At 43.7% G+C, this 46,930-nt stretch carries 51 protein-coding genes and 1 pseudogene; 27 read left to right on the top strand and 25 right to left on the bottom strand.

The genetic code is table 11. The features are described 5' to 3' along the window. On the top strand, positions 1–566 hold a 566-nt coding region (locus Phpb_RS24870; protein WP_205634761.1), incomplete at its 5' end, for an RHS repeat-associated core domain-containing protein. Next, positions 563–1,000 carry a type IV secretion protein Rhs gene (locus tag Phpb_RS10200; RefSeq protein WP_065390237.1) on the top strand — a complete coding sequence of 146 codons (438 nt, stop codon included), beginning with the start codon at positions 563–565 and terminating at the stop codon, positions 998–1,000. The genes Phpb_RS24870 and Phpb_RS10200, both read left to right, overlap by 4 nt. 79 nt (positions 1,001–1,079) lie before the next feature. Here Phpb_RS10200 and murA read toward each other — a convergent pair whose 3' ends face one another. From murA to mlaF, 7 genes are all read right to left on the bottom strand, one after another. Then, positions 1,080–2,339, bottom strand: coding sequence for a UDP-N-acetylglucosamine 1-carboxyvinyltransferase (gene murA, locus Phpb_RS10195; protein ID WP_065390236.1), 1,260 nt, complete (start codon positions 2,337–2,339; stop codon positions 1,080–1,082). A gap of 51 nt (positions 2,340–2,390) precedes the next feature. Continuing rightward, positions 2,391–2,645: a BolA family iron metabolism protein IbaG gene (ibaG, locus tag Phpb_RS10190; protein ID WP_011148158.1), complete on the bottom strand. Its 255-nt coding sequence runs from the start codon at positions 2,643–2,645 to the stop codon at positions 2,391–2,393. Positions 2,646–2,918: 273 nt separating this feature from the next. Continuing rightward, positions 2,919–3,212 carry a lipid asymmetry maintenance protein MlaB gene (gene mlaB, locus Phpb_RS10185; RefSeq protein ID WP_065390235.1) on the bottom strand — a complete coding sequence of 98 codons (294 nt, stop codon included), beginning with the start codon at positions 3,210–3,212 and terminating at the stop codon, positions 2,919–2,921. Between the two features lies 1 nt (position 3,213). Further along, a complete protein-coding gene (gene mlaC, locus Phpb_RS10180) occupies positions 3,214–3,843 on the bottom strand; it encodes a phospholipid-binding protein MlaC (protein WP_065390234.1) in 630 nt (209 codons plus the stop codon). 33 nt (positions 3,844–3,876) lie between these two features. Further along, entirely contained in the window at positions 3,877–4,383 is a 507-nt protein-coding gene (gene mlaD / locus Phpb_RS10175) for an outer membrane lipid asymmetry maintenance protein MlaD (RefSeq protein ID WP_065390233.1), read from the bottom strand. Between the two features lie 4 nt (positions 4,384–4,387). Further along, positions 4,388–5,170, bottom strand: coding sequence for a lipid asymmetry maintenance ABC transporter permease subunit MlaE (gene mlaE / locus Phpb_RS10170; RefSeq protein WP_065390240.1), 783 nt, complete (start codon positions 5,168–5,170; stop codon positions 4,388–4,390). 10 nt (positions 5,171–5,180) lie between these two features. Continuing rightward, complete coding sequence (gene mlaF, locus Phpb_RS10165; protein ID WP_065390232.1) at positions 5,181–5,984, bottom strand: phospholipid ABC transporter ATP-binding protein MlaF; 804 nt, start codon at positions 5,982–5,984, stop codon at positions 5,181–5,183. A 228-nt stretch (positions 5,985–6,212) separates the two neighbouring features. Between mlaF and Phpb_RS10160 the strand changes: the two genes are divergently transcribed. The 12 genes from Phpb_RS10160 to rnk all read left to right on the top strand — a co-directional run bounded on the left by Phpb_RS10160 (position 6,213) and on the right by rnk (position 14,778). Beyond that, positions 6,213–7,187, top strand: coding sequence for a calcium/sodium antiporter (locus Phpb_RS10160; protein WP_065390231.1), 975 nt, complete (start codon positions 6,213–6,215; stop codon positions 7,185–7,187). A 23-nt stretch (positions 7,188–7,210) separates the two neighbouring features. After that, positions 7,211–8,179, top strand: a complete 969-nt coding sequence (gene kdsD, locus Phpb_RS10155) for an arabinose-5-phosphate isomerase KdsD (RefSeq protein WP_065390230.1) — start codon at positions 7,211–7,213, stop codon at positions 8,177–8,179. 17 nt (positions 8,180–8,196) lie between these two features. After that, positions 8,197–8,760: a 3-deoxy-manno-octulosonate-8-phosphatase KdsC gene (gene kdsC / locus Phpb_RS10150; RefSeq protein WP_065390229.1), complete on the top strand. Its 564-nt coding sequence runs from the start codon at positions 8,197–8,199 to the stop codon at positions 8,758–8,760. Between the two features lie 20 nt (positions 8,761–8,780). After that, a complete protein-coding gene (lptC, locus tag Phpb_RS10145) occupies positions 8,781–9,359 on the top strand; it encodes an LPS export ABC transporter periplasmic protein LptC (protein WP_065390228.1) in 579 nt (192 codons plus the stop codon). Beyond that, positions 9,340–9,873 carry a lipopolysaccharide ABC transporter substrate-binding protein LptA gene (lptA, locus tag Phpb_RS10140; protein ID WP_065390227.1) on the top strand — a complete coding sequence of 178 codons (534 nt, stop codon included), beginning with the start codon at positions 9,340–9,342 and terminating at the stop codon, positions 9,871–9,873. Before lptC ends, lptA begins: the two co-directional genes overlap by 20 nt. 8 nt (positions 9,874–9,881) lie before the next feature. Next, positions 9,882–10,607 (top strand): LPS export ABC transporter ATP-binding protein, encoded by a 726-nt coding sequence (lptB, locus tag Phpb_RS10135; RefSeq protein ID WP_065390226.1) that lies wholly within the window; start codon positions 9,882–9,884, stop codon positions 10,605–10,607. Between the two features lie 26 nt (positions 10,608–10,633). Beyond that, positions 10,634–12,073, top strand: a complete 1,440-nt coding sequence (gene rpoN, locus Phpb_RS10130) for an RNA polymerase factor sigma-54 (RefSeq protein WP_065390225.1) — start codon at positions 10,634–10,636, stop codon at positions 12,071–12,073. Between the two features lie 23 nt (positions 12,074–12,096). After that, positions 12,097–12,384 (top strand): ribosome hibernation promoting factor, encoded by a 288-nt coding sequence (gene hpf, locus Phpb_RS10125; protein ID WP_036775988.1) that lies wholly within the window; start codon positions 12,097–12,099, stop codon positions 12,382–12,384. A 125-nt stretch (positions 12,385–12,509) separates the two neighbouring features. Next, positions 12,510–12,977 carry a PTS IIA-like nitrogen regulatory protein PtsN gene (ptsN, locus tag Phpb_RS10120; protein ID WP_065390224.1) on the top strand — a complete coding sequence of 156 codons (468 nt, stop codon included), beginning with the start codon at positions 12,510–12,512 and terminating at the stop codon, positions 12,975–12,977. A gap of 74 nt (positions 12,978–13,051) precedes the next feature. Then, positions 13,052–13,903: an RNase adapter RapZ gene (gene rapZ / locus Phpb_RS10115; RefSeq protein WP_021323560.1), complete on the top strand. Its 852-nt coding sequence runs from the start codon at positions 13,052–13,054 to the stop codon at positions 13,901–13,903. A 3-nt stretch (positions 13,904–13,906) separates the two neighbouring features. After that, positions 13,907–14,179, top strand: a complete 273-nt coding sequence (gene npr / locus Phpb_RS10110) for a PTS phosphocarrier protein NPr (protein WP_036809268.1) — start codon at positions 13,907–13,909, stop codon at positions 14,177–14,179. A 188-nt stretch (positions 14,180–14,367) separates the two neighbouring features. Continuing rightward, positions 14,368–14,778 (top strand): nucleoside diphosphate kinase regulator, encoded by a 411-nt coding sequence (gene rnk / locus Phpb_RS10105; RefSeq protein ID WP_065390223.1) that lies wholly within the window; start codon positions 14,368–14,370, stop codon positions 14,776–14,778. Between the two features lie 53 nt (positions 14,779–14,831). Here the strand turns inward: rnk and pmbA are convergent, their stop codons facing one another. After that, entirely contained in the window at positions 14,832–16,172 is a 1,341-nt protein-coding gene (pmbA, locus tag Phpb_RS10100; protein ID WP_065390222.1) for a metalloprotease PmbA, read from the bottom strand. A gap of 201 nt (positions 16,173–16,373) precedes the next feature. On the opposite strand from pmbA, the gene yjgA reads away from it, so the two are divergent. Beyond that, complete coding sequence (gene yjgA, locus Phpb_RS10095) at positions 16,374–16,913, top strand: ribosome biogenesis factor YjgA (protein WP_065390221.1); 540 nt, start codon at positions 16,374–16,376, stop codon at positions 16,911–16,913. A 31-nt stretch (positions 16,914–16,944) separates the two neighbouring features. Here the strand turns inward: yjgA and Phpb_RS10090 are convergent, their stop codons facing one another. From Phpb_RS10090 to mreB, 10 genes are all read right to left on the bottom strand, one after another. Beyond that, positions 16,945–17,214: a barstar family protein gene (locus tag Phpb_RS10090; RefSeq protein WP_011148185.1), complete on the bottom strand. Its 270-nt coding sequence runs from the start codon at positions 17,212–17,214 to the stop codon at positions 16,945–16,947. Between the two features lie 4 nt (positions 17,215–17,218). Beyond that, positions 17,219–17,683, bottom strand: coding sequence for a ribonuclease domain-containing protein (locus Phpb_RS10085; RefSeq protein WP_065390220.1), 465 nt, complete (start codon positions 17,681–17,683; stop codon positions 17,219–17,221). A 41-nt stretch (positions 17,684–17,724) separates the two neighbouring features. Then, positions 17,725–19,170, bottom strand: a complete 1,446-nt coding sequence (tldD, locus tag Phpb_RS10080; RefSeq protein WP_065390219.1) for a metalloprotease TldD — start codon at positions 19,168–19,170, stop codon at positions 17,725–17,727. Positions 19,171–19,175: 5 nt separating this feature from the next. Continuing rightward, on the bottom strand, positions 19,176–20,033 hold the full coding sequence (nit1, locus tag Phpb_RS10075) for a deaminated glutathione amidase (protein WP_065390218.1): 858 nt from the start codon (positions 20,031–20,033) through the stop codon (positions 19,176–19,178). Next, a complete protein-coding gene (yhdP, locus tag Phpb_RS10070) occupies positions 20,030–23,827 on the bottom strand; it encodes an AsmA2 domain-containing protein YhdP (protein WP_065390217.1) in 3,798 nt (1,265 codons plus the stop codon). Before yhdP ends, nit1 begins: the two co-directional genes overlap by 4 nt. Positions 23,828–23,875: 48 nt before the next feature. After that, entirely contained in the window at positions 23,876–25,345 is a 1,470-nt protein-coding gene (rng, locus tag Phpb_RS10065) for a ribonuclease G (RefSeq protein WP_065390216.1), read from the bottom strand. Continuing rightward, the gene (locus tag Phpb_RS10060; protein ID WP_065390215.1) at positions 25,342–25,929 is read right to left on the bottom strand and encodes a Maf family protein; all 588 of its coding nucleotides are present in this window, start codon (positions 25,927–25,929) and stop codon (positions 25,342–25,344) included. Before Phpb_RS10060 ends, rng begins: the two co-directional genes overlap by 4 nt. A 208-nt stretch (positions 25,930–26,137) precedes the next feature. Then, positions 26,138–26,626 (bottom strand): rod shape-determining protein MreD, encoded by a 489-nt coding sequence (gene mreD, locus Phpb_RS10055; RefSeq protein ID WP_036776004.1) that lies wholly within the window; start codon positions 26,624–26,626, stop codon positions 26,138–26,140. Further along, positions 26,626–27,660 carry a rod shape-determining protein MreC gene (gene mreC / locus Phpb_RS10050; protein WP_036776005.1) on the bottom strand — a complete coding sequence of 345 codons (1,035 nt, stop codon included), beginning with the start codon at positions 27,658–27,660 and terminating at the stop codon, positions 26,626–26,628. Before mreC ends, mreD begins: the two co-directional genes overlap by 1 nt. Before the next feature lie 110 nt (positions 27,661–27,770). Beyond that, positions 27,771–28,814, bottom strand: a complete 1,044-nt coding sequence (gene mreB, locus Phpb_RS10045; RefSeq protein WP_011148194.1) for a rod shape-determining protein MreB — start codon at positions 28,812–28,814, stop codon at positions 27,771–27,773. Positions 28,815–29,474: 660 nt separating this feature from the next. Here mreB and acuI point away from each other — a divergent pair. The 4 genes from acuI (at position 29,475) to accC (ending at position 32,975) form a co-directional block, all read left to right on the top strand. Continuing rightward, complete coding sequence (acuI, locus tag Phpb_RS10040; protein WP_065390214.1) at positions 29,475–30,452, top strand: acrylyl-CoA reductase (NADPH); 978 nt, start codon at positions 29,475–29,477, stop codon at positions 30,450–30,452. 209 nt (positions 30,453–30,661) lie between these two features. Then, complete coding sequence (gene aroQ, locus Phpb_RS10035) at positions 30,662–31,114, top strand: type II 3-dehydroquinate dehydratase (RefSeq protein ID WP_065390213.1); 453 nt, start codon at positions 30,662–30,664, stop codon at positions 31,112–31,114. A 28-nt stretch (positions 31,115–31,142) separates the two neighbouring features. Beyond that, complete coding sequence (gene accB / locus Phpb_RS10030; protein WP_065390212.1) at positions 31,143–31,613, top strand: acetyl-CoA carboxylase biotin carboxyl carrier protein; 471 nt, start codon at positions 31,143–31,145, stop codon at positions 31,611–31,613. A gap of 12 nt (positions 31,614–31,625) precedes the next feature. After that, complete coding sequence (gene accC / locus Phpb_RS10025) at positions 31,626–32,975, top strand: acetyl-CoA carboxylase biotin carboxylase subunit (RefSeq protein ID WP_046395108.1); 1,350 nt, start codon at positions 31,626–31,628, stop codon at positions 32,973–32,975. A gap of 1,011 nt (positions 32,976–33,986) precedes the next feature. Here the strand turns inward: accC and Phpb_RS10020 are convergent. Together Phpb_RS10020 and cynR are read right to left on the bottom strand one after the other, a co-directional pair. Continuing rightward, on the bottom strand, positions 33,987–35,186 hold the full coding sequence (locus Phpb_RS10020; RefSeq protein WP_065390211.1) for a multidrug effflux MFS transporter: 1,200 nt from the start codon (positions 35,184–35,186) through the stop codon (positions 33,987–33,989). 713 nt (positions 35,187–35,899) lie between these two features. Beyond that, a complete protein-coding gene (gene cynR / locus Phpb_RS10015; protein ID WP_065390210.1) occupies positions 35,900–36,772 on the bottom strand; it encodes a transcriptional regulator CynR in 873 nt (290 codons plus the stop codon). A gap of 212 nt (positions 36,773–36,984) precedes the next feature. Here cynR and Phpb_RS10010 point away from each other — a divergent pair, with 212 nt between their 5' ends. Then, positions 36,985–37,452 carry a nucleoside deaminase gene (locus tag Phpb_RS10010; protein ID WP_065390209.1) on the top strand — a complete coding sequence of 156 codons (468 nt, stop codon included), beginning with the start codon at positions 36,985–36,987 and terminating at the stop codon, positions 37,450–37,452. 116 nt (positions 37,453–37,568) lie between these two features. Then, a pseudogene (locus Phpb_RS23705) lies at positions 37,569–37,715 on the top strand (RNA-guided endonuclease InsQ/TnpB family protein); the annotation flags it as partial. 39 nt (positions 37,716–37,754) lie between these two features. Here the strand turns inward: Phpb_RS23705 and Phpb_RS10005 are convergent. Then, positions 37,755–38,090: a plasmid stabilization protein gene (locus Phpb_RS10005; RefSeq protein ID WP_065390208.1), complete on the bottom strand. Its 336-nt coding sequence runs from the start codon at positions 38,088–38,090 to the stop codon at positions 37,755–37,757. Further along, on the bottom strand, positions 38,080–38,433 hold the full coding sequence (locus Phpb_RS10000) for a type II toxin-antitoxin system Phd/YefM family antitoxin (protein WP_240492507.1): 354 nt from the start codon (positions 38,431–38,433) through the stop codon (positions 38,080–38,082). The genes Phpb_RS10005 and Phpb_RS10000 overlap by 11 nt, the downstream gene beginning before the upstream one ends. Before the next feature lie 353 nt (positions 38,434–38,786). Between Phpb_RS10000 and Phpb_RS09995 the strand changes: the two genes are divergently transcribed. The 5 genes from Phpb_RS09995 (at position 38,787) to fis (ending at position 42,939) form a co-directional block, all read left to right on the top strand. Next, positions 38,787–39,029, top strand: a complete 243-nt coding sequence (locus Phpb_RS09995) for a YhdT family protein (protein ID WP_065390206.1) — start codon at positions 38,787–38,789, stop codon at positions 39,027–39,029. Next, on the top strand, positions 39,019–40,464 hold the full coding sequence (gene panF / locus Phpb_RS09990) for a sodium/pantothenate symporter (protein ID WP_065390205.1): 1,446 nt from the start codon (positions 39,019–39,021) through the stop codon (positions 40,462–40,464). Before Phpb_RS09995 ends, panF begins: the two co-directional genes overlap by 11 nt. 13 nt (positions 40,465–40,477) lie before the next feature. Beyond that, positions 40,478–41,368: a 50S ribosomal protein L11 methyltransferase gene (prmA, locus tag Phpb_RS09985; protein WP_065390204.1), complete on the top strand. Its 891-nt coding sequence runs from the start codon at positions 40,478–40,480 to the stop codon at positions 41,366–41,368. A gap of 283 nt (positions 41,369–41,651) precedes the next feature. After that, the gene (dusB, locus tag Phpb_RS09980; protein ID WP_065390239.1) at positions 41,652–42,617 is read left to right on the top strand and encodes a tRNA dihydrouridine synthase DusB; all 966 of its coding nucleotides are present in this window, start codon (positions 41,652–41,654) and stop codon (positions 42,615–42,617) included. 25 nt (positions 42,618–42,642) lie between these two features. Further along, complete coding sequence (gene fis, locus Phpb_RS09975; protein WP_010847912.1) at positions 42,643–42,939, top strand: DNA-binding transcriptional regulator Fis; 297 nt, start codon at positions 42,643–42,645, stop codon at positions 42,937–42,939. A gap of 132 nt (positions 42,940–43,071) precedes the next feature. On the opposite strand, the gene Phpb_RS09970 is transcribed toward fis, so the two are convergent. Beyond that, positions 43,072–44,232, bottom strand: a complete 1,161-nt coding sequence (locus Phpb_RS09970; protein WP_065390203.1) for a Bcr/CflA family efflux MFS transporter — start codon at positions 44,230–44,232, stop codon at positions 43,072–43,074. A 102-nt stretch (positions 44,233–44,334) separates the two neighbouring features. Here Phpb_RS09970 and Phpb_RS09965 point away from each other — a divergent pair, with 102 nt between their 5' ends. After that, entirely contained in the window at positions 44,335–45,114 is a 780-nt protein-coding gene (locus tag Phpb_RS09965) for an AraC family transcriptional regulator (protein WP_065390202.1), read from the top strand. 172 nt (positions 45,115–45,286) lie between these two features. Here Phpb_RS09965 and Phpb_RS09960 read toward each other — a convergent pair whose 3' ends face one another. After that, the gene (locus Phpb_RS09960; protein WP_065390201.1) at positions 45,287–46,546 is read right to left on the bottom strand and encodes an insecticidal delta-endotoxin Cry8Ea1 family protein; all 1,260 of its coding nucleotides are present in this window, start codon (positions 46,544–46,546) and stop codon (positions 45,287–45,289) included. A gap of 29 nt (positions 46,547–46,575) precedes the next feature. Further along, entirely contained in the window at positions 46,576–46,926 is a 351-nt protein-coding gene (locus Phpb_RS09955) for a hypothetical protein (RefSeq protein WP_082302559.1), read from the bottom strand. Positions 46,927–46,930: the final 4 nt, after the last annotated feature.

Raw genomic sequence — 46,930 nt, 5'->3', positions numbered from 1 at the left:
GGCGGCCGAAGCAGTCCCTGTACGGGCTGCGGCTGGGCGGGCTGGGTGAAAACCCGCCACTGGACCCGGGCCTCCGATTCGCCGGGCAACTTTTTGATGAGGAATCAGGGCTTTGCTACAATCGGCACCGCTATTATTTGCCGGAAGCAGCGTGCTACCTCAGCCCTGACCCTTTGGGGTTAGCAGGAGGAGTAAATCCTTACAGTTACGTGCATAATCCGACGGGTTGGATCGACCCTCTGGGTCTTGCTGGCTGTCCAGCAGTTAGAAACTCGTTTGAGCAAGCTAGAAATAAGGCATTAAATTGGCTTACAGATAGAGAATTTAAAGCAGAGAAAGTGAACACTGGTAAGTTTGGTTCTACAAAGAACCAGCCTGTCGGAATGACTACCGCTGATGGAAAAACAGGTTTTAGAATTGAATATGATGAAAGAAGCGGGGCTCATATTAATGTCTTTAGTGGAAAAGAAAAAGGTGAACATTTCCTTTTTGATGCTACTGAGAAAACAGTCACTAAGCTGCAAAAGCTATTTGATCTTCCATCAAAACCGTGGAGAGGCTCATGACTCTTGATGAAGAAATTAGAAATGAAATCAATCAACAACCTAATCCTCCAGTAATAATAGATGATTGGGAAGAAATAGCCGACTCTTTATCAGATTCTTTTGAATGGAAAGGCTCTAAGATAGATTGGTCAAAAACCAATAATCATCAAAGTTGTTTATATACGAAAGATGATGATTTGGAACTATTAATGAATAAATTTGTTGAAGATCATTCTATTAACAAGGTTATATCTGGCAGTAAAACGATTTATTATATAAATGATTCATCTTTAGACTTTGCAATCGCTATGAATCCAGAGCAATTCCATGCTATTTCTTTGCTTGTTATTAATAATGTGCCACAACATCATTATTTTTTTGATGAAAATAAAAAATGGTGCTTTGTTATTAGCTCTGAGGGATATATAGATTTTGGGTTCTCTAATTTATCCTAAAACATATTAAGAAGGCCGGAAGATCCTAAGTGATCTTCCGGCCTTCTTATGATCTACCGTGGTGCATACCACAGTAAGTCTACGTTGATTTCACTCGTTCAATGTTGGCGCCAAGTCCGCGCAACTTATCTTCGATATGTTCATAACCCCGGTCAATATGATAAATACGGTCAACAACCGTCACGCCTTCTGCAATACACCCCGCAAGAACCAAGCTCGCTGATGCACGTAAATCCGTCGCCATGACCTGAGCACCAGATAATTTTTTAACACCATGACAAAGCACGGTGTTACTTTCAATTTCCGCATGAGCCCCCATCCGAATTAATTCGGGGATATGCATGAAACGGTTTTCGAAAATAGTTTCGGTGATCATCCCTGCACCTTCCGCAACCAAATTCAGCAAGCTGAACTGTGCCTGCATGTCAGTCGGGAAACCAGGGTGCGGAGCAGTACGTAATGTCACCGCTTTAGGGCGTTTACCGTGCATATCGAGGCTTATCCAATCTTTACCAATTTCAATATCAGCACCCGCTTCACGCAATTTAGCCAATACTGCATCCAGCGTATTTGGCTTAGCATGACGGCAAATTACCTTACCACCAGATATCGCCGCCGCAACAAGAAATGTCCCCGTTTCAATCCGATCAGGTAGTACACGATATACGCCGCCACCTAGACGTTCTACACCTTCAATGGTGATATGGTCTGTGCCCGCCCCTGTGATTTTTGCACCCAAGGTATTGAGAAAATTAGCCGTATCTTCGATTTCAGGTTCACGTGCTGCGTTCTCAATAACTGTTGTCCCTTCTGCCAACGTTGCCGCGGTCATAATCGTGACTGTCGCTCCAACGCTGACTTTATCCATCACAATGCAAGCCCCTTTCAGACGTCCATTAACGGAAGCCTTGACGTAGCCCTCTTCCAGAACAATTTCAGCACCTAACTGTTCCAAGCCACTGATATGCAGATCAACCGGGCGGGCGCCAATAGCACAACCACCCGGCAAAGAAACTTGTCCCTGACCAAAACGCGCGACCAAAGGACCTAACGCCCAAATAGACGCTCGCATGGTTTTCACTAGCTCATAAGGCGCACAATATTGATTCACTTCGCGGGCATCTACAAATACTGAACCATTACGTTCAACTTTGGTTCCAAGGCAATTCAATAATTTGATAGTGGTATCAATATCTTTCAATTCTGGAACATTTTGCAACTCAACAGGCTCTTCAGCCAACAACGCGGCGAATAGGATTGGCAGTGCAGCATTTTTTGCCCCGGAAATAGTAACCTCACCCGACAGACGAGTGGGCCCTTTCACACGAAATTTATCCATCTGTGACGACTCTCTTTATATAATTTGCTGTTCGCGGCGAGGCAAACAATATTAAAAACCGTTGAGCTTGCGATCCCGTTTCCAATCATCCGGCGTGTAGGCTTTAATTGACAAGGCATGAATGCGATTATCAGCAATGTATTCCATTAAAGGCGCATAAACGGCTTGCTGCTGTTTTACCCGACTCATGCCGGCAAACATTTCACCAACCACAATAACCTGGAAATGGCTGCCATCTCCGTTAACGATGACTTCATCCAGTGCTAATTTATCCATCAGCACTTGCTTAATCTCATTAGTATCCATAATTGCTCAATGTTCTGTACCCGTCATCTTTCAAGTTGCCTCTTTGTTGGCTGCACTCACTCACCCCGGTCACATAGTTCTCTATGCTCCCGGGGATTCGCTCCCTTGCCGCCGCGATGCATCTTGAAATCCATAGGGTATGTAGTTAGAAATAAATAATAGACAGCCATCTATCCTAATAGAATCCTGCTTATTCTTAAACTATGAAAACGCCCTTGTAGCATTTCTGCTTACAAGGGCGCTGATTATACAGATAATTAATGAGATTATCGGTTAGCTATCAATGATCATTTCTTGCAGATCATAGAGCGTAATCAGGGTGTTAAGCCGTTCATCAATGCCAGAAAAGTGCAATTTATCCCCTCTCTTTTGCATGTGATGTTTGAAACGAACTAAAAGAGCTAACCCGGTAGAATCCACATATTCAAGTTTTGACACATTGATGCTGTCAATATCAGCCAATAATTTCTCTTTTTGCTGCCAGAGAGGAAGCAAACTATCACGATCCAAAGCGCCCTTGAGAATCAATGTTTGCCCTGTTTTTTCCCAGATCAGACTCTCACCCATCTTATTTTTTCTCTTCCAGTGTGATTGGCTGTCGGGCGCTGATTTTAAGCTGCTTAGTCAGTCCCTCAACACCTTGCTGACGCAAGATAGAAGCCCATTCACCCTGTTTAGTTGTAATCATACTAACGCCTTCAGCAATCATATCGAATGCCTGCCAGTCGCCAGTTTTGCTGTTTTTTCGCCACTGGAAATCAAGACGGACAGGAGGACGGCCATTCGGATCAATAATATTGACACGAATAGCAACAACATCGCTGTCCCCCAACGGTTTTTCAGTGTCAATCTGGTAAGTTTGATTGTGATACATTGCCAAAGCCTGCCCATAAGCCTGTTCTAGATAAGATTCAAATGCGGCAAAATAAGCCTTGCGCTGCTCTGGAGTCGTATCTTTATAGTATTTCCCCAGAACCAATGCGCCGGCATATTTGATGTGGACATAGGGCAGTAGTTCTTCTTTCACCACTTGACGCAGATAATCTGGATTTTGACGAATTTGTGATTGGCTGTTTTTCAAACGAGTGAAAGTCTTTTCCGCCGCATCCTGCATCAGCTTATAAGGATTCGTCTGATCAACCGCGCTCGCTAATGGCGCAATAACCAATAGCGCCACCATTAATAATCTCTTCAACATAATCGGTTCCTCTTAATGATATTCAGTTGCTGGCTAAGGTGTCGGCGTATGTTCTGCCCCACTTTGGGCATTATCGCCACTCTTATACAAGAACTGGCCGATAAGATCCTCAAGTACCATTGCTGATTTGGTATCCTGTACGCGATCACCCTCTTTCAGAATACGGGTGTCCATATCGGGATCTTCAAACCCTATATTCAGGGCAATATATTGTTCACCTAATAGGCCAGAAGTACGGATGGAAAGAGAGCTGGTATCAGGGATATGGTCATACTGCTTCATAATATCCAGAGCCACTTGCGGCGTATAAGTTTTTTCATCAAGAGAGATATTTGCAACTCGGCCAATCACCACCCCCCCAATTTTTACCGGTGAGCGCACTTTCAGACCACCGATATTGTCAAAAGTTGCGTACAAACGGTAAGTTGGCTGGTTGCCTACCGATTTAATGTCTGCCACTTTTAGGCATAAAAAGATGATTGCAGCCAGTGCAATCAAGACAAAAAATCCAACCCAAATTTCACTTTTCTTGCTTTGCATTGACTTAGTTCCCGAACATGAGTGCTGTCAGCACAAAATCCAAACCTAAAACTGTTAACGACGCGTGAACCACCGTTCTGGTCGTCGCTCGGCTGATCCCTTCCGAAGTAGGGATCGCGTCATAACCATTGAATAGAGCTATCCAGGTCACAGTAATAGCGAAAACGACACTTTTAATAAAACAATTCAGCAAATCTTTCCGCCACTCGATAGCAGACTGCATTGAAGACCAGAAGAAGCCACTGTCAATCCCCTTCCAATCAACACCAACTATCGCACCTCCCCAAATGCCTACCGCCACAAAAATCAAGGATAATAGCGGCATACTGATAAACCCCGCCCAGAAACGGGGCGCTATCACTCGTCGTAATGGATCTACCGCCATCATCTCCAGGCTGGAAATTTGTTCCGTGGCTTTCATCAAACCGATTTCCGCGGTCAAGGCTGATCCGGCACGGCCTGCAAACAACAGTGCCGTGACCACCGGCCCCAATTCACGCAACAGAGATATCGCCACCATCATACCAAGACTGGCTTCTGCGCTGTATGTCGTCAGTACCAGATACCCCTGTAGGCCAAGCACCATGCCAATAAACAGCCCTGAAACGATAATAATCAACAATGACCGAACACCCACGCTGTAAAGTTGCTGTCGGAGTAACGGCCATTGTTTGGCGGGTTCTGGCCTGCCAATTATCGCGCGGAAAAGCATAAAACCCGCGCGGCCAAAAGAGGCGAATACCTCAATAGCCCGTCGGCCAAGTGCCGCCAGCGCCTGTGTTAACATTAACATCCCATTATCCTAATAACTCAGTTTTATAATCCCCGGCCGGGAAACGGAAAGGTACCGGCCCGTCAGCAATACCATCAAGAAATTGCCGTACTCGTCTATCAGAATTAGACCGCAACTGCTGCGCAGTCCCCTCAGCAATAATCTGTTGTTCAGCGATAATATAAGCGTAATCCGCAATGCTCAGAACTTCCGGTACATCGTGGGAAACCACCACACAAGTCACTCCAAGCGCCTTATTCAGTTCATCAATCAACTTCACCAAAACCCCCATCGTAATCGGGTCCTGACCAACAAAAGGTTCATCAAACATAATCAGATCAGGATCAAGTGCAATAGCACGAGCCAGAGCCGCGCGTCTTGCCATACCACCGGAAAGTTCGGAAGGCATCAAATTCGCGGCGCCACGTAACCCTACCGCCTCTAATTTCATCATTACAGTAGTCTGTATAATTTCCTCAGGCAGGTTCGTATGTTCACGCAGCGGAAAAGCGACGTTCTCAAAGACACTGAGATCAGTGAATAATGCCCCGGATTGAAACAACATACTCATCTTCTTGCGCGCAGCATATAAGCGCGAACGGGATAAAGCAGGAATATTGTCGCCATCAAACCAGATTTCTCCGCGTTCAGGACGTAACTGACCGCCAATCAATCGTAATAGTGTTGTTTTCCCTATCCCAGAAGGCCCCATAATCGCAGTGACTTTCCCTCTAGGCACAACTAGATTAATATCAGCAAAAATCGAACGGTTACCACGGGTAAAATACATACCACGGATCTCGATGAGATTTGCTGTCTGTTGGTTCATTATTGATAGCCCTTAACGGTTAATAAATTGGCTTTAATATTTGGTTCACATATTAATCACATATACTACAAAAAAACTGGGGGATTTTCGCCATTAATGTGATGACAAATTTTACTTTTCTATTCGCCGCCGTCAGAATGTATCCCATCTCACTGGGCAGGCAATTTTTGTTTAGAAAATCAACCAGCGTTAACATTAATTCGGAATATACCTTACAAAGGACGCTTCATGCTTCTGACCTTTTTACTTTTAATTACCGGATTGATTTTACTGGTATATGGTTCCGATAGATTAGTATATGGCGCTGCAATTTTTGCCCGTACTCTGGGGCTGCCTCCATTTATTATTGGTATTACCATTGTTGGCATTGGAACTTCCCTGCCCGAATTAATGGTTTCAGTTACTGCCATGCTAGATAGCCAACCGGATATGGCGGTGGGTAATGTTATTGGCTCCAACATTACTAATCTGCTACTGATAACCGGTGCCGCCGCATTTATTCGCCCAATGGTAGTAAAATCAGATATTTTGCGGCAGGAGCTGCTGTTGATGCTATTGCTCACCGCCTTCTGTGGTTATTTGATGAGTGATAACTATCTCAGCCGGATGGATGGATTGGTATTGCTCACTTCCGCCATAGTGTATATTTTGCTGATGATCAAAATGGTTGCTCTACCACGCCGTGCCGAAACGGATATTTACACGCAGGAACAGGCCGCCGAATTACCGGTAGAAGGCAATAAACACATTGCCCTACTTTGGATTCTATTAGGGCTACTTATTTTACCTATGGCAACTCGCATGGTTATTGATAATGCAACTGTTATTGCCCGCATTTATGGTATTAGTGAATTAGTTATCGGGCTTACTGTACTTGCGGTCGGTACCAGCCTGCCAGAATTAGCAACCTCGATCGCAGCCGCATTCAAAGGTGAAGATAACATTGCATTCGGAAATATTATAGGTTCAAATATATTCAATATATCAACTGTTTTGGGCCTTCCCGCATTACTCTCACCAGCAGCTATTTCTCCTGAATCTTTCCGTCGTGACTTTTGGGTAATGATGGTAGCCAGCATAATATTTACTGCATTTTGTTTGGGTCGTAAACACCGATTAAACCGATTTAAAGGTGTCCTGTTATTAAGCTGTTTTATCGCTTATTTTATCATACTGTTTATTTCCGATTACAGCGTTGAATAAACACAAATAAGTAGGAAAAAGAAATGCCTAAGATTGATTTTCAGCAAGCGGGTAAAAAAGTATTAGACATAGAACGTGATGGATTGGCAGAACTTGTACAATATATTAATGAAGATTTTGCTCGTACCTGTGAACTGATGTTCAACTGCGAAGGTAAAGTGATTATCATGGGGATGGGCAAATCCGGCCACATTGGGTGTAAAATTGCTGCGACTTTCGCCAGCACCGGTACTCCATCCTTTTTCGTTCATCCGGGAGAAGCCAGCCACGGCGACCTCGGCATGATTACACCTAAAGATATTGTTTTAGCCATCTCAAATTCTGGTGAGTCCAGTGAAATTTTGTCACTGATCCCGGCATTAAAACGCCAAAAAATTCCCCTTATCTGCATGACTAATAATTACCACAGTAGTATGGGGAAAGCCGCAGATATCCACCTGTGTATCAAAGTTCCACAGGAAGCCTGTCCTCTAGGTTTGGCTCCTACAACCAGTACTACTGCAACGTTGGTTATGGGCGACGCTTTAGCGGTTGCATTGCTCCAGGCACGCGGCTTTACCGCTGAAGATTTCGCCCTATCACATCCAGGCGGCACTCTTGGACGCAAACTTTTGTTACTGGTGAGTGATTTGATGAATACAGGCGATGATATTCCAAAAGTTCATCGTGATGCGTCCTTACGGGAAGCACTACTCGAAATCACCCGACAAAAATTAGGTATGACCGTCATTTGCGATGAAAATATGTATATTGATGGTATTTTTACTGATGGTGACTTACGGCGAGTGTTTGATATGGGAGTCGATTTGTACAATGTCAAAATTTCGGATGTTATGACAACAGGTGGTATCCGTATCAAACCGCATACCCTTGCAGTTGATGCATTGAACCTAATGCAGTCGCACCATATCACCTCTTTACTGGTCGCAGAGGAAAATAAATTGCTTGGGGTATTACATATGCATGACCTGCTGCAAGCTGGTGTGGTTTAACCGGAGAAAACGCCTTAATGAGCCAATTAGTTTATTTGGACACCTGTTATGGTCCAGTGAGTAAAGATGTTATTGAAAAAGCCCGCAAAATCCGCTTGTTGATTTGCGACGTTGACGGTGTTCTGTCCGATGGCTTGATATATATGGGCAATAATGGTGAAGAGTTAAAAACATTTAATGTTCGGGATGGTTACGGCATTCGCTGCTTAATTACTTCAGGAATCGAAGTCGCTATTATTACCGGCCGTACAGCGAAATTGCTGGAAGATCGAGCAAACACACTAGGGATTACACATCTTTACCAAGGACAAAGTGATAAGGTTTTGGCGTACAAAGAATTGTTAGATAAACTGGGATTAAAACCAGAACAGGTTGCTTACATCGGTGATGATCTGATTGATTGGCCGGTCATGGAACAAGTGGGGTTATCTGTCGCTGTGGCAGATGCACATCCATTACTCTTGCCAAAAGCGAATTATGTCACCCAAATTGCAGGGGGACGTGGTGCGGTAAGGGAACTTTGTGATTTGGTGCTTTTCGCTCAGAATAAGCTGGAAGAGGCCAAAGGATTATCAATATAGTAGGTTGAAGTGAAACAAGAATGGATAGAATCAAATCCTGGTCGGTGATAACTCTGATATTAATCATCCTGGCGTTAATTGGCTGGAACTTATCTGATTCAGATGAGATTAAATCATCTTCTGCTACAGATAACAGTCAGCCAACCTATCAAAGTCAGGAAGCTATAACTTTTGTTTATGACCCTACGGGGAAACTGACGTATAAACTGGTCGCTGATGACGTCCAAAATTATGCAGAGTCAAAACTTACCTGGTTTACCAAACCAGTGTTGATTACTTATGACTCAAATGCCATTGCTACATGGACAGTTCGAGCTAACAAAGCCAAACTGACTAATGACAGAATGCTCTATCTTTACGGAGACGTACAGGTTGACAGTCTGACTAATACGTCACAATTACAACGTATTACCACAGAGAACGCTATCATCAACCTGGTAACTCAGGATGTTTCATCTGACGATCAGGTCACACTGATTGGGGTCGGGCTAAAATCCGTCGGTATGAAAATGCGCGGCAATCTGCGGAACAAAACCGCTGAACTGATTGAAAAGGTTAACACCTACTATGAAATCCAACATGAAAAACAGAATCCGTAATGCTTTTATTGCCAGCGCCATCTTTGCAGTCAGCCTTCCTGCTCTGGCACTGAAAGATGACACCCAGAAACCTATTTCTATCGATTCTGTTAAACAAGCCCTTGACATGACAGGGAACACTGCCACATTTACAGAAGATGTGATCGTTAAACAAGGTTCCATCGATATCCGCGCTGACAAAGTTGTTGTAACTCGTCCAGACGGCGACTCTAAGAAAATGATTATTGAAGCATTTGGTAATCCGGTCACTTTCTATCAGCTACAGGACAATGGCAAACCAATCAAGGGCCGCGGTTCTAAAATGCGTTACGAAATGGATAAAGAGCTGGTTACACTGACTGGCAATGCCTATTTGGAACAGCTAGACAGCAATATAAAAGGCGATCGTATCACCTATCTAGTCCCAACTCAGCAGATGGAAGCGTTTAGTGATAAAGGTAAACGAGTGACAACCGTCCTTCTCCCTTCTCAATTACAAGAAGAAAGCCCTGGGGCTAATAACAAGAGTAAATAACGATATATATGGCAATACTAAACGCAGAAAACCTGGCAAAAGCTTACAAAGGCCGTAAGGTCGTTGAAAATGTCAGCCTAAACGTGAGTTCCGGCGAAATTGTTGGCCTGCTTGGTCCGAACGGCGCCGGGAAAACGACGACTTTCTATATGGTCGTCGGTATCGTTTCACGGGATGCCGGGACAATCACCATTGATAATGAAGATATTAGCCTACTGCCACTTCACGAACGGGCACGCCGTGGTATTGGTTATTTGCCTCAGGAAGCTTCTATTTTCCGCCGTCTAAGCGTATTCGATAACCTGATGGCTGTATTGGAAATCCGCCAGGATCTGACTCAAGAGCAACGAAAAGAACGTGCCGAAGAGCTGATGGAAGAGTTCCATATCAGCCATCTACGTGACAGTCTTGGCCAATCGCTTTCCGGAGGTGAACGCCGCCGCGTAGAGATTGCCAGAGCGCTCTCAGCCAATCCTAAATTTATTTTGCTGGATGAGCCTTTTGCCGGCGTAGATCCTATCTCGGTCATCGATATCAAGAAAATCATTCAGCATTTGAGAGATTATGGGCTAGGGGTCCTTATCACAGACCACAATGTCCGTGAAACATTGGATGTATGCGAACGTGCTTATATTGTCAGCCAAGGGCATCTGATTGCTCACGGCACACCTAATGATATTCTTAATAATGAACAGGTGAAGCGCGTTTATTTAGGCGAAGGTTTCCGGCTCTAATTAGCCAGGAGAATTGATTTAACGCTATGAAGCAAAGTTTGCAACTCAGGCTTAGTCAGCAACTGGCTATGACACCACAGCTCCAACAAGCTATTCGTTTGTTGCAACTTTCTACGCTTGAACTCCAGCAGGAAATACAACAAGCGCTAGAAATGAACCCTTTGCTTGAACAGGATGAAGATCATCAGGAAATCGGCAATCAGGAACTTCCCGATAACGAAACGGAAGCTATGGATACGCTTGATGCCTTGCAACAAAAGGATATGCCAGACGAGTTACCCTTGGATGCCAGTTGGGATGAAATTTACACCGCTGGCACACCTTCCGGGACACGTAATGACTATAACGACGACGAACTGCCGCTTTACCAAGGTGAAACCGTTCAAACCTTGCAAGACTATTTAATGTGGCAAGCAGAGCTCACCCCTTTCACGGAAACAGATGCGGCCATTGCGACATCAATCATTGATGCCGTAGATGACACTGGCTATCTCACTGTGCCATTAGAAGATATTCTTGCCAGCATTGGCGACGATCAACTCACTCTAGAAGAAGTGGAAGCGGTGCTAAAACGGATACAACATTTCGATCCTATCGGTGTCGCCGCTCGTGATTTAAAAGATTGTCTACTGGTCCAGCTATCAATGCTTCCGCCAGAAACACCTTGTCTGAAAGAGGCAAAACTGATCGTTTGCGAACATCTGGAGCTATTAGGTCATCGGGATTTCCGCAATTTAATCCGTCTGAGTCATTTGAAAGAAGATACTCTGAAAGAGGTCATCAGTTTAATCCAGTCACTTGAACCGAAGCCCGGTCTGGCAATAAACACTGGCGAATCTGAATACGTCATCCCCGATGTACTGGTTCGAAAAGAGAGCGAACACTGGCAAGTAGAATTAAATACAGATAGTATCCCCCGTTTACACATTAATCAGCATTATGCAGAGCTTGGGCAACATACGCGCAATGAAAGTGACAGTCAGTTTATCCGTAATAACCTACAAGAGGCTAGATGGCTTATCAAAAGCCTGGAAAGCCGGAATGATACTTTGCTGAAAGTCGCGCGTTGCATTGTAGAGCAGCAACAGGAATTTTTTGAGCGTGGTGAAGAACATATGAAACCTATGGTTTTAGCTGACATTGCTTTCCAGGTTGATATGCATGAATCTACCATTTCCAGGGTGACTACCCAGAAATTCCTGCACAGCTCACGTGGTATTTTTGAATTGAAGTATTTTTTCTCCAGCCATGTCAATACAGAAAGTGGAGGCGAAGCCTCTTCAACTGCAATACGGGCTTTGGTGAAAAAACTGGTAGCAGCGGAAAACCCCGCCAAACCATTAAGTGACAGCAAACTGACGAGCATGCTAGCCGATCAAGGCATCATGGTTGCCCGACGGACTGTCACAAAATATCGAGAGTCGTTATCCATTCCGCCATCAAACCAACGTAAGCGTCTGGTTTGAAATGAACAGAGAAGGAAGACAATATGCAACTCAAAATAACCGGCCACAATATTGAAATTACTGATGCGTTACGCGACATTATCACGGCGAAATGCAGCAAACTGGATCAATATTTCGACAGGATCAACCTGACTCAGGTAATCCTCCGAGTGGAAAAGGTACAACAAATCGCCGAAGCTACTGTACACATTAACGGAGGTGAGTTGCACGCATCATCAGAACATGAAGATATGTATGCAGCAATTGATGGTCTGGTCGATAAACTGGCGCGTCAATTAACCAAACATAAAGACAAACTGAGACATCATTAACAGTTATTTAACAAAGAATGTAGTAACAACAGCGGAGTATTGCTGTAAAACAGTGCGCAAATACCGGATGTCACAGATATTCTATGGCATCCGGTATCAATGAGGCACCTAAGTGAATATAAAAAATGAATAATCAAGCAGATTTACTACTAAGCTCTGTGCTTTCCCTCACATGTACGCGCAATAATGTACATTGTTCGAGCAAAAAACGGGCTTTAGAGATTATCAGTGAGCTAGCATCTCAGCAGCTTAAGTTACCAGAAAATGTCGTATTCGAAGCAATATTAACCAGAGAAAAAGTAGGTACTACTGGAATTGGCAGTGGTATCGCTATCCCTCACGGTAAATTAGATGCAGAAAGCTCAGATCAAGCAGTCGGCGTTTTCCTAAATCTGGAACACCCCATTGCTTTTGATGCTATTGATAATCAACCAGTTGATTTGCTGTTTGCTTTACTGGTTCCAAGTGATCAATGCCAGACGCACTTACACACATTGTCATTGATCGCCAAACGTCTTGCAGATAAAAACCTCTGTCGCCGTTTAAGATCGGCACAAAGTGATGAAGAATTATACTCAATTATCACTGAATAACTGTTGCAGTGCATGGAGAGCAACAGATAAGAGTGGCTCATAATAACCACTGAGAAATTAAGGGGAGTCGCCTCATGGTGCTGATGATAGTCAGTGGCCGTTCCGGTTCAGGTAAATCCGTCGCCTTGCGCGCACTGGAAGACATGGGTTTTTATTGTGTAGACAACTTGCCGGTAGTATTACTACCAGAATTAGCAAATACGTTGGCTGACCGCGATATTTCCGCCGCAGTGAGTATTGATGTAAGAAACATGCCGGAATCTCCTGAGGTCTTCGAAGAAGCCTTGACTAAACTACCTGCGAGTTTCTCACCGCAATTACTGTTTCTTGACGCTGACCGTAACACGCTGATCCGCCGTTATAGCGACACTCGCCGTCTGCATCCGCTATCAAGCAAAAACCTTTCTCTGGAAAGCGCGATTGATCAAGAAAGCGATCTGCTGGAACCCCTTCGTTCAAGAGCGGATCTGATTATCGACACTTCCGAAATGTCAGTCCATGAATTAGCTGAGATGCTAAGAACGCGTCTGCTAGGCAAACGGGAACGTGAGTTGACAATGGTGTTTGAGTCTTTCGGCTTCAAGCATGGCATTCCAATTGATGCCGACTATGTTTTTGACGTACGTTTCTTACCAAACCCACACTGGGACCCTAAATTACGGCCAATGACCGGCCTTGATCGTCCCGTAGCCGCTTTCCTCGACCGTCATACGGAAGTGCATAACTTTATCTATCAAACCCGCAGTTATCTTGAACTCTGGCTGCCTATGCTTGAAACCAATAACCGCAGCTATCTGACCGTGGCTATTGGCTGTACCGGCGGTAAACATCGTTCCGTTTACGTGGCAGAACAGTTGGCCGATTACTTTCGCTCCCGAGGCAAAAACGTACAGTCGCGCCACCGTACTCTCGAAAAGCGAAAATAAATAATGACAGTCAAGCAGAGGCTTGAAATCAAAAATCGGCTGGGAATGCACGCCCGGCCAGCAATGAAGCTGTATGATTTAGTACAGCTCTTTGAGTCTCATGTTGTTTTACGCAATGATAGCCATGTTGAAGCCGAAGCTAGCAGTGTAATTGCTATGCTGATGCTGGATTCAGAAAAAGGCAGCTATATTGAAGTTGAAGCCAGCGGCCCAGATGAAGAACAGGCTCTCGCCGCCATTATTAATCTATTTAATTCGGGATTTGACGAAGAATAACGTTGCTCACTCACCTGTGGATTATCATATCCTTTACTGTTTTCATTAGCAGCACAAAACAGTTCGTGATCATGATCTCTTTCTTTTCCAGTAAGAACAGCCTACTATCAGGTTAACCATTTTAAATAACACCCCCCTCCTTATGGTGCGGGGTGTTATTTTGTGTTGGAGTCCATTTGGAGTGTGGTATGACTAAACCAGCAATTATCATCAACGAATTAGACGCAGAACGTTTAGATTCCCTGTTGGAACAGCCAGCGTTTGCAGATACTAGTATCGCTGACGCTTTAAATGAGGAGCTGGATCGTGCAGAGATTGTACCTCCAGCAGAAATTCCATCAGATGTTGTAACAATGAACAGCCGGGTTCGTTTTCTTGACCTAACAAGCAATGAAGAGCGGGTACGTACTTTAGTTTATCCAGCGTCACTGCAAGACAGTTCAGATCAGCTCTCTGTTATGGCTCCTTTAGGAGCTGCAATATTGGGCCTTCGTATCGGCGACGAAATCAGTTGGGCATTGCCAAACGGCGAAGAAACCCGAGTCAAAGTATTAGAATTACTTTACCAGCCAGAAGCTGCCGGCGATCTCCATCGTTAATTCAGCCAGCCCATTTGTCCGGGCTGACTAAAATAATCGGAAACGGGTATCTCTTATTGACCAGCGATACTCATTTCCGGTAGTAAGACTGAACCGCACTGGATATTACTGCGAGTTTCAATATCATCCCCAATAGTGACCATATTAGCCCACATATCTTTCAAATTACCGGCAATAGTAATCTCACTGACAGGATACTGAATCTCACCATTTTCTACCCAAAAACCAGCGGCCCCACGGGAATAATCGCCGGTTACTGCACTGACGCCCTGCCCCATCAGTTCAGTGACCACTAACCCTGTTCCCATTTGACGCAGCAAACCTGCGAAATCCTGACCTTGCCCTGCAATGCACCAGTTGTGAATTCCACCTGCATGGCCGGTACTTGCCATTCCTAGCTTACGGGCAGAATAACTTGTCAGAAGCCAGGTCTGTAATATCCCATCCTTAATGATGTCCCGATTACAGGTAGAAACACCTTCACTATCAAATGGAGAAGAAGCTAAACCTGCCAGTAAATGTGGCCGCTCTTCAATTGTCAGCCATGATGGCAGAATTTGTTTGCCCAGATGATCAAGCAAGAAAGAGGATTTCCGGTAAATACTGCTACCACTGATAGCGCCAACCAGATGACCGAAAAGGCCCGTTGCAACCTCCGCAGCAAACAACACCGGCGCTTTCATAGTCGGCAATTTACGTGGCGACAAACGAGATAACGCACGGCGAGCACATTCCTGCCCAACCCATTCTGGCGATTTTAAATCTTCAAAACGACGACTAATGGTATACGCATAGTCCCGTTCCATATCGCCATCAAGTTCAGCAATCACACAACTCGACATAGAGTGACGACTGGAACAATAGCTTTGCAACATACCGTGGCTGTTACCAAACACTCTGATGCCATAATGGCTGTTAAAACTGCCGCCTTCGGTATTGGTAATTCGCTTATCGGCCTGTAATGCCGCTTGCTCTGCACGAGCTGCTAGTTCAATCGCGTTATCAGTATCCAATTCTGTTGGATGGAACAGGTCAAGATCTGGTGCTTCAAACGCCAGTAACGCTTTATCTGCCGGGCCAGCACAGGGGTCCTGAGAGGTATAGCGAGCGATATCAATCGCTGCCTGAACAGTACGAGCAATGGCGTCCGGGCTTAAATCTGTCGATGATGCGCTACCTTTACGTTGCTGATGGTAGACGGTAATCCCCAGCGCACCATCGCTATTGAATTCTACATTTTCTATTTCACCAAAGCGGGTACTGACACTAATACCCGTTGTTTTATTAACCGCGACCTCCGCAGCATCACAACCCGCTTTTGCCAGCTCTAGTGCCTGTGAAACTGCATTTTCCAGTTGTTTGCGTTGTTCCGCAATTTGATCCGTGATTTTCATTAATTACCCGTAATTTGATGAATAAAGGGAAAATCTGTCGGGAAAACAGGGCCATTTTATCCACACAGTCAATGCCGAGTGGTAATCAGACGTTTTTCCCAGTTACAATACACAATATTAGGATGTTAACACCCACCGGGCTACAGGTCATGCACCAAAAATCAACCTGCCAGCTCCGGCCTTTTTAAAAGGAAAACCACTATGGCAAAGCAGCCTGAAGATTGGCTCAATGATTCTCCCGCTGAAGAGGAAGAAGAAGAGATAATTTGGGTCAGTAAAAGCGAAATTAAACGTGATGCCGAAGCATTGAAAAAGCTGGGTACAGAATTGGTTGAGCTCAGCAAAAGTGCGCTTGAACGCGTTCCGTTAGATGAGGATCTGCTGGCCGCCATTGAACTTGCACAGAAGATAAAAAGAGAGGGGCGCCGTCGCCAATTACAATTTATTGGCAAACTGCTGCGTACCCGGGATGTCGAGCCAATTACCACCGCGCTTGATAAACTGAAAAATCGTCATAATCAGCAAATCACTCTGTTCCATAAACTGGAAGAATTACGCGATAAATTGATTGATGGCAATGACGATGTTATTGATGAAGTAGTGGCGTTATTCCCACAAACCGATCGCCAGCAATTGCGTACTTTGATCCGCAACGCCAAAAAAGAAAAGGCGGCAAATAAGCCACCTAAATCTTATCGCCAGATTTTCCAGTATCTTAAAGATATGGCTGAATCCGCTTAACGACCTAAAACCCGTAAGGTTCTAATTTCTGTTAGGGGAAAATATTAAAACTCAATTCCCCTTCCAGTTCTTCTTCTGCTTCTTCAAACAAAAGCACTAACGAGGAGAAATCGCGTTCTTTCTGCTGCGTAAAATGGATGAAATTGACCTCTACAGGTAACTCAATTCCTCCTGTCACAACATCCCACAAAGCATCCAAATTACTACCAAACTCGTCTCCTAACTCAAATTGTTCAGAAAACTGCTGATAGAACATTTTCAGATCAGGGATACGGTCAAAATCAAACTCCACTTTATGCATAGAATTACTCCATTAAGGTAAAACTTTTGTAATGATCCAACGTCAGATAAATCAGACCATCAGATGAATAAAGCAATCTGTCACTCCCTCTGTGCCCACAACGGTAGTTAACATCCGCTTCAAACCACTGACGTTTCGGTTTCATTGGCAGCCTCTTTTCACGGTTAGTAAATTTGTCGCCACCAATTGCTCTACCCGGCAGAACCTGACATAAATTTCCCTGTTTTGCATTCCAGCCAAGGTCGCGGGCCTGCTTTTTAGTAATATAAATATCGGGTAATTTATTATTCTGTCGTAAGTAAGCCACTACGTTATTCTGTTCAGTTAACCCTTCAATCCGTTGTATTGCTGAGGTACCCCCATCTGTTTCTGGAGCCTGCAACAGCGTCTTATCAACATCTTTAGCAAAAGTACCACAAGCCACAACCAAAACAGTCAGTAACACACCTGCTAGCCAAGTCTTCTTCATGACTATCCTTATATGATCTATCTCGGATAAACAGCCAAAAATCAGGCTGTTCCTCCAACGGTCAAGTTGTCCAGTTTCAAAGTAGGCTGACCAACACCAACAGGTACGCTCTGGCCCTCTTTGCCACAAACCCCGACACCTTTATCTAGATCAAGATCGTTCCCTACCATAGAGATCTGCTGCATCGCCTCAATACCGGAACCGATAAGGGTCGCACCTTTCACTGGTTTGGTAATTTTACCGTTCTCAATCAGATAAGCCTCAGATGTCGAGAACACGAATTTACCGGAAGTGATATCCACTTGACCACCACCAAAATTTGGCGCATATAAACCATTTCGCACACTACCGATAATCTCTTCCGGTGTGGAATGACCCGCCAGCAAATAGGTATTAGTCATACGAGGCATTGGTAGATGAGCATAAGATTCACGGCGACCATTGCCAGTCGGCGCGACACCCATCAGACGTGCATTCATTTTGTCCTGCATGTAACCTTTCAGAATGCCATTTTCAATTAATACATTGTATTGTCCAGGAACGCCTTCATCATCAATTGTCAATGACCCACGACGACCTTTTATCGTGCCATCATCAACCACAGTACAAAGTTCTGACGCGACCTTCTCACCAATCTGACCAGAAAACACCGAAGTACCACGGCGGTTAAAATCACCTTCCAGCCCATGACCAACCGCTTCATGCAGCAACACGCCCGGCCAACCTGCCCCTAGAACAACCGGCATAGTACCAGCGGGTGCTGCAACAGCGGAAAGGTTCACCAGTGCCATACGAACAGCTTCACGGGCAAATTGTTCTGCGCGGATTTGACCACTAACCACTTCCAGAAAATATTCATAACCGTAACGGCCGCCGCCACCACTGCTGCCGTGTTCACGTTTACCGTTATCTTCCACCAGCACCGTGACAGATAAACGAATGAGAGGACGAATATCAGCCGCCAAAGTCCCATCGGTCGCCGCGACCAACACTCGTTCATAGATCCCTGTCAGACTGGCATTGACCTCCTGTACTCTCGGATCTTCCGCTCGAGCCACCTGATCCACACGCTGCAATAACGCGATCTTTTCTTCACGGGAAAAACTTTGCAGCGGATCAATTGCCGCATAAAGCGGAGAATAGGTCACTTCGCCAAAGGTATGGACTTTACCATTCCCGTTTTCATGGACAATGCTACGGGCAGCCTGTGCGCTTTGTTGCAACGCATTCAATGTGATCTGGTCTGCATAAGCGAAACCCGTTTTTTCACCACTGATTGCCCTAACACCAACCCCCTGATCAATATTATAGGAACCATCCTTAATAATCCGATCTTCCAACACCCAAGATTCATGGTAGCTGGATTGAAAATAGAGATCGGCATAATCCAGCCGACGTTCAGTCATTTGACCAAGTACTGAAAACAGATCTTGATGGCTTAATTTATTTGCAGCCAGTAAGTGTTCACTGACAGTAGTTAAACTCATAATTGCTACTCTTTAATTTGCGGTATTTTTTCAATCAAGGAAGTCAACTGCGGCCGGAAGCGGTTATGTTTCACCACTTTCATTTGCTCACGCATAATCTTCAAGCTATCTGCCCTGACATTCAGTTGTAGTGCACTGACTGCATCGGGGTTTTTCTTAATCACTTTCCCCCAACCATCCACTGCCATTGAGTGACCCCACGTCTGACGGGTTCCATGTACACCAACCTGAGCCGGCGCTAACAGGATACATTGGTTTTCAATAGCACGAGCCCGTAACAGTGGCTCCCAATGCGCTTTTCCTGTCAAACGAGTAAACGCCGCAGGAACAGATATTAACTCAGCGCCTTGCTCACGTAACGCCTGAAACAACCCAGGGAAGCGTAGATCATAACATATGGTCATCCCGAGACGGCCAATAGGGGTATCCACAACGGTAATATGTTCCCCACGTTGGAAAACGGACGATTCGTTATATGATCCATGTTCATCATTAATATTGACATCAAACATATGGATTTTGTCGTAACGGGCGCAAATCTTACCCTGATCATCAAACAACAAGCTACTACTGGTGAGCCGTTCAGGATTTTCACGACTGATAAGCGGCATAGAACCGATTAATAACCAAACACCATAACGGCGGGCAATCTCACTGACAGCTTGCTGCAAAGGCCCATGCCCCTGTTGTTCCGCATGCTTACGATAGCTATCAGCATTAGCAAACAACAATGCATTTTCCGGGGTCATAACAAACTTGATAGTATCTGGCAACTGCTTAATTTGCTGTTCAATTTGCGCCAAATTATGTTTGATATTCTCACCGCTACATAACTGCAAGAGTGCAACATTGACGTTTCTCATGTTCCTCTATTCTCCTTAAGCTGACGCAGAACTTCATCAATTTTCGGTTGTTCAAGATTACCAGTAATCCGGTAACGAATAACCGATATCTTATTCCATAACGGCCCCAAGACCTTGGTCGCCGCGAATAATGCAGCGCCAGCCATCGGATTGATGACAAAAGCCGTCGCTACCCCCACAGTAGCAGAAATCTCTGGCGTGACGATGGCTTCTATATTGATCTGCTGGCGAACAAGATCAATCTCACCTTTCGTTATCACATCGGCAATCAACCCATCGACCCGTAAGTTTTCAGTCTTGAGTATCCCATTTTTTACTGAAACATCACCACGAATTGAATCAAATTCAAAATCCTGGCTAAAGGTATCGCTGAAATCGAGCTGTAATTTACGTAACAGAGCATCAAAACTGACTAATTTTAGTAACTGGCCAGCACCTCCACCGCCCAATTTTTCAATAGCGCCTTTGCCTAAGTTGCTTTTAAGATTGCCATTCAGCGTTTGGAAATTGGGTTTCCACGGTGTATCCCACCAATTAAAATCAAAACGGAAGGTAAACGGTGAATTTACAATCGGTACAACTATACCAAGGTAAGATGCCATCTCATCAAACTTTTCACCAGAAAATTGCCCCATAATACGAGTATTATTCCCTACCGCACCTTCTTGCCAACGACCTGCCAAATTCAGTTTACTGACACTGTTTTCTACTATTCCATCTCTTAATACAAGCGAATTACCTTCTGGAATCAGGGAACCAGACACCTTCCCAAGCTTCAATCCCATAATCCAACATTCAGAACAGATGATATCTAATGAAGGCCATTGGTTCAGCGAATAACGCAGAGTTGTACCTGTCTGAGATTGTTTAGGTAAATCGGATTCAGCTTGCTGAGAGCTATATTGCAAAGGATTATAGTAAAGATAGCTCAAATTCATTTGCCAAGGGCCACTATTACGGATATTAAGTTTACCGTTGATTTCCCGGCTATTAGCAGTGACCTGCGTTCCCCAAAACTGTTTTTCCACATCCAACGATAACTGATTCCAACGCTGTCCCCCCACATCCAGTGATGGAAGTGATATATAAAGATGCTGTGGCAACATTGACATACCTGCCAATGAAGAACCAGAAGCTAGAGGCGCAATCAGTCCTAACCACTCTTCACCCTCAATTGCCGGAAGATTCAATTCCAATAGGGATTTTTCAGGTAAATCAGGAATGTTGTTACTGTTACTTTGTAAAATTCCTCGTGATAGTTGAGTGTTTTTCCCTGCCAAACGCCATTGAGTATTAAATGCATACTGTTTATCTAAAATGCCTTTTACTCGCAACTGCTCCATATCACCATCAGCCAGAATATGAAGAGTGCGCAGTTCATCCGCTTTCAAGGCAGATAAATGACTATCCACTTGTGATAAATCAGCGTCGATTTTCACATCATATTGAGGCTTCCTCTGAAACGGCAAACTAATACCAACCTTTCCTTGCCAATCAACAGAGCCAGAAAATACTTTAGCAATCTCCGGTGAAAATCCAGATAATTTTGCAAGAGCCCAACGCGCATTCAGGCCAACATTGACTCGATAATTTTTGGGTAAACTCTCGGTAGAAAAATCAACTGTAACAGGCTGTCCAAGCCATTGAGCCGATAATTTGCCACTTTGTAAATTACCATTATTAAAGCGAAACCGGCCACTCACATTTCTCATTTCGCTGCTTAGGGGCTTAATCAACAAGTGATTATTTTTTAAAGTCACCTCACCGCGAGCATCCACATTGCCACCATTGAGAGGAATATCCAAATGCAAATTACCCGCGATCTGACCACCGACCTGTAATGTCTCCAGTGTTTCACCAACAGAATTTGCTAACGGGCTGCGGGTAAAATATTCATGAATATCTTTGCCATCTCCCAGAAGATCAGTATCGATTAATAATTTCTTATTACGATAATTAGGAATTACCGCTGACAGATTACTGGCTTTCACTTTACCGAGTGCCGTTTGCGGAGCAAGCATCCATAGACCGTTATTCTGGAAATTAAGATCAATATTGAGATCCAGCAGTGCCGGCCAATTTGGTTGATACTGGAAAGTCGCATGACGCAATGGAGCAAAAACTTGAAACTGCCCATTATTCTTTGCAAATGGGAAATCTTTTGGATTGCCTTGAAAAACAAAAGTCGCGTTTTCTATCTGCCCTTTAATAATTGAAGCTGTCAGATAGTCAGTCAAAGGCGTCCCCATCAAAGGTTCTGGAAAATATCGCCAGGCATCACCCGCATCATAAACCCGCACTCCCGCCAGAATACTCAGCGCCGGAGGCTGTTCTTTAGGCTGTTGATAACGAAAATCACCATTGACCCACAATGATTTCCCTTGCAAATCCAACCCTTGACTCCAGAGTTGTAAACCCCGCTCACCTTGCCGCCAGAGTATTTCGCCATGACTTTGGGATATCTCAAACGGTGCCCGGAACATATCGCGGTAATCAACGACACTATCCTTCAACGCAAAACTCAGTCTACCTTGCCGCAAGCTGCCATTGAGAGAACCAGAGAAATTATCGATAGAAGGCAATTCCTGCCAGCGTTGCCAACTAACATTTTGCCATTGCATACTGATTCGGGAATCATCTGCTATTTTGGGTGTAATATCGAGGGCAAGATACTTTACCAATCCTTGTGGCTGACGACGCTGCCAATCCTTCACCAGATCAGAAGTCAAAAAAGAAAAAGTCGGTAAAATGCTACTTAGCCGTTCAAGTTGAATATTTTTCGCCCGAACACGCCAATGATCATGACCATCAACTCTCTTGGCTTTCGGCAGATAGAGCACTGATACTTTTCCTGACGGCCATTGCTGACTATCAGTGATCAAATTTGCCAGCTCAGGTACATCAAACAACCAACCACCATCTTGACGGCGCATCCGTAACACCAGATCACTGACAGAAAGGTTGTGAGATTTGTTAGCAACTTTCCAATTAGCTTCTCCCTGACGGAGTTGCAGTTGGCCGCCATCAATTCGACCCTCTTTAAGCATAATCCAACTAGACAAACTAAACTCAGCATCCTTCAACCCAGTATTATCCTGCAACCAATGACTTAACCACGGATGAATATCGACCTTATCTGCCTGCAAATAAATGGTCCCGTTATCCAACACGCCATTAGTGTCATGCAAATCAAATTTAACTTGTATATTCCCATGCTGATTATTGATAGAAGAGAGACTAATTTTCCCTTGAGCACGGTGACGATTATCTTTATTCAGCCAAGTTAATTGTGGTAACAACAGATCAGCACGTTCACCAGAGGGAGTAAGGAAAGTAAACCGGCTATCTTGCAGATTAAAATGATCAAACTGCTCCAGAAACAGATCAGAAAATAGATCCGATTGGGAAAACATATTACCGCTTTGATCCTTAAATAGCGGTTGATGGTAATCTACCTGTAACTGATAAAAAGTAAGATCGCGAAAATTCCAACGCATTCTTAACAAAGATAACCAGATATCCAATGCAACCGTGATCTTTTTGGCTTTCACATCTGCATTTGCCGTTTTTACAGTGATATCACGTAATTCAAAAACAGGCCCGAAAGATTCCCATTCTCCCGCAATATATCCAGCATCAATAGGTACACCAATAATTGACTCAACTTTAGCGAATAATTGTGGGCGGTAATCATTAATATGTGGCAGTAGAAAACGTAATCCACTGACAAGCAAAGCCACAATAATAATGACTATTGCGGCTGTCGCTAATAATACTCCCGGCAGTCGCCTCACACATATCTCCTTGGTTACCAATGCTGTTATGTCAGCAAATTTGGATGGTTACATCATAACTACGTCAAATTGTTCCTGACTGTAGAGCTGTTCTGTCTGAACTTTTACCTGTTTGCCGACAAAAATCTCCACTTCCGCCAGTGCATGAGATTCCTCGCTTTTCAGCGCTTCGGCCACTGCTGGCGAGGCATAAATAAGGAAACGATCGGCGTCGACTGCCCGGTGCACACGCACAATTTCACGCATAATCTCATAACAGACAGTTTCAACCGATTTTACGGTTCCTCTTCCTTTACAAGTAGGACAATCGCTACAAAGTATATGTTCTATACTTTCACGAGTCCGCTTGCGGGTCATTTCCACCAATCCGAGTTGGGAAAAACCATTAATCGTCGTCTTAACACGATCTTTACTCAGAGCCTGCTCAAGAGAAGCCAATACCCGTCGACGATGTTCTTCGCTATTCATATCGATAAAATCGATAATAATAATACCACCCAGATTACGCAGCCTTAATTGCCTGGCAATAGCTTGCGTCGCCTCAATATTGGTATTGAAAATAGTTTCTTCCAAATTGCGATGCCCAACAAATGCACCGGTATTAATATCAATTGTGGTCATCGCTTCAGTTTGGTCAATAATTAAATAACCACCTGATTTTAATTCAACTTTTCGATCAAGTGCTCGCTGAACTTCATTTTCTACATCAAACAGATCGAATATAGGCTGATTACCGTTATAAAGTTCCAATCTGGCTGTCATTTTAGGAATATATTCGCGAATAAATTCCTGTAACTGAGTAAACGTTAAACGAGAATCCACACGAATACGATCAAGGGCCGCACCGGCGAAATCTCGCAAAATACGATGGGCCAGAGCCAATTCGCCATAAAGTTTATTTTTAGTGATATTGCGCTTTTTACGCTCCATCACCTTACTCCATAGACGTTTCAAGAAAGCCGCATCCTGAGCTAATTCTTCGTCGCCAACGCCCTCGGCAGCCGTTCTAATAATGAAACCGCCATATTCATCACAATAGTCAGCGACAATATTTTTCAGCCGATTACGCTCGCCTTCACTTTCAATACGTTGTGAAACCCCGACATGAGAAGCTCCGGGCATAAATACCAGATAGCGGGAAGGTAAGGTAATATCCGTAGTTAGCCGAGCGCCTTTAGTACCAAGGGGATCTTTCACCACTTGAACCATTAAATCTTGTCCCTGACGAACCAACTCAGCAATATCTTTGACATGAAAGTTCTTTTGCTCCTCACCGGCAATACATTCCGTGTGAGGCACAATATCTGAAGCATGAAGGAAGGCGGCTTTTTCCAGACCAATATCAACAAAAGCAGCCTGCATCCCCGGTAATACCCGACTTACACGACCTTTATAAATATTGCCGACAATTCCCCTTTTAACTTCCCTTTCAATATGGATTTCTTGCAAAATCCCACCATCAATGTAGGCAACACGTGTTTCGGACGGTGTGATGTTGACTAATAACTCTGCTGTCATGTGTTCCCCTCCCCATCAACTAACACAAAAAACTTTGTGATTAATTCGTGCGTTTCCACCAATGGCAGACCAACAACTGAGTGATAACTCCCATTCAACGTTTTAACAAAGCAACCCGCTTTTCCCTGAATACCATAAGCACCCGCTTTGTCCATCGGCTCACCGGTTGCTACATAATCCAAAATTTCCTGCGTGGATAATTGGCGAAAGGTTACATCTGTAACGACTATATCACTTAAGGTACGCTGACTATCTGATAAAGCAATAGCTGTAATCACCTGATGACACTGACCAGAAAGCGCACTAAGCATTTCAACAGCATGTTGTTCACTACGCGGTTTTTCGAGAATCTTACCATTCAATACAACAACAGTATCCGCTCCCAACACCAGAAAATCCTCTGGTGCAATAGCAACTCCCGCCAGAGATTTATCTTTTGCTAATCGGCTAACATACTGACGCGGAGTTTCACCCTCTTGCCATTGCTCCTTTACCTGAGGAGAAAGAATTTCAAATTTAAAGTCCAATAATTCAACCAGCTCACGCCGCCTTGGTGAACCGGAAGCCAGATAAAGGGTTTTCATGATGATATCGTCCTTACTACTACCTATCTCATTAGGCTATTTCATTTGCCATTTTGAACCCAGAGCAGAGTTTAATCCTCACGTACATTATGTACGCTCCGATTATACACACTACTCATATCCTCAAGTTACTTGGAAAGAATGGCCTGCATCAGTAACGCCTGCTGGAATAAGCTCTATCAGGACATTAAAAACTGCGATCCGACCACTAGTGTACATTAAACTGACGACGGATTTTTCGCATTAACAGGAACAACCACGGCCAAAGAATACCATTGACCAAACTGTTCCAGAATACTTCTGGATGAAAAGCAACATTTGATAACAAAAACTCCGCCCAAAAAACACTGAAATCCATCAGTATCGATAAAGCAACGACGACCAAAGCCTGCTGCCAAAGCGCCATATTGCGGAACAATTGAAACTTAAATGACACCAAATAACTCACAAGGCTGTAAGACAAAGCGTTAACACCCAGTGTCGCCCCCTGAATCAAATCTACGATGATCCCCAATACAAAACCGGTACCAACGCTGACTCTATGAGGTAACGCCATCACCCAATAAATCAACAATAGTGCCGACCAGGTTGGCCGATACATATAAATTTGCTCCGGCCACGGCATAATTTGCAGCACCATTGCAATCAAGAAAGATAACCAAATGATCCAACGCCCATGACTCCGGTATTGATTCATTAACGATTTCCCGAATTTATAAATTTAGCAGACGTTATTGTCGATTCAGCATTTTTCACTCTTTCTGTTGTCTTGGTTGTTTCATCAGAAACAGACGATGGCGCTGGTGGTCCCATTTCATTTGCATGCGGCAATACCTGAGGCATCATTTGCATTAAACGTTCATTAGCTACACGATAAACCTCTGAGGGAGGCAGTGGTTCAGATGGATTATTATCCGCCCCCCACAATAACAACAAATAACGCAAACGCTGTAATTCTGCTGTTGGCCGAGCATGAATCACCGTATAGGCCCGCTGATTATCGACTTTAACTGACGAAACCACCGCCACCGGATAACCTTCCGGGAAGCGGCCGCCTAACCCAGAAGTCACCAGCACATCCCCAACCCGAATATCTGTGTTGCTTGGTAATGACTCAAACTGCAAATCATCAGCGCAACCCGTACCAGCAATAATCGCCCTGATATCATTACGTAAGACCTGGATTGGCAAAGCATGGGTCGTATCACAAATCAGTAATACCCGGCTAGTAAACTGACTGACAGCAACCACCTGACCCACAATGCCTTTATCACTGATAACAGGTTGCCCTTCATAAACGCCTTCCCTTGATCCCTTATCGATGACGACCTGATCACTATAAGGATTAGCCCTACCGGAGATCACCTGCGTCACCATCATGTGTTCATCCTGACGTAAAGGCGACCCCAATAGCTCACGCAAGCGGGAGTTTTCCTGTTTAAGCTGCCCTAATAACAGCATATCACTGTTTTTCATCAATAATTCTTGGCGTAAAGCACGATTTTCCAATCGAAGTTGTTCACGGGAGGCAAGGGTTTCTGACACACCATCAAGCACTTGACGCGGGCCATTGGCGAGAAAATAAAATGGACTAACTACCGTATCCATATAATTACGAACTTTACTGAGAGCATCAAGACGGCTGTCTGCCACAACCAAAGCAATGGCAACAATAACAGCAAAGAAAAGTCGTAATTGCAGGGAAGGCCCCCTGCTAAAAATTGGCTTCATAAGCTGCGCTATTCCAAACTGTACTGTTTCATAAACAATGGAATTCCCAGACAGCAATAGCAAGGAGGTCTGAGCTGCCCGTCATTCCTCCCTCACTTGCAAGTTAACACTCACTCCTCGCTGAAGAGCTCACCGCCATGCATGTCGATCATTTCAAGTGCTTTCCCGCCACCACGGGCAACACATGTCAACGGATCTTCCGCAACAATGACTGGAATACCCGTTTCCTCTATCAGTAAACGGTCAAGATTGCGCAATAATGCACCACCACCAGTCAAGATCATGCCTCGTTCTGAAATATCGGAGGCCAATTCCGGCGGACATTGCTCAAGGGCGACCATGACAGCACTGACAATACCCGTTAAAGGCTCTTGCAGAGCTTCAAGAATTTCGTTGGAGTTAAGCGTAAAGCCGCGTGGCACACCTTCAGCCAGGTTACGACCACGAACTTCAATCTCCAACATCTCATCGCCAGGATAAGCAGAGCCGATTGTGTGTTTAATACGTTCAGCCGTCGCTTCACCAATCAGAGAACCATAATTACGACGAACATAATTGATAATCGCCTCATCAAAGCGATCACCACCGATACGCACAGACGAAGAATAAACAACCCCGTTCAAAGAGATAACCGCCACTTCTGTGGTGCCGCCGCCAATATCCACAACCATTGAGCCAGTGGCTTCAGAAACAGGTAAGCCAGCACCAATCGCCGCAGCCATAGGCTCTTCAATCAAAAATACTTCACGAGCGCCGGCACTGAGCGCCGACTCACGGATTGCCCGACGCTCAACCTGAGTTGCGCCAACAGGTACACAAACCAAAACTCGCGGGCTTGGACGCATGAAACTGTTGCTATGAACTTGCTTAATAAAGTGTTGCAGCATCTTCTCGGTAACATAAAAATCGGCAATCACGCCATCTTTCATCGGACGAATTGCCGCAATATTACCCGGTGTTCGACCCAGCATTTGCTTTGCTTCCTGCCCAACGGCAGCAACACTTTTCGATGAACCAGCACGATCCTGACGGATTGCGACAACAGAAGGTTCATTCAATACAATACCCTGACCTTTGACGTAAATAAGGGTATTGGCGGTACCCAAGTCAATAGACAAGTCGTTGGAAAACATGCCACGAAATTTTTTAAACATAGCGAAAGGATAATCCTGCAAGCTGGGGACGGAACGAAACCCGTCTACTCTACCAACCACATGAAGCAGCGACAAGGCGCACAAGCACCTGCTTCAATAAAAAAGTGGCTACGTTATTCATATCAACAACGCGATATTCTACGTTACTTCTCCCAAACGGAGCAGAAAAAAACTGCATAAAAATGGGTTAATTTTACCAATTGCTCCATAACGAAATGCAAGAACTGCCTGATTTTGCATAATTCAGCATTATGGCGCCACTGGTACCGTACCGGCTAAATCCGCTGCTGCTTTTTGACCAATAGTTATCCCGGTAAGCTCACATCAAGCTCATACCTATAAACTCATACCTCAGCTCACCATTACCTATACTTAAACTACAAGTAAGTAGTCTGTGTAGTGAGCAAATTAATGATGTAATAAACTGTGACTAAAATACAATACTTTCTGCTAAAAAATAATAAAAAACAGAATTTTCTGAAATAGAACACCATATGCAACAAAGCTGGAATATGACAATGGGATTACAGATAAAAATGCAAATAAATTCTGTTTTATAATCCATCAAAACTTTATTTTTTCTTATATACCTTATGTAAATCACCCATTTTTATCTATCCTTAATTGAATGACAAATCAATTACAGAGAACGGAACAATAATGAAAGCCCTGCTACTCAAACAACAACAGAACCAATTATCAGCATCCATTGAAGAAATTGACACAGCTCATCTTCCCAAAGGAGACGTTACCGTCGATATTCACTGGTCAACGCTGAACTATAAAGATGCATTAGCCATTACAGGTAAAGGAAAAATTATCCGCCAATTCCCAATGATACCGGGTATTGATTTCTCTGGCATTGTACACAGCACCGAAGATCCCCGTTTTCATATCGGTCAACATGTATTATTAACCGGCTGGGGGGTAGGAGAAAATCATTGGGGTGGTCTGGCGGAACAAGCCCGAGTTTCAGGAGAATGGTTAACACCCTTACCCGCCGGTTTAGATAGCAGACAAGCAATGATCATTGGTACTGCTGGCTTTACCGCCATGCTATGCGTTATCGCCTTGGAACAAGGCGGCGTTAAACCAGAAAGTGGTGATGTCATTGTGACAGGCGCCAGTGGTGGTGTAGGCAGTACTGCGATAGCCCTACTCTCACAACTGGGTTATTCCGTTGTCGCTGTTAGCGGCAGACCAGAAAATCATGAATATTTGTTATCTCTAGGGGCAAAAAAGGTTTTGCCGCGCCATGAATTTAGCCAACCACCTCGCCCACTGGAAAAACAACTTTGGGCCGGAGCCATCGACACGGTAGGCGATAATGTACTGGCAACAATACTGGCTCAAACTCACTATAACGGCACTGTTGCCGCCTGTGGCCTTGCCGGTAATGCAAATCTGCCAACAACAGTGATGCCATTTATCTTACGTAATGTACGTCTGCAAGGCGTAGAGTCTGTCACGGTTCCATCAGCCAAGCGACCTGCCGTGTGGCAACGCCTGCAAAAGCTATTACCGGCTTCTTTTTATCAGCGGGCAACGACAGAGATAACACTGGACCAAACTGTAGAATACGCCAATAAATTGATAGCTAACCAGGTTACAGGACGTACATTGGTAAGAGTTCGTTAAGAATTGTGATTAACCTCTAAAGTACAGTGGTTTTATTCTTGACATTTTTTCTGATAAGACCAGTATTTAGCTGCTAAATGCTACGATATCATTATAATGTCGCGCTTTATCGCCGAAATGAACTAAGTGGCTGTTACAAAAAGATGACAAATCGCTAATATCGGATTATGTTGGCGCATTGTTGACAAATTGCCGGAGATACCAGCACAATGGCAGACAAGTTTCACATTTTACTCCTCAATGGCCCTAACCTAAATATGTTAGGAACTCGGGAGCCTGATATTTATGGTAACTTAACACTTGGTGATATCGTCAGCAAAATGTCTGAAGAGGCCCATCAGTTAGGGGTCAAATTCAGTCACCTGCAATCCAATGCGGAATTTGAGCTGATAAATAGAATTCATTCTGCACAGGGTAATACCGATTTTATCTTGATTAACCCTGCTGCATTCACGCACACCAGCGTGGCACTGCGTGATGCATTGCTGACAGTGAAGATCCCATTTATTGAGATCCATCTCTCCAATGTTCACGCACGCGAGCCATTTCGTCATCACTCATATCTTTCAGATCTTGCTGTTGGTGTCATCAGCGGTTTAGGGGTAGATGGCTATAGCTTTGCATTACAGGCAGCGGTAAACCGCTTGTCAAAACTCAACTAATTAAACAGAAGAGTACGGAATCACACTCATGGATATTCGTAAGATAAAAAAACTGATCGAGCTGGTTGAAGAATCTGGCATCTCTGAACTGGAAATTTCTGAAGGGGAAGAGTCAGTGCGCATCAGCCGCGCATTAGCCCCCCAGAGTTTTCCGGCAGCTCAACAATATATTCCCGTTCAAGCACAACAACCTGCGTTAGCTGACGCTATCGCGCTTTCTCGCTCTCTGCCAGAAACAACCAACGACAAATCGGCTGCAATCGACGGTCACGTTGTTCGTTCCCCAATGGTAGGTACTTTCTATCGTACGCCTAGCCCGGATGCGAAACCATTTATCAACATCGGTGACCGTGTCAATGTAGGTGATACCCTCTGCATCGTTGAAGCAATGAAAATGATGAATCAGATCGAAGCCGACAAAGCAGGTGTGGTTAAAGCGATTCTTGTGGAAAGCGGTCAACCCGTTGAATTTGACGAGCCATTGGTCGTCATCGAATAACGAGGCGTTCCCATGCTTGATAAAATTGTAATTGCTAACCGTGGTGAAATTGCCCTGCGTATCCTGCGAGCTTGTAAAGAGTTGGGGATCAAAACCGTTGCGGTACATTCAGCTGCGGATCGTGACTTAAAACACGTACTGCTGGCAGACGAAACTATCTGTATTGGCCCGGCAGCTTCTGCAAAAAGCTACCTGAATATCCCAGCGATTATTTCTGCGGCGGAAATCACTGGTGCTGTGGCTATTCACCCTGGCTACGGTTTTCTGTCTGAAAATGCGGATTTTGCTGAACAGGTTGAACGTTCCGGCTTTATTTTTATCGGTCCAAAAGCAGAAACGATCCGCCTGATGGGTGATAAGGTTTCTGCTATCAATGCGATGAAAAAAGCGGGCGTTCCTTGTGTACCTGGCTCTGACGGCCCATTGTCTGATGACACAGAGAAAAACAAAGCCTTCGCTAAACGCATCGGCTATCCTGTCATCATCAAAGCGTCTGGCGGCGGCGGCGGTCGCGGTATGCGCGTCGTCCGCAGCGATAAAGATCTGGAACAATCAATCAATATGACCCGTGCGGAAGCAAAAGCTGCTTTCAATAACGATATGGTTTACATGGAAAAATTCCTTGAGAATCCACGTCATATTGAGATCCAGGTATTGGCCGACGGTCAAGGTCAAGCCATTTATCTGGCTGAACGTGATTGCTCTATGCAGCGCCGTCACCAGAAAGTTGTCGAAGAAGCCCCTGCGCCAGGCATCACACCAGAAATGCGTCGCAGCATTGGTGAACGCTGTGCTAACGCATGTATCGAAATTGGCTATCGTGGCGCCGGTACGTTCGAATTCCTGTATGAAAACGGCGAATTCTATTTCATTGAGATGAACACCCGTATTCAGGTCGAACATCCCGTTACAGAAATGATTACCGGTGTTGACCTGATTAAAGAGCAATTGCGGATTGCCGCAGGTATGCCACTCTCAATTAAGCAGAAAGATGTTGTTATTCGTGGTCACGCCATTGAGTGTCGTATCAACGCCGAAGATCCGAAAACGTTCCTGCCAAGCCCAGGTAAAATTACCCGTTTCCACTCACCAGGTGGATTTGGCGTACGTTGGGAATCGCATATTTATGCTGGCTACACCGTTCCCCCTTACTATGATTCAATGATTGGTAAGCTGATTACTTACGGTGAAAATCGAGACAATGCCATTGCCCGTATGAAAAATGCATTGGCAGAATTGATCATTGACGGCATCAAGACAAATATCGAGCTTCAACAGACGATTATGAATGATGAAAACTTTCAGAATGGTGGCACTAATATCCACTATCTGGAGAAAAAACTGGGATTACAGGAAACTTAAAACCGGTTTAATGACATCAATACCTTTGAAGGAGCGCTTAAACGCTCCTTCAGATTACTGACAAAACACCGCTTTTTAGCCGACACTTTGTTTTAATCGAGTTCTGTTCGCCAAACGGAGTTTACCGCCACTTTAAAAACCCACCTTGAGGTAAAATCAGTGTGATTTTAGAATCTGTAAAAAGGGCAAACGCATCACGAAAAAACCGGTAAAAACGTTAGTCATTAAAAGTAAAACCGAAAATAATTAAAGATTTTTTAAAGCAGGTAAAAAACTCGGTACTATACTGATATTGGAAGAGAAAACATCAGGAAAAACGGTTTTTAAATCTATTAACCGCATTAAAAAAATTTCTCAAAAAAAGATTTTGTATACCTGAAAGAAGTTTACGAAAAATGAGGATAATCGTTAAAAAAACTGAAAAGCTTTTAAATTAGACATGGAAAAAAGAACAAAAATGTTTAAAAGCATTAAAGATGATTAAAGAAATGAGCTACTTTTCCCTTTTTCAGCTATCTCAAGCACCTTTTTAGCGGTGATTAACCCAGTTATCCATCAAACATAAGGTTAAAAAAATAGGCTCCGATTAATACCAGATTTTTAGGCAAGACAGAATGACTAAAAAACAGTTTACTTCCTGCCATATTTAATGCATTTACCAACGATGCTATACTCCATTTATTTTATAATTACCTAATCTACCATGACCATTTGAAAGCGAAAATACAAATATATTAAAGCTTGGCGGATTCGACTAATAAGCGCAATTTTTCAAAAGGAGAGTTAATTGTATTTAATCGAAGTCATAAACCATTAAAAGAAAGTCGAAAAGAAATCAGCACGCAAAAGAACATTATCCGAATAGATGGGGATTAACGCCCTGAAAAAAAGGGGAATTATCCGAAAAAACATCAAAGGTAGTGATTTATTAAAACTACTCAGATTAAAGATAGGTTTATTTAAAAGAACTATTACGATAACAGATTTCAAAGAGACTGTAATTTAAATTATTTATTTTTCACTTATTTCTTTATCACCTCTATTACCCTTTATATAAATAATACTACCGACCAAGGAAACAACTGTGATGATAGATGCCACCCTAATAGGTTCATGGTGAGATAGATAACCAATAAGTAATGACGCCAGTCCCGCACTGCCTAATTGCAAGGTTCCCATTACGCCGGAAGCTGTCCCAGCCGCTTGAGAATGAGTGGTAATTGCCGATGCAGTACCTAATGGCAATAAAAAACCATTACCGAAGGTCAATACTGATATTGTTAGCACAGACGTTATCAATGGGTAGGAGCTAAAAATCATTTGTATCGTGAAAGCAATACCGCCAACAGCAAAGATAAAATAGCCATGAGAAATCGTCTTTCTCACGCCTTGCCGGCGACTTAATTTTTTAGCAGTAAGATTTCCCAACACATAACTTAAAGAGAGCATTATATAGGTGTAACCAACATATTTTTCTGACAATCCCATAGCGGTAAGAATAAATGGCGATTCAATCAAATAAGAAAAATATGCCGTATAAGCGAAACAAGGTATTGCTGCATAGTAAAGAAATTCTTTATTTATTATCACTTGGTAAGTACTAACCAATATATTTTTAACACTCAAATTTTGACGTTTTTCTATTGGTAGTGATTCTTTCAGAACTAGCAAACACAACATAAGCGTGGCTGTTATAAATAAAGTAAGAAATAAAAAACAGGCTTTCCAACCATAATACTCACTTAACATACCTCCGATTATTGGTGCGACAGCGGGTGACATTCCCACAAAAGGGAAAATAATCAGATACAAATTGGCTGCCTCTTCTTTCCCCATCAGATCACTAATAATGGCGCGACTTAATGTAATACCCGCACAAGCGCCTATTCCCTGGAATAAACGCAATAATAGTAACTCACTAATATGCGTACTGTAAAAAATACCAATTGTTGAAATCAGCCATATAATCATCCCAGAAATAAGAACCCTTTTTCTTCCTAAACAATCACTTAATGGTCCATAAATAAGTTGAGAAAAGGCTATACCAAATAGAAATATAGCTATTGCACTTTGTATACTAGATTCGCTAACGTGATAATAGTTTCCCATTTTACTTAAAGCGGGTAGGAATATATCTGATGAAACCAGTCCCCCCATAGAAAGAAAAGCCATTAAAACGATAAATAATAAAGATAAAGTTTTGTTGCTCATAGGCCATTAACCAATCGATATAATAAACATTATCCCAAAATAAATTCCGTATAAAAAAATACGAGCCAGTTAAATGAGCATAATCACTTATTTAATGAAATATCAATACCTTGCATGTAAAAAGATAATAAATTAATTTGCATATTACCTTGTACTGCAAGAACCAGGAGATTTCCATAACAACATGAAAATTAAACCCCATCCGCTTTTCAGATTAATAACTTTTACTCTATAAATAATTCCTCCAAATAGTGGGATACTTTTACACAACTTATTCAATAATTAACTTTTACAAAAATAAATTCATGTAAATATCAATTAAAAAAATAGTAACATCAACATCACTTTTAGCAAACAAAAAAATATAGAATTTAAGTTCAAAAATGAATAAAAAAAACACAAAACACAGCATATAATACTAAAAAGTCATTTTTAGATTACTGCACGAATATGAACTTGCCTTTTTGTACCAAGTACAATGCAGTCTGGACATCATTTCCAGTAGGGCAGCTTAGGCTGAATATCAGAGAACAAAAATTTCTACATAAATACTCTTTTGAAACAGGTACAGCGCAGTTTCACATCTGTAGTCAATACGGAGTAACGCCTGTTGTCATCAGACAAATTAACGGTCGCGATTATGCCGTAGTTAACGTCAATACCTTTGAAGACGTTGACTCTGCGCTGCTTAAATATGTTGTCGGCCACTAAGTTTACTGACGAAAACGAGCAAGCTCGATAAACGCCCGTGCCGCAGCCGTCTGGTAAGCTCCTTTTCGCTGCATGAGAACCGCGGTTCTTTGTAGCAGCGAGGGGGTTAGAACAATCGAAACCAATTCCTCCCGATCACAGGCAATCTTTGCCGGCAGCAATGTGGCAAGGCTTGTATGTCGGATGATCTCAATGACAGCACTTAGCGAATTGGCCTCCATCAAAACGCGGGGACAAATGTCGTTCTGCCTACAATAACGATCGATCTGCTTCCGTGTAGCGAATTCGGACGTCAGGAGAACCAGAGACTCGTTGTTCAAGGCTTTCAGACTCATCGTTCGACACTTTGCAAGGGGATGCTCCTTACCAACGACCAGCGCTAGCGTCTCCACCAGAAGTTGTTGTGCATCGATATCAGGCGAGTGGATCTCATCAAACGCAATCCCGACATCAAGTTCGTCATCGACCAGAAGCTCTTCAATGCGCTCCTGCGACATCTCCCGAACCGTTAACGTGATGTTGGGATAGAGATTGTGGAACGACTTGACCAAGGGGCCGATAAGATAAGTCGTGAACGTCGGCGTAACGGCAATACGCAGAGAACCGCGACTCAGGTCACCAACATCGTGGATCGCACGCTTTCCTTCCTCCAAGTCCTGTAATGCCCGTCGTGCATAGCGGAAATAGACCTCGCCAGCATCCGTCAGCCGCATGGTACGTCCGGTCCGATCAAACAGTTGCGCCCCAAGGGTTTCCTCAAGCTGCTTAATCTGCTGCGACAATGCCGGCTGGGACACATGCAAGGCTGTAGCGGCACGCGTGAAGCTGTGGTGCTCGGCCACGGCAAGAAAATAGTTGATATGTCGTAAAAGCATGTGGGTCTCCATAAGGTATGCCTATGGAGTGCATAATAAATCAGTCTTTTACCTTATGGATATCCGAAAGTAATCTTCAATCCATCTTTTCGTTACACGACACAGAGATCAATCATGAAAGAGATCATCAAAGGCTTTCTGAAATTCCAGCGCAAACTCTCTGAGCCGGTAACCACGCTTTGATTCAATCTATTTTCAATGAGGTTTTTTCTATGAATTTTGTAAAACGCACTATCGACCTTGCGATGAAAAATGTGGAACAAGGGGGCCGGCCGTTCGCCACCGTAATCGTACGTGACGGCGACATCATCGCTGAAAGCCCGAACCTTGTAGCACAGACCTGCGATCCGACCGCACACGCGGAAATCCTGGCTGTACGAGAAGCGTGCAAGAAGCTCGGGACCGAGCACCTGACCGACTGCGATATCTACATTCTCGCCAGCCCCTGCCCTATGTGCTTAGGCTCGCTCTACTACTGTAGTCCGAAACAGGTTATCTACATCACCACGCGTGAAGACTACGCACCATTCTACAAGGATGATCGCAGGTACTTCGAGCTGGATACGTTCTACGCAGAGTACGCGAAGCCCATCGAGGAACGCCGCCTGCCCATGATCCAAAAGAAGGACGAAAGCGCTATCAAGGTGTACCAGCGCTGGCAAAAGCTGAACAAGAAGTGATTCTCTGGCTTCTGGTCGGACATCCAGAATTTGAGATCGACATGGCGATATGACCATCGTGATTGCCTTTCATATGTCACATTATCGGGATTTTAAAAACTTCTACTTTGGATTATCCTTGCTGTGGTGTCGAACATGATCGTGATATCAACGCAACGATCAACATCCAGCGCAAGGGCACGAGAGAATTACAGGCGGCGGGACTCGTCGTCTCTGCCCACGGAGGCCAGCGTCAATCCGTTATAAAGACGGTTGCGGCCTGAGAAGTGGGAAGCCTCGCCGTTTTTTACGGCGGGGAGCAGTCACTGGCGTAGACAGTATTGAATAAGCGCCTGCCTAATACTTTGCTTGGTACTTAAAAACAGTAATGGATAAACGATACCTTCTGACTCAGAAAAACGGTAAATAGCTCTCAACTGGAGTTTGGGGTCAACATAATCGTGATAAGTGGTGAAACCAAGATCTGCTGCTTCTATACATAATGGAGTGCTTTCAGGATGGCCGTTTACCCTTCCCTCAAATCCAGCAATGAAACTATCAAGAAGCTCTTGAGTAGCGATTTGGCCTATATGTCTTGCCAAATAGTAGAACCGGTCATGGAGCTGGTCCCGGAATGCAAAAGAATACTCAAATCTCATCAACCAATCCTTTCAGCCCAGCCCTAAGGTTGGCAGATGAAACTGTCCGGCCTGCTTGCACGTCCTTTTCAGCAAAAGATAGCAGTCGTAACAGGGCCATCTGCTCCTGCTGCACTTCAAACTGAACAGGATCTTGAACCACGTAGAGAGGTTCTCCATTTTGCGTGACGACTACGGGGTCGGAAACATCCATAGAAGCCAGTTCTTTCTTGAATGCTGATACTGTAGTTATGCGTGGCGAAGTAAATAGGGTCATAGCGTTCTCCAATAATGAAATACAACTCCCAATGAAAGAATATACCCAAATCACCAATGAGTCCATATATGGGCTGTATATGGACATAGCCTGCTCAGATTACTGACAAAACGCTGTTTTTTATCCGGCGCTTTGCTTTAATTAAGTTCCGTTCACTAAACGGAGCTTGCCGCTATGTTAAGAATACCTTCTCCCCAGACTTTCCCGCCAGCAACGCTCTCGCTTGACAAACTGATTCATAATGAAAGAAACCCCGTTATTTTCAACGAGGTTTGTCAGCGGCCTGAAAGAGTGTATAAACAGATTCTCTCTTTTTTCGCCCATTGCTATTTTTAAACAAAACTCAGGCTATTAACCACATATCACATTTTTCCTGAATGAATTCGCATCTTGCCGTACAATCCTTCTCTTCCCATCTTATTTAATTGCCGGAAGAACGAATGGACAAACGATTTGTTCAATCCCATAAAGAAGCCCTTTGGGCCGTGTTTCTAACGCTTGCTTATCTTATTGGCTGGCTATTGACAGCCTATTTACCTAGCGAAGCTCCCGGTGTCACCGGCTTACCTCGCTGGTTTGAAATGGCATGTTTGTTACTACCAGTTGTATTCATTATCTTCTGCTGGTTAATGGTGAAGTTTATTTTCAAAGAAGTCCCGCTGGAGGATGAGAATGCAAAGTGAAGTTATCTTACCTCTGCTTGGCTATCTTGCATTGGTATTTCTGCTGTCAGTTTACGCTTATCGACGCCACCAGAAAGGCCCCTTTCTGACTGAGTACTTCCTTGGCAACCGTTCAATGGGCGGCTTTGTATTGGCAATGACCATTACCGCTACCTATATCAGCGCCAGCTCATTTATCGGCGGACCGGGAGCCGCCTATAAATATGGTCTGGGATGGGTATTACTGTCGCTGATTCAGTTGCCGGCAATATGGCTTTCCCTGGGAGTGTTAGGTAAGAAATTTGCCATTCTCGCCCGTCGCTATAATGCCGTTACTCTTAATGACATGTTGTATGCCCGTTACGGCAGTCGTTTTCTGGTTTGGTTTGCCAGCCTAAGTCTTTTAGTCGCTTTTGTTGGCGCGATGACCGTTCAGTTTATTGGCGGCGCACGCCTGCTGGAAACGGCTGCGGGTATCCCTTATGGCGCCGGATTAATGATTTTCGGTATCTCTATCGCTCTCTATACTGCATTTGGAGGGTTTAGAGCAAGTGTCCTCAATGATGCCCTACAAGGGCTGGTAATGCTGTTAGGCACTGTTCTACTGCTAGTAGCGATTATCTATAAGGCGGGAGGTCTGTCGGAAGCAGTTACCACATTACGCGCAATTAATCCTGAGCTGGTTTCGCCACAAGGCGCTGATCATATCCTCAACGGGCCTTTCATGGCATCGTTCTGGGTACTGGTCTGCTTTGGAGTAATCGGGTTACCTCATACCGCCGTCCGTTGCATCTCCTACCGCGATAGCAAAGCTGTTCATCGCGGGATAGTCATCGGAACCATCGTCATGACAATCCTGATGTTTGGTATGCACTTAGCTGGCGCAATTGGTCGAGCCATTATTCCTGATTTGACCATTCCCGATCAGGTGATCCCAACATTGATGATCACTGTATTGCCGCCATTCGCTGCCGGAATTTTTCTAGCCGCGCCGATGGCCGCCATTATGTCTACAATTAATGCACAACTGCTGCAATCTTCTGCAACAATCGTCAAAGATCTCTATCTAAATTTGTTTCCACAACAAATCGTACAGGAAAAAAAACTAGCCCGGATCTCTAGTTTTTCTACCCTGATTCTTGGTTTGTTGCTACTTTTAGCCGCCTGGCGCCCACCCGAGATGATTATCTGGCTGAATCTATTAGCTTTCGGTGGCTTACAAGCCGTATTCCTCTGGCCATTAGTCTTGGGCCTGTATTGGGAAAAAGCCAATGCCTATGGCGCTATCAGTTCAATGATTACAGGGGCGACTAGCTATACTTTGCTCGCGAGTTTCAATATCCATCTATTGGGCTTCCACCCTATCGTGCCATCATTGCTACTTAGCCTGTTGGCTTTCTGGATGGGCAATACCCTCGGTCAGCGATTACCGCAAAAAGCGGCCAGACCTCATTAAAGGAAAATTTTTTATGCCTTGGATACAACTTCGATTAAATACCACAGGACAGCTCGCTGAATCCCTTGGAGATATTCTGGTAGAAAATGGCGCAGTCTCAGTCACCTTTCAAGACAGCCATGATAATCCTGTATTCGAACCCTTACCGGGCGAGACCCGTTTATGGGGAGATACCGATGTCATCGGACTGTATGATGCTGAAACCGATATGAAAGCTGTAATCAGCCAGCTCGAACACGTTCCTCAGTTGGGTAAAGAATTTATTCATAAAATCGAACAACTGGAAGACAAAGATTGGGAGCGTGAATGGATGGATAACTTCCACCCAATGCGTTTTGGCAACCGCTTGTGGATTTGTCCAAGCTGGCGCGATGTCCCGGACCCAAACGCAGTCAACGTTATGCTGGACCCTGGACTGGCTTTCGGTACAGGCACTCACCCAACCACATCATTATGCTTGCAATGGCTGGACAGCCTCAATCTGGGAGGTAAAACGGTTATCGATTTTGGTTGCGGTTCCGGCATACTAGCAATTGCTGCGCTAAAGCTCGGTGCAACGCACGCTATTGGCATAGATATCGACCCACAAGCTATTCAGGCCAGCCGAGACAACGCAGAACGTAATGGCGTTCTGGAGCGTTTAACGCTATATTTGGCGAAAGATGCACCAATCGATCTTGAATCTGATGTAGTAATTGCTAATATTTTGGCAGGCCCTCTGCGTGAACTCGCCCCTGTCATTGGTGCATTACCAAAACCGGGCGGCCTGTTAGGTCTATCGGGTATTTTAACAAATCAGGCAGAAAGTGTTATTCATGCCTATACTGATAAATTCGCAATCGATCCTGTTGCGGAACAGGAAGAGTGGTGTCGGATATCTGGGGTAAAAGTAGTAACAAATTAAAATTATTTTATTTTGATACTATTGCAAGTGTGAATTTTGATCACTTACTGATGGTAATCCGTGCTATCAGCAAACTTGCTGATAGAAATATCCTAAGTGATAAACTTTACCAATAACATATAACACCATGTTATTTATAAATAATTATGTTTATCCCAGAAGAAAAGTTGGAAAAAAGTTGTAACAAATGACGATTTGCTCAAAGTTTGGCCTTTCATATTTTGCGAAAAATGCGTAATATACGCGCCCTTGCAGTCACAGTATGGCCACTCTTTCTTCGTTTATGCGTATCGGACAATACCAGCTGAAAAACTGTCTTATTGCGGCCCCAATGGCTGGCATAACTGACCGCCCGTTTCGGTCACTATGTTACAAAATGGGTGCAGGTATGACAGTATCGGAAATGCTTTCTTCCAACCCACAGGTCTGGAAGACAGACAAATCCCGGCTACGTATGGTTCACAGTGACGAACCGGGCATTCGTTCCGTGCAAATTGCTGGGAGTGATCCTGATGAAATGGCAGCAGCAGCGAAGATCAACGTCGCTAATGGTGCTCAGATCATTGATATCAACATGGGGTGTCCAGCCAAGAAAGTGAATCGTAAGCTGGCAGGTTCAGCTTTACTGCGTTACCCAGAATTGGTGGAAAAAATTCTTTCTACCGTTGTAAACGCAGTAGATGTTCCTGTTACGCTAAAAATTCGCACTGGATGGTCGCCAGAAGAACAAAACTGTGTAAAGATTGCCCAATTGGCCGAGCATTGTGGTATTCAAGCTCTGACGATCCACGGCAGGACTCGTGCCTGCTTATTTAACGGAGAGGCAGAGTACGACAATATTCGGACAGTTAAGCAGACTGTTGCCATTCCGGTTATTGCCAATGGTGACATTACTGACCCGCTTAAAGCCAGAGCAGTGCTTGAATACACCGGGGCTGATGCCCTGATGATAGGCCGCGCTGCTCAGGGAAGACCCTGGATCTTCCGGGAAATCCAGCATTATCTGGAAACAGGAGAACTGCTGTCACCGATGCCGATTGGCGAAGTGCAGCATTTGATGAACGAGCATGTACGGGAATTGCACGACTTTTATGGTCCAAGCAAGGGAGCCCGTATCGCACGTAAGCATGTATCTTGGTATCTCCGGGAACATGCTCCTGATGACCAGTTCCGGCGCACATTCAACACCATAGAGGATGCCAGCGAACAGCTGGAGGTGTTGGGGGCATATTTCGAAAATTTTGCGTAATATAAAGAAAAGAGCTGACAGAACTATGTTCGAACAACGCGTAAATTCTGACGTACTAACCGTTGCTACTGTAAATTCACAAGATCAGGTAACTCAAAAACCTTTACGTGACTCAGTTAAACAAGCACTGAAGAACTATTTTGCTCAATTAAATGGTCAAGATGTTAATGATCTGTATGAGCTGGTATTGGCTGAAGTGGAACAGCCATTGTTGGACATGGTGATGCAATACACCCGTGGCAACCAAACACGCGCTGCCCTGATGATGGGCATCAACCGTGGCACACTGCGTAAGAAATTGAAAAAATATGGCATGAACTAATTACTAAAGTTAGTTCATTAAAAAAGGCGCTGTACCTCTTGGTAAAGTGCCTTTTTTGCCAAACCAAAAAAAGTAATGCCGAATTTTGGGGGCCTTACGCAATAAAATGCAGATTATTTAGTTGCTTGGCAATTATAAAATCTGCATTGAACCTTTCTTTTGCCTGAAAATGAAATAATTGGTTACAGCCAACAATAAGATAAAACAACCACAACATATCAAGACAACACCAAGATGTTGGTTCCAACCCGCTAGCGCAAGACCTGTGCCTAACATCAAATAATATAGCAAACCCAATAATGCTCCTGCTGTTCCCAATCTATCCGTATAATTAATCAATGCAGAAGCCAGGATGTTAGGAATTGCAACTCCGTAGGCCACAACAATCAAAATCATAGGCAGAATAAACAACCAAGTATCTTCCAGAACCATTATCAATCCACCACCAATCAGAACAATAACAGCAGCAAGAAACACTAAATTTGATGAACTCCACTGTTTGTTGAGCAAGAGTTTATTCAACCAAGCACCAATGCCTACTCCCGATGCCAAAAATAATCCTGTGTAACCAAACATTTCAGGAGAAAATCCTAACCGTTCAAAATTAAATGGAGCTAATTGGTAATAACTGAACAAACATAGGTTAAAGAGGGCTATCAACAGGGCATTCCGCCAAATTGCCATATCCTTGAGCATCATAAGTAAAGTACTGGTGAGTGGTATTATCGCCACTGCTACCGGACGGGTTTCAGGCAAATAAATAGCAACCCAGCCTGACAGTAATACCGCGAGTAAAGACAACCCCAAAAAAACACCTTTATATCCCCAGAAGTACACCAAAATAGAACCACTTATCATGCCAATTGCCGGACTTATTGCCAAAGCTACGCCCACGATAGAAAATACGCGAGCTAATTCACTTCCTTGATAAGAATCTCTCATTATTGTTTGAGTTCCTACCGAGCCTACTGCGGCACCGAATGCAGATAACATTCTGGCCGCCAATAACAACTCAAACTGACGGCTTAGTAATGCCACTAATGAAGCACCGCTATAGAGTAATAATCCACTCAATATCGTTGGCCGTCTTCCTATGAGATCACACAAACGCCCCCAAATCACCACACCGATGGCGAAAGCAAAAAAATATAAAGATAAAGTTTGAGCGGCTTGTTCGGCACTCACTTTAAATTCCTTTGCGATATCGGTTAACGCCGGGCTATAGATGGTTTCTACAATTTGTGGAAACATCATTAACGCTGTTGCCAGCACAAGTCCAATTTTACGTTGCATTGTATTTTTCTTAATCAGTTAGACAATAAACGTAAATTAGCACTTCCTTAATTGTCGCATTACAATAATAAAGACAATTTATTTATTAAATAAGACATGAATATGACATGGCTTTCTCGTGATGATAGTTTTGATCCTGATAGCCTTGGAGTACCGGTAGTGGGGATTGCAGCCGAACTAGGTCAGCATGACTCAGGATTTCATCAACATAAGATGGGGCAATTATTATTTACCCAACAAGGGTGCATTAATATCACCCTGGCAGATCACCTATGCATACTTCCACCAACTCGGGTTGCCTGGATTCCACCACGTATTATTCATAGAGCAGAAATGAAAGGCTCTGTCGGATATCGTTCGATTTATTTAGATGTAAATCAGATTGGATATTTAGCGGAACACGTTGAGGTATTGGAAGTTACACCTCTGTTACGTGCAATATTAGAACGAATAGCACTCTCTCCCTTTAATACAGATTGGTTACACGGAGCTACTGCTAACCTATTGGCCGTTTGTCTTGATGAAATCCATCAGGCAAAAAGAGAACCGACATTATTACCTCTCCCTTTTGACCGTCGTTTGACCCGTATTCCTCTGACCACACTGCCACCACCGCTCAAAATACTTGCCATGAATATCGGAGCCAGTGAGAAAACCATCAGTCGGATATTTCGCCGAAAAACAGGATTGAGTTACCAGCAGTGGCGGCAACAGTGGCGTTTGATCAAATCTATAGAATTACTGGCAAAACAGGGAAATTTGTCATCTGTCGCTAATGAATTAGCGTTTTCCAGTGATAGCGCTTTCATCCTCTTTTTCAAAAAAATGACCGGTCGATCCCCAAGGGAATATATGTTTGCTTATAAGGAACGTGATTATTGAAGTAAATAGTTATTAAAGTAAATAGTTATTGAGATAATATACAAAAATTGCCGACATCAAAAGCATGATTCACCATATGAATATAAATGCCGGCAAATATATCAAATCAAGAAGATAACTAAATAAAAGCTAATAACGCTATACGTATATAAAATATGCTTATTAAAAGCTATTATTTTTCATCGTCATTTATCAGTTGATAAGATACAGCAATATTTGCTGCCTGACCGGCTAATGGGCTGTAATCACTGGACAAATATATCCCTGCAATATAGTGGCTTTCACCGACATAAAATTTCCTATACCGAGATGTTCCAGGCGAACCTAATGACAATGAACGACCATCTCTCAAAGTAAAGACCGCTTGATCAACAGCACCATTACCCCATACTTCCAAACTGGTAATTCGACTACCATTCAGAGAAATAGATGACGTCTCACCAGATATTGTACCTAATTGATGGCGACTACCATCATCAAATACAACTGTCAGCCCTCCTACCCTCGCTGCCCCGCCAATACGCACAATATGTCCCGTTAACGAATCTATCTTTCTTCTCTTTCCTCCATTAAGAGCCGGTTTGAGAGGTGGAGCCATATCTTTCTCTGGAGTCAATGCCTGAATTCTGGCTTTTGCTGTTTGACGATCAAAGAAAGTAGAATAACTTAAAACATCAACATAGATTCTATTATTTACAGACTCAGCTTCACTTAATCTATCCCAAATACTGATATATTCAATTCCATGTAAACGACAGTGACCATGAACAGACATCACATTATTTGCAACAGTCTCAGCCGTCGAGTTATTAAGAGCATCATTTAGCTCTCTATCATATATGTTATTAATATAGCTATTAGCCTGTTCTACCGTCTTTTTAATTAACCCTCGGACTTTTTCAATATCGATATTACTAAGCCCAATTTCATCTTTTCTCTCTAAACCAGCAACCCAATATGTTATCTGCATCATAACCGTAGTAGAAAACATGGGTAATATCTGATAGTTAACATCATCGGAAAAATTATTAAATTTTTTGTGATAACCATCTATATTTTCTGCCAGGTTATTAAAAGCACTCCTCGCTTCTTCTGATCCTGGATGCTTATCAAGAAGATCAGCAACAGTTGCCATTCTCTCTTGTATATATGCAATATCACCAGCAAGGATACCTTTAATCGTCTTTAACGCGGATTCCTCTATCATCCTCTCAATTTGTTTGACAATCCCTTCCCATATATTTTCTTGCGATTGAGGCCAAAATAAACCGACTAAAAAAGATATAGCGGGACCAACTGAAGGGATAAAAGATATTCCCCCTATGATTGCGTTTTTTACAATGTCAGTAACATCCCACTCTAACGCACTCGTTTTTACAGCATATTCATTAGCCACAATGGTTCTTATGTCTAAAACATTTTCTGTTTGCATAATGAAACCCTTCAATCAAAGTAAGATGTTTAAACCAAATTTGCCGTCACATAAGCAACTTTATCTGTGTTATTATAGATAACAAATTTACTATAATAAAAAGAGTTGCTAGGCACGTTTAATACCTTCTCTTCTCCCAATCCTACATCTATCGAACCAGATTCAAACCATTCAGAGGTAAAACTATGAGACCAGTAAAATTTAGCCGTAACACTATTTGCTATCCCTGTATTGACAACTCTCAGAGATTTTCTGGATTCTGGAATTATTGGCGTATCTATTCTAAATACTTCCACACTAAATAAATTTTCAAAATAATAGATCACTGGAAGGGAACTCAGTCCGATTTTTGCGATCTGATCAATTGCCAAAAATCCCAAACCT

The organism is Photorhabdus namnaonensis, assembly GCF_001684335.1.
Lineage (GTDB): Bacteria > Pseudomonadota > Gammaproteobacteria > Enterobacterales > Enterobacteriaceae > Photorhabdus > Photorhabdus namnaonensis.
This window is presented reverse-complemented; position numbering and strand designations above follow the sequence as displayed.

Coding starts and splice junctions, on each gene's coding strand:
- Phpb_RS10200 (WP_065390237.1), top strand. CDS start 563: ATGACTCTTGATGAAGAAATTAGAAATGAAATCAATCAACAACCTAAT.
- murA (WP_065390236.1), bottom strand. CDS start 2,339: ATGGATAAATTTCGTGTGAAAGGGCCCACTCGTCTGTCGGGTGAGGTT.
- ibaG (WP_011148158.1), bottom strand. CDS start 2,645: ATGGATACTAATGAGATTAAGCAAGTGCTGATGGATAAATTAGCACTG.
- mlaB (WP_065390235.1), bottom strand. CDS start 3,212: ATGGGTGAGAGTCTGATCTGGGAAAAAACAGGGCAAACATTGATTCTC.
- mlaC (WP_065390234.1), bottom strand. CDS start 3,843: ATGTTGAAGAGATTATTAATGGTGGCGCTATTGGTTATTGCGCCATTA.
- mlaD (WP_065390233.1), bottom strand. CDS start 4,383: ATGCAAAGCAAGAAAAGTGAAATTTGGGTTGGATTTTTTGTCTTGATT.
- mlaE (WP_065390240.1), bottom strand. CDS start 5,170: ATGTTAACACAGGCGCTGGCGGCACTTGGCCGACGGGCTATTGAGGTA.
- mlaF (WP_065390232.1), bottom strand. CDS start 5,984: ATGAACCAACAGACAGCAAATCTCATCGAGATCCGTGGTATGTATTTT.
- Phpb_RS10160 (WP_065390231.1), top strand. CDS start 6,213: ATGCTTCTGACCTTTTTACTTTTAATTACCGGATTGATTTTACTGGTA.
- kdsD (WP_065390230.1), top strand. CDS start 7,211: ATGCCTAAGATTGATTTTCAGCAAGCGGGTAAAAAAGTATTAGACATA.
- kdsC (WP_065390229.1), top strand. CDS start 8,197: ATGAGCCAATTAGTTTATTTGGACACCTGTTATGGTCCAGTGAGTAAA.
- lptC (WP_065390228.1), top strand. CDS start 8,781: ATGGATAGAATCAAATCCTGGTCGGTGATAACTCTGATATTAATCATC.
- lptA (WP_065390227.1), top strand. CDS start 9,340: ATGAAAAACAGAATCCGTAATGCTTTTATTGCCAGCGCCATCTTTGCA.
- lptB (WP_065390226.1), top strand. CDS start 9,882: ATGGCAATACTAAACGCAGAAAACCTGGCAAAAGCTTACAAAGGCCGT.
- rpoN (WP_065390225.1), top strand. CDS start 10,634: ATGAAGCAAAGTTTGCAACTCAGGCTTAGTCAGCAACTGGCTATGACA.
- hpf (WP_036775988.1), top strand. CDS start 12,097: ATGCAACTCAAAATAACCGGCCACAATATTGAAATTACTGATGCGTTA.
- ptsN (WP_065390224.1), top strand. CDS start 12,510: ATGAATAATCAAGCAGATTTACTACTAAGCTCTGTGCTTTCCCTCACA.
- rapZ (WP_021323560.1), top strand. CDS start 13,052: ATGGTGCTGATGATAGTCAGTGGCCGTTCCGGTTCAGGTAAATCCGTC.
- npr (WP_036809268.1), top strand. CDS start 13,907: ATGACAGTCAAGCAGAGGCTTGAAATCAAAAATCGGCTGGGAATGCAC.
- rnk (WP_065390223.1), top strand. CDS start 14,368: ATGACTAAACCAGCAATTATCATCAACGAATTAGACGCAGAACGTTTA.
- pmbA (WP_065390222.1), bottom strand. CDS start 16,172: ATGAAAATCACGGATCAAATTGCGGAACAACGCAAACAACTGGAAAAT.
- yjgA (WP_065390221.1), top strand. CDS start 16,374: ATGGCAAAGCAGCCTGAAGATTGGCTCAATGATTCTCCCGCTGAAGAG.
- Phpb_RS10090 (WP_011148185.1), bottom strand. CDS start 17,214: ATGCATAAAGTGGAGTTTGATTTTGACCGTATCCCTGATCTGAAAATG.
- Phpb_RS10085 (WP_065390220.1), bottom strand. CDS start 17,683: ATGAAGAAGACTTGGCTAGCAGGTGTGTTACTGACTGTTTTGGTTGTG.
- tldD (WP_065390219.1), bottom strand. CDS start 19,170: ATGAGTTTAACTACTGTCAGTGAACACTTACTGGCTGCAAATAAATTA.
- nit1 (WP_065390218.1), bottom strand. CDS start 20,033: ATGAGAAACGTCAATGTTGCACTCTTGCAGTTATGTAGCGGTGAGAAT.
- rng (WP_065390216.1), bottom strand. CDS start 25,345: ATGACAGCAGAGTTATTAGTCAACATCACACCGTCCGAAACACGTGTT.
- Phpb_RS10060 (WP_065390215.1), bottom strand. CDS start 25,929: ATGAAAACCCTTTATCTGGCTTCCGGTTCACCAAGGCGGCGTGAGCTG.
- mreD (WP_036776004.1), bottom strand. CDS start 26,626: ATGAATCAATACCGGAGTCATGGGCGTTGGATCATTTGGTTATCTTTC.
- mreC (WP_036776005.1), bottom strand. CDS start 27,660: ATGAAGCCAATTTTTAGCAGGGGGCCTTCCCTGCAATTACGACTTTTC.
- mreB (WP_011148194.1), bottom strand. CDS start 28,814: ATGTTTAAAAAATTTCGTGGCATGTTTTCCAACGACTTGTCTATTGAC.
- acuI (WP_065390214.1), top strand. CDS start 29,475: ATGAAAGCCCTGCTACTCAAACAACAACAGAACCAATTATCAGCATCC.
- aroQ (WP_065390213.1), top strand. CDS start 30,662: ATGGCAGACAAGTTTCACATTTTACTCCTCAATGGCCCTAACCTAAAT.
- accB (WP_065390212.1), top strand. CDS start 31,143: ATGGATATTCGTAAGATAAAAAAACTGATCGAGCTGGTTGAAGAATCT.
- accC (WP_046395108.1), top strand. CDS start 31,626: ATGCTTGATAAAATTGTAATTGCTAACCGTGGTGAAATTGCCCTGCGT.
- Phpb_RS10020 (WP_065390211.1), bottom strand. CDS start 35,186: ATGAGCAACAAAACTTTATCTTTATTATTTATCGTTTTAATGGCTTTT.
- cynR (WP_065390210.1), bottom strand. CDS start 36,772: ATGCTTTTACGACATATCAACTATTTTCTTGCCGTGGCCGAGCACCAC.
- Phpb_RS10010 (WP_065390209.1), top strand. CDS start 36,985: ATGAATTTTGTAAAACGCACTATCGACCTTGCGATGAAAAATGTGGAA.
- Phpb_RS10005 (WP_065390208.1), bottom strand. CDS start 38,090: ATGAGATTTGAGTATTCTTTTGCATTCCGGGACCAGCTCCATGACCGG.
- Phpb_RS10000 (WP_240492507.1), bottom strand. CDS start 38,433: ATGTCCATATACAGCCCATATATGGACTCATTGGTGATTTGGGTATAT.
- Phpb_RS09995 (WP_065390206.1), top strand. CDS start 38,787: ATGGACAAACGATTTGTTCAATCCCATAAAGAAGCCCTTTGGGCCGTG.
- panF (WP_065390205.1), top strand. CDS start 39,019: ATGCAAAGTGAAGTTATCTTACCTCTGCTTGGCTATCTTGCATTGGTA.
- prmA (WP_065390204.1), top strand. CDS start 40,478: ATGCCTTGGATACAACTTCGATTAAATACCACAGGACAGCTCGCTGAA.
- dusB (WP_065390239.1), top strand. CDS start 41,652: ATGCGTATCGGACAATACCAGCTGAAAAACTGTCTTATTGCGGCCCCA.
- fis (WP_010847912.1), top strand. CDS start 42,643: ATGTTCGAACAACGCGTAAATTCTGACGTACTAACCGTTGCTACTGTA.
- Phpb_RS09970 (WP_065390203.1), bottom strand. CDS start 44,232: ATGCAACGTAAAATTGGACTTGTGCTGGCAACAGCGTTAATGATGTTT.
- Phpb_RS09965 (WP_065390202.1), top strand. CDS start 44,335: ATGACATGGCTTTCTCGTGATGATAGTTTTGATCCTGATAGCCTTGGA.
- Phpb_RS09960 (WP_065390201.1), bottom strand. CDS start 46,546: ATGCAAACAGAAAATGTTTTAGACATAAGAACCATTGTGGCTAATGAA.